Raw genomic sequence first — 57671 nt, forward strand, 5'->3', positions numbered from 1 at the left:
TCCAAGTTTCTAAAAAACTCGGAGTTCTGAAGAATTTAGCTATTTACTGGGTCCATCCATTCCAGCCAACAACTGCGGCATATACCAAATTTGTTGTTCTGTTGCAGTCTCTCCGGCTTTGACAAAGTCTGTTCCGTCTTGGAACTTGATCGGTCCTTTGTAGAGATTAATGCTGCCACTGCTCATTCCTTTGACAAACTCATCCAGGAATTTTTGATTCTCACCTAACGCCTGACCTGGATTAAACCCGATCATTCCAGCAGTGGGATTGGTGAGGTTTTGCCAGTCAGGACCAGACCAGACAAATTCGCTCGTGTACTTGCCATCTTTTGCTTTCTGCAAAGCATCTGCATAAGGAATTGACCAATTGTAAAACGGCACACCCAAACAAATGCTAGGAGCTAGCGAACAGCCCGTTGGTAAGTCATAGTGAACGTATTTTACTTTCTTCCCAGCTTCTGCTGCTTTTTTTCCTTGTACTGCTGCTTCTGGCGTATCAATGCCACTCATCACAACATCAAAGCCCCCATTGTAGTAGTCGTCTGCAACCTTGGTCGGATCAAGCGTTTTACCTGGAATATTGAACCAGAATCCAATCCAAGTCACTTTGAACGTCAACTCTGATGCCGGACGCTTTCGATAGGTCTCCCAGCAGTATTTTGCGCCGAGAAAAGCAGCAGAACTATATCGCCGAGTTTCATCATTGATCAAGGGACCTAAATACCCAATTTTTCCCGTTTCAGTTCCCAAGGCGGCAGTACATCCGGCAATCATCTTCCCGTACTCCATCCGTCCCATGATATTGCCGAGATTGGCTTGGTTTTTGAAATTCTTGCCGTCTTTCCAAGCATAATCCCCAGAGGCATGAATCACAGTCACATTGGTATGTTTCTTGGCAGTCTCCAAGGCATCATCTTTAAAGTCATCCGAGTTAAAGATAATGAATTTTGCGCCTTTGGCAATCAAGTCATCTGCGACTTGAGAACCTTTAACGTTGGGACGATCGCCAGGGTTCACCTTGTCTACGTACTCTAATTTTGTACCCGCGACTTTTTGAATTGCACTTTGAATGCCCTCAAAGTGTACCTGGTTCCAGCCTGCATCGTTTTTTGGACCCACTAAAACCATGCCAACGACGTAATCTCCACTGCCAGCAGCAGGTGAGGAAGCAGAGTTAGGAGTGCTCCCACCTCCGCAGGCTCCCACGATCGAGCCAAGAACAACGGTCAGTCCGATCTGACCGAGAAATTTCGATACCTTCGATATCTTTGTCATATTTTGCAGAACGCCAAGTAGGTGAGGTGTGGGAGCGAATTCAAGATCGAATTATCACGAATCCAGAACGCAGCAAAATGTATTGCAAGCCACATCAAACTATCAAGAATTGTTAGAATTCGTAGAAAATTCTGATTTTTTTAATTCCTCGATTGCGTGCTGACATCTCGAAGGGGAATCAACAGAAAATCTCAGCAGGACTTCTCCGCTCAGAAATCTTCTAATAGCCATTCTGAAGCGCGATCGCCCAAATCGATCGGAATACTGACTGCCTTGCCCTGCCTTGGACGTTCCCGAGTTTTTGCAATATAAGACTGCACCTGTTCGATCGCGCCCCAGCCTGCCAAATAGGTAGCCACCTGATCCAAATGCTCCAAATATTCCGCCTCAGACAGCGGAAACGATAATTGCTCCAGATATTTCCACATAATCTGAACAAAGAACTTCCCTTGGGTACGGCGCACCTGAATATCGTAGGAACGCCCCCACTTCTGGAGCAGAATTTGTTGAAGATCTCGTCCTGTCATCATGGCGATCGCAAAATTTGTAACATTTCGTAAATCAATTCCACAGTCTCGTATCGATAATCTGAATGTCAAGAAATGTATAATAAATCTTAGAAAAGCTACAGACAGCCGACTCTAAGGGATTTCTGGACATCCGATTGGACAAACTTGAAGTGCCCTAGATCGTCATTCGCTCGTCATTGTGTAGCCCTCTCCATGTAAATTGATTTAAACACAGAGCTTTCAAATCAGTTCTGCGCGAAATCTTTTGTCATCCATCTCATTTCCGCAATCCCTAGAGAAGAAGTCATGGCTCAATTATCCGAATCTTCTGATGTCCCAAGCATGGGTCGTCGCCAATTTATGAACGCCTTGATGTTTGGCTCTGAAGCGTTGGTCGCGCTCGGTGCTTTATATCCAGTCGTGAAATACTTTATTCCGCCGTCGGCTGGTGGCGCTTCGGGAGGTGTCACGGCAAAAGACGCGCTTGGCAACGATATTCTTGTCAGCGAATATACAAAATCCCATCCCGCCGGCGATCGTTCTCTCGCTCAAGGCTTGAAAGGTGATCCGACTTACGTTGTGGTCACAAATGATGGCATTGAGAGCTATGGCATTAACGCGGTGTGTACTCACCTCGGTTGTGTCGTGCCTTGGAACGCAAATGAAAACAAATTTATGTGTCCGTGCCACGGTTCGCAGTATGACAGCACTGGCAAGGTCGTTCGTGGCCCCGCTCCTCTGTCTTTGGCATTGGTTCATGCCAGCGTTGAGAACGACAAGATCTCCTTTACGCCTTGGACTGAAACCGATTTCCGTACAGGCGACGATCCTTGGTGGGCTTAAGCCGCTGACTTTGAACCATTGCACAACATAGTGAACAGAGATGAGAAGTAGTTTTCTAAGAAAAGCGATCGTGACGATCGCGGCGATCGCAACGTTACTCGCAGGCAGCTTTGCTTTGCCTCAAGCAGCTTCTGCATACCCGATTTTTGCTCAAAGCCAATACGAAAATCCCCGTGAGGCTACGGGTCGGATTGTCTGTGCAAACTGCCATTTAGGTGCAAAGCCGACCGAAGTAGAAGTTCCTCAGTCCGTTTTGCCGGATACCGTGTTTGAAGCAGTGGTGAAAATCCCTTACGACACCAGCGTGCAGCAAGTGCAAGGCGATGGCTCGAAAGGTCCGTTGAATGTCGGTGCAGTCTTGATGTTGCCAGACGGATTCAAGCTTGCTCCAGAAGATCGGATGACTGACGAGCAGAAAGAAAAGGCTGCGGAACTCTACATCCAGCCTTACAGTGATGCTCATCCGAACTGGTTAGTCGTTGGTCCTGTTCCGGGTGAGCAGTATCAAGAAATCGAGTTTCCGATTCTTTCACCTGATCCGAAGACTGATAAGTCTTTGCGTTTTGGTAAGTATCCGGTGCATGTCGGCGGAAACCGCGGTCGTGGACAGGTTTATCCGACTGGACAAAAGAGCAATAACGCGGTCTATAACGCTTCTGCGGCAGGTCAGATTTCTGCGATCGCGAAAACCGAAGAGGGCGGCTATACCGTTACCATTACGGGCGAAAATGGCGCAACTGTGACCGATGAGATTCCGGCAGGACCCGAATTGCTTGTGGCTCAAGGTGACACGGTGAAAGCAGGTGATGCGTTGACCAGCAACCCGAACGTGGGTGGATTTGGTCAAGTCGATAAGGAAATCGTGTTACAGAACCCAGACCGGATTAAAGGTCTGTTAGCTTTCTTTGCGATCGTTTCCTTGACTCAAATCATGTTGGTTCTGAAGAAGAAACAGGTCGAGCGCGTTCAAGCCGCTGAAATGAATTTCTAATTCTAGAATTCAACCGAATTGAATGGAGCGAGCGGTTCAGCTTGCTCCATTTTTTTGTGTTAAAACACCCCACTCCCCACTCCCCACTGCTTCCAATATTGATGTCATGATCCGAGCTTTTCAGCGTAGCGCTTCAATTCCCATGCCATCCGCTGAATCCCTTTTCGTTCCTCTTGACGAATAAAAGGCAGCAAAAAACGGGCAAACGTCCCAGAAAAATTTTGCTGATACGAAAATCGTGTTTGATTCATTCCGATGTCTTGTAGCTCAAACACATGCTCATTGTGCAAACCGGGAATCGAAGAAAGCCACTTCAAACAGTAATTAGGTTGAACTAAAGTGACGATCGGGCGAAATTGAATTTCATCTTCTCCGGGCGATCTTAAAACTGACAATGAAACATCCCGTCCTTGAATAAACGGGCGATTTGGGTCGCAGTCAAATAAAAAAGTATTCCAATATTTCCAGCGTTCTTTGGCGATCAGGATTTGCCAGATCTGCGATCGAGCGGCATTAATTTCAACTTCGGTGTACAAACTCGGCATAAATCATGTCCTCAGACGATCGCAATTAACAATTCGTGACCCTTTATTGCGGTAAGATTTGCCGAGTCGCAAATCACGCACACAATCCATGTCAGATCTTCTTACCCCTAATTCCAGTTTTAGCTTGACTATCCGCTTTGAGGTTCCGAATCGTCCGGGAATGCTTGCCAGTGTCACCCAAGCAATCTCTACACTGGGTGGCAGTATGGGACAGATTGATTTGATTGATCAGACTCGCGCCATTTCGATGCGGGATATCACCATCGATGCGGCGAGTGCTGAACATGCAGAAACGATCGTGCAAGCGGTCAAAGATCTCCCTCACATTAAAGTGCTCGATGTGTACGATCGTACGTTCACTCTTCATCGAGGCGGCAAAATTAGTGTTGTCAGTAAGATACCCCTGCGAGGTCAGGCAGATCTCGCGATGGCTTATACTCCTGGGGTCGGACGGATTTGTAATGCGATCGCACAAGAACCGCACCGCGTGTACGAATTAACAGTAAAGGGAAACATGGTGGCGATCGTTACCGATGGCAGCGCAGTGTTGGGATTAGGAAATCTGGGCGCGGAAGCATCAATGCCTGTGATGGAAGGCAAAGCGATGCTATTTAAAGAATTTGGGGGATTGGATGCCTTCCCGATTTGTCTTGCGACTCAAGATACGGATGAAATTGTCGAAACCGTTAAGCGGATTGCGCCTGTATTTGGCGGTGTGAATTTAGAAGATATTGCTGCACCCCGATGTTTTGAGATCGAAGCACGATTGCAGCGAGAGTTGAATATTCCTGTCTTTCATGATGATCAGCATGGAACTGCGATCGTCACGCTTGCTGCACTCACAAATGCTCTAAAACTTGTCAACAAGAACATGTCTGACGTGCGGATCGTGATCAATGGCGCAGGCGCAGCGGGAGTTGCGATCGCAACGTTACTTCAGAAAGACGGAGCGAATGAAATCATCATGTGCGACTCGAAAGGAATTTTGTCGAACGATCGCACGGATTTGAATCCTCAAAAACGCAGCTTTGCAGTTGATCAATCGGGTAACTTAGCCGATGCGATGAAAGGTGCAGATGTCTTTCTGGGCGTGAGTGCGCCTGGAGTCGTGACACCGGAGATGGTGAAATCGATGGCAACTGATCCGATCGTCTTTGCGATGGCAAATCCGATCCCTGAAATTCAGCCGGAACTGGTCAAAAATGATGTTGCAGTCATGGCAACCGGGCGCAGTGATTACCCGAATCAGATCAACAATGTGTTGGCATTTCCGGGGGTGTTTCGTGGGGCATTAGATTGTCGTGCTTCGACCTTTACGACAAATATGTATTTGCAGGCAGCTTTAGCGATCGCGTCTCTCATCAAAACCGATGAACTCGATCGAGAACACATTGTGCCCTCTGTCTTTGATGAGCGGGTGGCGAAGGTGGTTGCTGCGGCAGTTCAGCGGGCTGCGAGAGAAGATGGAGTCGCACAGGGATAAATGATTTCTTAGGACTTTAGGAGTTAAAACTTTCCGAACATTTTCTATCCTTAGTGGAAGAGTCAGTACAATAACAGCGGATTGCGGGGACTGAGCAACAACTGAATTCATTCAGATTGTCAATGTTCTAGAGATTACATGTCCACTATTCGCAATAAGTTATGAAGATTCTCACTCACAAGTCTGAGTTGAAAGTGCTTGGACTGCCTGCTGACCAGGGAAGATGGCTACTTCTTCCATTAGGGATGAGTGTTCTGCTATGTCTGGGCAGTATTTATGCTTGGAGCGTCTTTAGAAAGCCTTTAGAAAGTGAACTGAACATTAGCGCAACAGAAAGCTTATTACCTTTTACTGTGGCGCTTGTTTTTTATGCTGCGCTGATGCCGATCGCAGGGTTCTACATTTCTAAGCTTGGAACTCGCACCATGACGGCAATTGGAGGAATCATTGTCGGCTGCGGCTATCTTCTTTCGAGCTTTGTCCATCAAATTGAAATGATGGTGCTGACCTATGGAGTGATCGCTGGTACGGGAGTTGGGATCGCTTACGGTGTCCCGATGGTTGTCGTTTCTCGGTGGTTCCCAGATCAGAAAGGGTTAGCCGTTGGACTCACGATCGTTGGATTTGGGCTTTCTCCTCTAATTACTGCGCCCCTAGCAAATCAACTCATTGACATTTACACCGTTCGACCGACTTTACGGATACTTGGGATCATTTTTACGATCTTGATTCTAGCAATCGCTTGCACCCTGAAATTACCGCCTAAAGATTGGCACCCTCAGAGAGATTTAGCTGCTTCAACGACGATCTCTGCCCGAACTTATCCAGCGAACTTATTCAAAAGTCGATCGTTCTATGGACTTTGGATTTGCTATGCGATCGCAACGTTGATTGGCCTAAGTGCCATTGGAATTTCTAGCCCAGTCGGTGAAGAGATGATCAACATTGATCCAAAATTCGCAGCGAGTAGCGTTGCGCTATTTGCAGTGTTTAATGGCATGAGTCGTCCTTTGTTTGGATGGTTAAGCGATCGCTTTCAGCCTCATCGTGTCGCGATCGCATCTTATACCCTCATTCTGATTGCCTGTATTCTCATGGCAAATGCTCAGCCAGGGCAAGTTGCACGGTATCTGATTGCTTTTTGTCTCTTTTGGTTTTGTCTAGGCGGATGGTTAGCAATGGCTCCAACGATCACTTTGCGATTTTTCCATCCTGACCAATATGCTCAAAACTATGGGATTGTATTTACTGCCTATGGAGTCGGTGCTTTAGTCGGAACTTTGGCAACTGGAAGAATTCGAGATTGGTTGGGAACCTATACATATGCGTTTTATCCGATGGCGCTGCTTGCGATCGTGGGCATCATTGTTGCTAGCTCAATGCTGAAGTGCGATTCGATTCGCCCAATAGTGCAAGAGAACGTTTAACAGAACTATAGCAATCCGATTTGAGTTGTGAAATCCGGGAACGTCCCCTAAATTCCCCATTCTGGGGGACTTTGAAGCCTCAAAATTTCCCAGTTTCAAAGTCCCCCAAGTTTGGGGGATTTAGGGGGCACAACAGACTGTGCATTTCACGATCAATTTGGGACTGCTATATTTCGCCAATCTTCCTTGAGAATGCAGAACAATTCATAAAAAAATGATGTCGTTTCTTAATCGGTAACGACATCATTTTTTTGCTTTAGAGAGTCTGATAATAGGCGCTATCCAACCTGACGCGGAAGGGTCGCCTCATGTTCCAAGATGCTCGAATTTATCAAATTCTCTTTCTTTCACTGTTTTTACTCGTTGGCATTGTCACGAGAGATTGGTCATTACATCTGAGTATGGTTGGAACTGCGATCGTGACCTGTCTCGGATCACAATGGCTGATGACTCGAATCTCAGAGCAATCCTTTACTCAATCTTTCCCCAGCGCATTGGTTACAGCCTTGGGGATGAGCGTGCTATTGAGAGCAGATCATTACCTAACGATCGTACTTGCTTGTTCTGCTGCAATTGCTAGTAAATTTATCCTGCGGATTGGAGAGAAGCATCTCTTTAATCCGGGAAATTTTGGCATCATTACAGCCTTATTGCTTACTTCGGATGCTTGGGTTTCGCCAGGGCAGTGGGGTGAAGAGGGCTGGTATGCAGCACTGTTTTTGGCAACGGGGGGATTAGTCCTCAAGCGAGTTGGCAGATGGGATACGACGATCGCGTTTCTTGCAATGTATGGCGGATTAGAAGCGATTCGGAATTACTACTTAGCTTGGACTTGGGATGTCTGGGGGCATCGATTGATGAGTGGATCGCTCTTGATGTTTTCCTTATTTATGATTACTGATCCTCGAACCATTCCGAATTCTCAGATTGGGCGAGTCATTTGGGCAAGTGCGATCGCAGTCCTGACGTTCATTTTGCGAAATCAGTTTTTTGTCTCGACAGCAGTGTTTTGGGCATTGTTTGCACTGGCTCCGCTTAGCATTATCATCGATAAAATCTTTCCTGATTCTCGCTTCTCGTGGGAACAGAGTGCAGCTACGACTGAGTCTTTATCAATCTAAGGAATATGCTATGAAATCATTTCGCATTTTATGTGCATTGCTCATTATTGGTCTGAGTTGCTTTTTCTTTGTTCCAAAAGCTTGGGCGTTTTGTGGATTCTATGTTGCGAAAGCAGATGCAAAACTCTATAACCAAGCTTCTCAAGTCGCGATCGCTCGAAGTGGCGATCACACTGTTTTGACGATGGCAAATGACTATCAGGGTGAGGTCAAAGATTTTGCGATCGTGGTTCCCGTACCAGTCGTTTTACAGAAAGAGCAAGTTAAAGTCAGCGACCCTAAAATTATCGAGAGATTAGATGCATTTAGCGCACCTCGATTAGTTGAGTATTTTGATCCAGATCCGTGTGAAACGCTCGACGATCGCGTGTTACGGATGCCCATGCCATCTGCACCAATGAGTGAAGCAAATGAAGCTGTTCGGAGTCGTCAAGGCTCGCTAGGAGTCACTGTAGAAGCAAAATTCACCGTTGGGGAATATGACATTCTGATTTTAAGCGCAAAAGAATCGGGGGGATTAGAAACTTGGTTAGTTGAAAATGGCTATAAGATTCCGCGTGGGGCAAAGCAGCTCTTAAAGCCTTACATTCGCCAAAAGCTCAAATTCTTTGTTGCGAAAGTCAATCTTGATGAGTTTGATAAAGCTGGATTTCAATCTCTTCGTCCCTTACAGATTACTTATGATTCGCCCCGGTTTATGCTCCCGATTCGATTAGGGATGATCAATGCTCAGGCGGCTCAAGACTTGATTGTTTATATCCTGTCTCCCAAAGGTCAGGCTGAGGTAACTAATTACAGAACGGTCAAGGTTCCTTCTGATTCTGAAGTTCCGTTGTTTGTCAAAGATGAGTTTAGTCACTTCTACAAATCAATGTTTGAGAAAAGCTACGATCGCGAAGATCGCAAAGTTGCTTTTCTAGAATATGCCTGGAATATGGGCAATTGTGATCCCTGTTCGGCTGAGCCTCTCAATCCTGAAGAATTGAAGCAAGCCGGGGTGTTCTGGCTAGAAGGTTCTGAACCTGTTGTGATGCCTCGTGGTCGTCGTCGCCCAGTTGTAAGCTCTGATGTGTTTATCACACGACTGCATGTTCGCTACACGCGCGATAAGTTCCCCGAAGATCTAATGTTCCAAGAAACGAATCAGCAAGAAACATTCCAAGGACGCTATGTTTTGCGGCATCCTTTCAACGGTAAAACAGATTGTCCTGCTGGAAGACGCTATCAGCGATCGCTGCGCCAACGGTTTGAAGAACAAGCCCAAACGCTAGCACGTCTCACAGGCTGGAACATTGATGAGATTCGCAAAAAACAACCGCGAGTTCAGAGCCAACTCCCTTGGTGGCAAGATGCATTGATGTCGATCGCGGGTATGTAGGAACGTTATATGGAGAGATAGGGGAGTGGGGGAATAGGAAGATAGGAAGCCGTCTAGGTCTTAGTTCTCCCTATCTCTCCATTCCCCATTCTGCGAGATTAATATGGTCAACTACTAGCCCTCCTGCAATGAATGATTGGAACTACTAAGGAGTTAGCTTCCGGATTGTAGGACAACTAATGAGCGACCCATCACTGGAACATTTTTCGTTCCTGTAAACAGAATCTTCTCAGTGGTAAAGCTTGGCTCTTTTGTATTAATCAGCGCAGACCATTTCCGCTGGCGTAATCGAGTCGGTAGGACAAAATTTAGCATTTCCCAATGCGCATTAAACAGTAATAGGAAACTACTATCTCGAATCCGTCCACCTTTGGGACCGCGATCGGGCAATTCACTTCCATTCAAAAACACAGCGATCGCTTTTGCATATCCATTGCACCATTGTTCCTCGGTCATGTCATGCCCATCGGGATTAAACCAAGCAATATCATTCACACTCGATCCATGAATCGCCTGCCCTTGAAACCACCGCTGCCGCCGGAAAATGGGATGTGCTTGACGGAAATGAATCAACTCTCGCGTGAAATTGAGCAGATCAGACTGAGAAGTGCATAACTCCCAATCCAGCCAAGACAGTTCATTATCTTGACAGTAAGCATTATTATTTCCAGACTGAGATCGACCCATCTCGTCGCCCATCACAATCATCGGAATGCCTTGAGATAACATCAGCGTTGTGAGCATATTGCGCTGTTGTCGCTCTCTTAGACGCATTACTTCCACATCATCTGTCTCACCTTCTACACCACAATTCCAAGAGCGATTGTGGCTTTCACCGTCTCGATTGTCTTCGCCATTGGCTTCATTGTGTTTCTCGTTGTAGCTCACAAGATCGCGGAGCGTGAAACCATCATGAGCCGTCATGAAATTGATGCTGGCATGAGGTCGTCTGCCATTCGATTGATAAAGGTCAGGACTGCCCGTAAATCGATAACCAAACTCACCAAGCTTACCATCCTGCCCCCGCCAGAAATCTCGCATCTCATCTCGATAGCGCCCGTTCCACTCTGACCACAGTACCGGAAAATTGCCAACTTGATATCCGCCATCTCCTAAATCCCAAGGTTCTGCAATCAATTTGACTCCAGCTAGAATCGGATCTTGGTGAATAATGTCAAAGAACGATGCCAAATTATCCACTGCGTAAAGCTCTCGGGCAAGTGCAGATGCCAAATCAAAGCGAAAGCCATCCACATGCATTTCTGTAACCCAGTAGCGCAAGCTATCCATGATCAGCTTCAGCACTTGTGGACTCTGAACATTCAGCGAATTTCCGCATCCTGTAAAATCCATGTAGTACCGCTCGTTGCCTTCAACTAAACGGTAGTAGTTTTTATTATCGATCCCCCGTAGAGATAGCGTTGGACCACAATGATTGCCTTCGCCTGTGTGATTGTAAACAACATCTAGAATGACTTCGATCCCAGCTTGGTGCAGAGCTTGCACCATCTGTTTAAATTCCCGCACTTGTCCACCGAGAGTTTGATCGGCACTATACCCGGAGTAAGGTGCAAAGAAATTAATCGAATCATATCCCCAATAGTTACTTAATCCTGTGCCAGCAAGATGCCCAGGCTGGGATAGAAAATGATGCACAGGCATGAGTTCAACCGCGGTCACACCCAGAGATTTGAGATGTGCGATCGCTGCTGGATGTGCAAGTCCTGCATAAGTTCCTCTTAATGTCTCTGGCACTTCAGGATGCTGCTTTGTAAATCCCTTAACGTGCATTTCGTAGATAACAGTTTGGTTCCAAGGCGTTTGTAATAACTGATCTCCTTGCCAATCAAAAGCTTGATCGACAACAATACACTTCGGAACGAGATGGGCATCATCCAAATCAGAAAAACCTAAATCCGCATCTGGATCGTCCCAACGATAACTAAAAATTGCTTCACCATGTTGAACATCGCCCTCGATCGCTTTTGCATAAGGGTCGATGAGCAGTTTATTGGGGTTAAATCGATGCCCAGCTTGAGGATTCCAAGCCCCATAAACGCGAAAGCCGTATCGCTGCCCAGGCGCAACTCCAGGGACATATCCATGCCAAATAAAATTTTCACCCGCATAGAGAGGTAAACGCTGTTCTAAACCCTGTTGATCAAATAAACAAAGATCCACAGATGTCGCATGTTCAGAAAATAGTGAAAAGTTAGTTCCTTTACCATCCCAGGTCGCGCCAAGCGGATAGACTTTTCCTGTCCAAATGGGTGCATTCATAGTCGTTCAACTATCATGATTAAAAGCAGTTTAGGATATTCACACAATGATGTAGTCATCCAAGAATTGATATCTAATATCTTGCAAGCGTCCTTAACACTCGCTTCAGTGTAAGAGGTAGACTGCTGACTTCTCATCTACCAGGAGGACAAGCTAATTTCTATCTCAAGGAGTGGCTCATTTTATAGCATTCAAAAATATTTGATTTTTTCTTACATGTAAGATTTTGCCTCGTAGAGCGCGTCTGAGTAGGACATCTAAAATAGTGCCCAAATTGTGAACAGCACCCAAACAAGTCACGTTACATTGGTGAAGTCAGGTCAAGCTTTGCTCAGTCGAGAAGCACTTCACACACTTGAGACAATGCATGTTCAATTTTGATGTCAAGCAATTGCTCCAAGCTTTTCTAGAATTTCTCAAGCACTTGCTAGCTGCTCGCCGAGGCGCGTTACTCATGCTACTCATTGGCGTGTTACTGCCCCTATTGATTTTTGGAGAGCTAGCAGAGGATGTGTGGGAAAATCAGGGTGGCTTTCCGTGGGACGTGCCGATTCTGCTGGCAGTCCATTCAGTAAACAATCCCTGGCTTGATGCGATCGCAACTTTTCTGACAAAGCTAGGAGTCTTTTGGGGAGTGTTTCCGGTTGCGATCGGAGTCGGGGTGTTTTTGCTGTTTCGACGATGGTGGTATGCACTTGCATATCTGATCACAACTTTAACAGGCAGTATTGTGATCAACCGAACTGCAAAATTGCTTTTACATCGTGTCCGTCCACATTTGTGGCAGTCGCCTGCACCAGAATTTGACTACGGATTTCCCAGTGGACACGCTATGTCAAGTATGACGTTTGTGACAGTACTGATCATTCTAACTTGGCAAACAAAATGGCGCTGGTGGGTATTGCTGCTAGGAGGCTTATTTGTCCTGATGATCGCGTGGACTCGTCTCTATCTTGGTGTTCATTATCCGAGCGATATCCTAGCAGGTTGGCTTATCTCGATCGCTTGGGCAATCGGCGTGAGCTTACTGATTAATCCACAATGGCGGAATGTTCCTCTACATTCTCGCTGAACCACCCTTCCTTAAAATTCGCCTTTTAAGAATGCGTTCCCTTGAAAGCTGATATCAATGCTGGGGTAATCACTGCTGAACCGATACGATCAAGCTACAAATCCAAGGTGCGGTGCTGAATGAAAGTAGGAACTAGCTTGGTATGCGAACCTACAGTACAACAACAGAAAGCCGATGATGGGATTTGAACCCATGACCTTTCGATTACGAATCGAATCCGATTGATTTCCAAAACTAACGATGGAAAGAACTGTAGCTTATCTCAATCGACATTGCACGCAGTTTTATCTCAATCACTGTAAGGCAGTAAGAGTAAGGATTTAAGCCACAATTTACGGCTTGGTTTATTCGTCCCCATTGAACCCTAAAGTAAGGATATTTGAGGTTTATTCGGTTGAGGCACTTAATTTCCAATTCCGAATTTCGTTGATCGCGACTTCTGCCTGTTCTAAAGTGACTTGAGGCAGACGATTCGTGAAATAGTTATCTAGTCCAAGTGGTTTGCTCAACTCTTCTTCTATGCCATCCAGCACCTCTGGATGATTTGAGGTTAATGCCCAGTCGCGATCCCAGAAGATGCGATCGACCAATTCATCTACAAGCGTATGCCAAAGACTCAAATTATCTGAGTGTGAATGGAAGGTATCTAATTCTTCATCAAACCCAAATTCTTCTTGCCCGCTTGCCAATTGCTCAAAAGATATTTTTCAAATCCTCGCCAGACTAAATTCCGATAAAAATATTTCAGGCTTTCCTCTTCGTTGAGTCCCTCCTTCTCCAAGTAAATCTCATCTCCGAGCCGCATCTGGAGAAACGCGAAAGGAAAATAAGCAGCAGCTTCAATGACATTTGTCAGCGTCGGCGGCTCGATCGTTGGATCAAGAAATGCGGAGAGACATCGGTAGAGCAGGACAACTTTTTGCTCAAAAGTGGCGATATCAAATATGCGGTCGCCTGTTAGTACTTCTGATTCTTCTAGATCACGGGTGTCTTCAAGGTTCTCGATCGCGTCCTGCATGGCAGTGAGATATACTTCTGCTTCAACGCCTTACTTGGCAGATTGCACAGGGCGGCATCCGACAAGTTTTAATCGGTGCGACCCGCGCCGAATTCGACTTTGCCAATCACATCGCACATACGATTGAGACTGACCCAGAAGCGAGTTGGATCTTTGTGCTGGATCAACTCAACACTCATCAATCTGCTTCCTTAGTTCGACTCGTGGCAACCTGTTGTCAGTTAGACCTGGATTTGGGTATCAAGGGTAAGTCGGGCATCCTACACTCGATGGCTTCACGTTCTGCTTTCCTGAGTGATCCAACCCATCGCATTCGCTTCGTCTACGTGCCCAAACATACCTCTTGGCTCAATCAAATTGAATGTTGGTTTAGTATTCTGACCAGACGACTGATTCGGCGCGGCAACTTCACTTCCACTGAGGATCTCAAGCAGCAGATTCGAGCCTTCATCCGGTACTTCAATTGCACGATGGCAAAGCCGTTCAACTGGAAGTTTCAGGGCTTTGAGCCGAAGCCCCACTAAGCTGCTGCTTTATTTTCGCCCAGATGCACTAGTCAACAACCCGTAATTCAAATCACGATTTAGCCCATAATTTAAATCACAACTGCATCGTATTTCTCAAACATTGCAGATTTCTTTCAAGCTGAAGATTCGATCGGCGATCGAGTATCCTAACAGTAGACGAATCAAGGTTTTCAATCATGCAAGCACTTGAAAAACCGATTAGCTTTGATGAGTTCATCGCTTGGTATCCAGAGAATACCGGAATTCGCTACGAACTACACAATGGAGTGATTGTCGAGATGCCAAAGCCAAGAGGAAGGCATTCACGAGTCTCTGGTGATTTGGCGTTTGACTTGGGATCTGCAATTCGACAAGCAAAACTCCCCTACTTCATTCCCAAAGAGTGCATCGTCAAAGTGCTAGATCAATCCGGATATGAGCCAGACATCATCGTACTAGACGAAATCGCGATCGCAGATGAACCCCGATGGGAACGAGAATCCGTCATCGAAAGAGCCGCCTCAATTCGTTTAATCGTCGAAGTAGTCAGCACCAATTGGCGAGATGATTATTTAACCAAACTTGCAGGGTATGAAGCGTTCGGAATTCCTGAGTATTGGATTGTAGACTATGCTGCACTCGGCGGAAAACGGTTCATTGGCAATCCGAAAACTCCAACACTTAGCATTTATACCTTGGATGAAAGCGGAGAATATCAATTCAAGCAATTTCGCGGCAATGATTTGATCGAATCTCCAACGTTTCCAAATTTGCGATTAACGGCTGGCGAAGTTCTCGATCGCTAAAACTCCACCTTCTTATAGATTGCCGATAGCGACATCTGAAACGGAATCGAAGTAAATGCTAACGTATCATTTTCATCTTCGTATTCTTCCAAACTCCATTTTCGCGTTCCGGTTTTTGAGAATTGCTCAACATGGATTTTGTACTGATCGATCAGAATGTACTCCTGAAAACTTTCTACCGTTCTGTAAAACTCAAACTTCTCACCTCGATCGTAGTTTTTTGTCGAGTCTGACAGCACTTCCACAATCACCAAAGGATTTGTAATCGTATCCTTACGTTTTTCCAAATACTCTAACGATCCTTTCACAACCATCACATCTGGATACGTAAAAATCTTCCTCTGCGGCAACCATAATCTAATATCCGTGAAAAAAGCTTCGTAGGGTTGCTCAAGCCCAAAATTTAGGGCTGCATAGACATTCCCTGCAATTCGATTATGATTTGGGGTTCCGCCTGTCATCGGGATAATCTTACCGTCTAGATATTCACTTCTCGCCTCAGCTTCGGTTTCTAGCTCTAAATACTCTTCCGGCGAGTATCGTCTCTCTTGTGCTTGCACCATAAAACCTCCGGATTCTGACTTTAGTTTAATCAAACGCGAAAAAAATTCTGCGGAACGAGGCGATTTTCTCCTGAAGTTTTTAGACTAGAAGAGGCTGTGTAATTTGCATACTCGGCAGGTTTCGATCCTACAAGAAATTAAGTTGGGTCACTCCGCAGTGCAAACCATACGGAAGTGCTGCAAAATCAATGGTGTGGGCTACCGTATAAATAACGGCAATTGAACTCTAAGAAACGCCAGAAGGAAAGAACTATGGGATTATTTGACCGCATTAGCCGAGTTGTCCGCTCCAATGTCAACGACATGGTGAGCAAGGCAGAAGATCCAGAAAAAATTCTGGAGCAAGCCGTCATCGACATGCAGGAAGATTTGATTCAGCTTCGTCAAGCCGTGGCGCAAGCGATCGCTTCTCAAAAACGGACACAACAGCAATACAACCAAGCCCAAACTGAATCCAATAATTGGCAACAGCGGGCACAATTAGCGCTACAAAAAGGGGATGAAGGCTTAGCCCGTGAAGCCTTGACCCGCAAGAAAACCCACACCGAAACCGCAACCGCGCTCAAAACCCAACTCGATACCCAGTCGAGTCAAGTCGATACGCTTAAGCGGAGTCTGATCGCACTCGAAGGCAAAATTTCCGAGGCGAAGACGAAAAAAGACATGCTCAAAGCTCGTGCGAGTGCTGCCAAAGCGCAAGAGCAACTGCAAGGCATGGTCAACAACATGGGCACCAACACAGCGATGGCTGCGTTCGAGCGCATGGAAGACAAAGTATTACAGCTAGAAGCGCGATCACAAGCCGCCGCAGAATTGGCTGGAGCCGACTTAGAATCGCAATTCCGAGCACTCGAATCCGGCGATGTCGATCTCGAACTCGAAGCAATGAAACAACAAATGCTCGCAGGTTCAGCCCAACCCCAGCAATCGCTTCCCGGAACCGCTGCGCCTCAGTCTCAGACAACTCAAGCACCCAATGATGCAGCCGTTGATGCAGAATTGGAAGACTTGAAGAAACAGTTAGATAACCTTTAGTCGAAGCGTAAGGCGGTGGGGAGTGGGGAGTAGGGAGTAGACTCCTCACTCCCTACTTTTTAGCCTTCATCATTCGTTACAATTAGAAAGGCAAACGGATGTAACGAAAAGGATTTTCATGGCTGACCAGTTAATACGGGCAACTGCCGCAGATGGTGGAATTCGAGCAGTCGGAGTCATTTCAAACCGTCTCTGTGAAGAAGCGAGGCAGCGTCACAAATTATCTTATGTTGCAACCGCAGCACTAGGTCGAACCATGTCAGCAGGGCTATTGCTGGCATCGAGTATGAAACGAGCAGAATCGCGCGTCAACATTCGCATTCGAGGCAATGGCCCGATGGGTGGGCTGATGGTCGATGCGGGATTAGATGGAACCGTGCGCGGTTATGTCGATAATCCAGAGGTCGAACTGCCAACCAATGCTCAAGGCAAATTAGATGTCGGGGGCGCGATCGGGAAAGATGGCTACGTCTATGTCATTCGAGATGTAGGCTATGGATATCCCTACTCGAGTACGGTTGAACTCGTTTCCGGTGAAATTGGAGATGATCTCACTCACTATCTCGCAACGTCTGAACAAACGCCTTCCGCTCTCTTCTTAGGAGTATTTGTAGACGGAAATGGCGTGCAAGCTGCTGGCGGATTATTGATTCAGATCTTGCCCAAAGCAGCAAGCGATCCCGAATTAGTTGCCCTGCTCGAATCTCGACTGTCTTCCCTGCAAGGATTTACACCACTCCTACAAGCGGGTAAAACCCTACCCATGATCTTTGAAGAACTGCTTGGAGATATGGGCTTAGAAATTTTTCCAGAAACGCAGCTTGTAAGATTTCACTGTGGATGCTCTTTCGATCGCGTTTTAGGCGCACTCAAACTGTTAGGAGAAGCCGAACTTCGCGACATGATCGAAAAAGACAACGGTGCAGAAGCCACCTGTCATTTCTGTGGCGAAGTCTACAAAGCAAACATCGACCAACTAGAACAGTTGATCGATGAACTGAAAACAGCAAATTAATTTTGTAGAGGGTGCGAGCGATCTCAATCTAAACGCAATTAACCTCTGCCTTGCTCGGCATACATAGCTCGCAGCACCAGTGCTGGATCAACCCATTGGCTTGAGTATTTCAACCCCCAGTGTAAATGGGGTCCTGTTGTGCGTCCGGTCATACCGACCCGACCAATTCGTTCACCTGCTGGCAACATCTGACCTTCATAGATACGGACATCACCGGACTGAATATACTTGCCTTGCCCGTCCCGACCGGCTGAGCCTTGCATATGACAGTAAATATGCTCCCAGGAACCCGATTCAATGACTACTGAAGTTCCACAGGCGCTATTGTCTGAAACTTCAACAACCTTGCCCGTCCACCAACTGCGAATATAGCTGCCTTCTGGTGCTGCCATATCTAAACCCCGATGGAATTCACGGCTGTAAGAACCATCGGGAGACATTCGATAGCCAAATGGAGAAGTATACCCTTGAAAATTTTCAAGTGGGAATGACGCGCCTTGCCAGCTATTGCCAGTCGCTTGTAAATTCGCCTCGATCGCGAGTAAGCCATGTTGACCCCAGGACAATGCGATCGCACCTAAAAATCCCAAGACCAGAACGACCCAGAATCGTTTCAATGCGAACCGTGATTGAACAAGTAAAGACCTCCATCCTTGCGCCATTCTTTTCTCCTTGTGTGTGAAGAGTTATCGGCAGATGCGAACTGCACTGATTTTGTTGCGCAGCGAAACATAGCGTTAGACAAAAATCAGTCAAGGTCATTTAATCACAAAAAATCTTCACAGCCTTCGTATTTTCCTGCAAAATTGCGCGAATTTTTTCCGTTATATTGCGGTTGCCTCATCAATTCTTTATATTTCTCCAAAAATAATGAGTAGTTAGTCAATGCTGTATGAATTCAGTCGTACCCTCATCATTCGTTAAAGTCACCAAGTGATTTTTGAATCGATAAAGTAGATGGCTGAAGATTTGATCAATTTATCAATCTACGGCGAATTGCAAGACAAGCGAATCTTTACGGGGGCTAGGAAGAGTCAGCGTAAAAAAACCGTGATTTCACTACTGCTTAATGTGATTTCATATACACTTCACACCCGAACTATTAGGTTCAACCCTATGATCAGCCTAGAACTATCGCTAGTTCTGTTCTAATTACGGTAGAAACAATTGCTATGACAACATCTCTTGAAGTGAAGTCTCCACTCAGCGAGGCAGTATCTTTAAGTACGAGTCAATACGGATGTGGGCACAGTGCACCTGATTTTGAAGATCCAGTTGCATCAGGTTCTAAATCTTCATTACTTCAAAGTCGAGCTACCGCTTTCATCTGGCGGAATGATGCACTTGATGAGACTGGGGCGTGGGGCATTCAAGGCACAACCTTTCAAATTGGTGCAGCATTTAGAAACATGCCGCCGCTCGGCAGTAACTCTGACTGGAAACTGGTTGATGCAGGTGGGTTTACAGGCGGTGAGAACACGTTACTGTGGCGCAATGCTGTTACCGATCAAACCGCCATCTGGACGGTAGATGGAATAGACTTTGAAGACGGATTTTTGCTCACAGGTGCCCCATCTTTGGGCAGCAATTCTCCTTGGAGACTCGTAGGCGGTGTAACGATCTCCGATAGCCCAACTCTCGTTTGGCGTAACCAGGTTACGGATCAAACGGCTATCTGGAAGTTCAATGAAACAGGCGTATTTCAGTCTGGAGCTTTCTTGGAAAATGCTTCTGGACTTGGCGCAAATTCTGCTTGGCAGCTCATTGATGCACTCGGGAATGGCAATCAATTAGAATTGCTCTGGCGCAACCAGACGACCGATGAAACTGCGATTTGGAAGTTTGATGGCTCAAACTTTAGTAGTAGTGCTTTTGTGGCAAATCTTCCCAAACTGGGCAGTAATTCGCCCTGGGAACTCGCAAAATTTGTCGATGTAGATGGCAACAAGAGCGCGGACTTGATCTGGCAAAATCGCACGAGCGGCGAGCAAGCTGTTTGGTTTTTGAATGGGTCAGACTTCACGTCGAGTGAATTCATCAAAAATGCACCTCGTCCAGATGCAAATTGGCAAATTGTAGGGGTTGTTTCGATCGATTTAGAAGAACTTCCAACGGTCATCCCGCAGTCTGCTGCAAGCACTCAAGCGCCCTCGACCAATACTCTAGTTTGGGCAAATGACAGTGATGATACTAGTGGCACTTGGGACATTGAGAGCAATCCGCTCGGTGCAACCTTTATTAATGGTCGTGGCATCGAGGGCGCACCCGCAATTCCGCCGAATTCTCCTTGGACGCTGATTGATGCGATCGCCAAACCGGGTGGTGGTATTCAATATCTCTGGCGCAATCAAGTGACTGACGAAACTGGAGTCTGGACGATACAAAACAATCAGTTTGTGTCCAGTGCGTTCTTAGGAGGCGCACCGAAACTGGGCAGTAATTCTAGCTGGGAGCTAATCTCGCACGTTTTCTTAGGGGATTGTGATCAAACAACTTTAGTTTGGCGAAATCAAGCAACGGATGAAACTGCTCTTTGGACATTCGACGCGAACTATCAGTTTGTTGGGAGTGAATTTGTGTCAGGTGCACCTGTGTTAGGCAGCAATTCACAATGGAAGCTGATTGATGCGGTGGATAGCTATGGCTATTTGGATTTGCTATGGCGGAACGAGGTGATAGATGAAACCGGATTCTGGATTCTAGATGGCAAGGATTTTAGCTATAGTGGCATGGTTGAGAATGCGCCAAAGCTCGGCAGTAATTCACCTTGGAAGCTCGTCAAGACTGAGAATCTCAATGATGATGGTCATGCTGATTTGATTTGGCAAAACTTTGAGACGGGTGAGCAAGGGATTTGGTATCTCGATGATCTAGATTTTGCATCGGGAGTCGTCGTGAACAATGCTCCTCGCCCCGCTCAAAATTGGCGAGTAGTCGGGGCAGCGTAAGCACGATCGTTTCAGGGTGCTTGTGTGCAGAAGATCTGATTTCTATCAATTGTGAATTCATAAAGAGTGCCTGCAAAGGGTCTAGGTCGATCGCAGTCACTCTTTTTACAACCAAGCGATTGTTTGCATTAAAACTATTCCTATGTTATCTTGGACTAACAAAGTACGAATTCAAACAGTTTTGACTTAGACATTAGGAGGGTTTATGCTGACACTTCGTAAAGCCAACGATCGCGGACATGCAAATCACGGTTGGTTAGATTCGTATCACACTTTTTCGTTTGCGAGCTATTACGATCCGGCTCATATGGGGTTCCGAAATCTGCGCGTCATTAATGAAGATCGAGTCGCGGGTGGGGGTGGATTTGCACCGCATTCTCACCGGGATATGGAGATCATTACTTATGTGTTGGAGGGCGCATTAGAGCACAAAGACAGCATGGGGAATCAGTCTGTGATTCGTCCCGGCGAAGTGCAGCGGATGAGCGCTGGAACAGGTGTGACGCATAGTGAGTACAACGCCTCGAAGACTGAGACGGTTCATCTTTTGCAAATTTGGGTACTGCCAGAGCGAGCAGGTTTAGAGCCGGGATACGAGCAAAAGTTTTTCCCGTTGGAAGAGAGACGAGGACAATTGCGGTTAATTGCGTCTCAAGATGGGCGAGATGGTTCTGTGACCGCTCATCAAGATCTCAATCTCTATGCCACGATTTTAGGTGCAGGTGAAGCGGTGAAGCATGAGGTCGATCGCGATCGTCATCTGTGGGTACAAGTCGCACGGGGTTCTGCGATCGTCAATGGTGTTTCTCTAACAGCGGGGGATGCGGTTGCGATCGAGGACGTATCGCACGTGGAATTTGTTGGGCAAGATCTCGCTGAAATTTTAGTGTTTGATTTGGCTTAATCGCTTGGAGAGTAAAGATCTTGTGCGCTCTCCCAAAGATCTAAATCTGAGCATCAAGACGGTGCGTTTATTGATCCCATCCTGGGGTTCAATAAAGCGCACCGTTTTGAATTTGTATTGGCAGAACTGTGATCGCGCATCAATCCATGTTGTTTTCGATAATCCATCGCGACAGTTCTGTGCGATTGCTCAAGAGCGTTTTCTTCAACATATGGCTAATATGACTCTCGATCGTCCGCTTACTTGCACTCAATCGCTGAGCAATCTCTAGATTCGACATGCCTTGCGCTACCAATCGCGCCACCGTTAACTCTGTATTCGTCAACTTCACTCCAGGCGGGACAGAAATTTTCGCTTCTGTCCGCTTCGCGCGATTTTCCCGCATCAACTGCGACGATCGTAAAGCCGACTCAATCTGAGCAATCAACTCCTCCAACTCAAACGGCTTCACCATATAAACCGTCGCTCCTGCACTCAATCCTCGTACCCGATCCTGGCTCTGATCACGTGCCGACAAAAAAATAATCGGAATCCAATTGATCTCCGGCGATTGCCGCACCGCCTCTGCAAAGACATAGCCATTCATTTCAGGCATCACAATATCCGAGATAATCAAATCCGGTTTGACATCGCCCAAAAGCGCGATCGCTTCCGTTCCTGTCTCGGCAGTGGTTACCTGATATCCCTGGAACGCCAGATATCCAGTCATCAGCGTTACAAAATTTACATCATCATCAACGAGCAGGATCGAACCTTTTGTCTCTATCTCCAAAGCCATATTCGTCGGTTCTTCTTAGAAGTGAATCAGATTTCAAGCCAGTATTTCTACTTAAATTTATAGTCAGAGAAATGCGCTGTGTTGTCATCAGCACAAACGTCTTTCCTCGCTTTCTCCGTATTCCACAATTATACGGAGGCTCTCTTGCGAGAGTTGCGTAATTTTGCTGAAACAAATCAATCTTCGGTTCCTGATTGATCTGCCTGGATTGCTGTCGCTTTTCGGCTAAATTTGCCTTCATCAAGTTTTTACGATCGCAATTTCTCTCCTGATAAATACGGAGACAACAGATTAGCCGATTCTCTAAAGCTCCGTGAAGACCGAAGCAGCACTATCTCCGTGCAGATGAGGGTTACGGCGATCAGTATTTTCTCTCACCAGCATACTTAGGCACGTAGAGGCTGGAATAGCAGTAATTCGATGTTTGTAGCTATCAATGGCAGTATTTTTACATAAAAAAATCAAAGATTAAGTTTATACTCTCTGTTCTAGATTCTTCCTGATTTCCGCATTTTCTCGCGAAATGCTATCTAGCTTGGATAAAAAACTTAACTATTGCTTCATGGAGTGGGCTTCGATGGTCAGTTGATCTCAGTCTCTCCAACCGTAACCTTCACCAGTCTTGTCTATGACAGAGGAGGTCGAATTGCAGAGAAGGTGTGCTCGAAATCGGAAACGTTCTAAACGGCGAAGTATCTATTGCCCTAAACACGACTGCTATTTGCACAGTGTTAGTCAAAAACACCCAATTTACGCCGATCGAGCAGAACAATTACAAGAGCGGGGGCTATCTCGTCGATATGCACTACTTGCCGTTTCCACCCGAACGACGGTAATGCTCAGTGGTGAATGGTTAGAAGCCTTTTGGTGCGATGAATGTCAAAGTCGCGAGTGGTATCATGTCCGCCGATTCGAGAACAATCAGTATGAAGTCTCGATCGCGCCGACTGAACTCTGGCAGCAAGCAACGGGTGTGATTCATCCTCATGGCAATCCTTCCGTTGGGGAATTCACGCGGAAGTTTGCTCAGAAAACCACCTATCCGGCTATTCGAGAGTTTCACTTTATGAGGTAGTCATGGGAATCGATATCAATACTGCCAAGTTTCTGATTTCAGCGTATGAAGATGGAGTGCGGTTCGATCGCACGATTACGCTAGGTCGGCTCACGTTGTTTGTTGATGAGCAAAACTGTGAAGTGTTGCAAAAGCAACTTGATCGTACTGTTGCTCAATCGAAAAAACTCACAGCGAAAGGACTTGCAGAGCCATTATTTGAAGCATTAGGCGCAACTCAGTTAGACTCGATGGATCGGTCTGACTTTGAAGGCGCAACCGTCTTACATGACTTGAATTTTCCGATCAACGCCCAGCAGCATCAGCAATTCGATGTTGTCTGTGATGGTGGTACGTTAGAGCATATTTTTAACTTTCCAACCGCGATTCAAAATGCGATGGAAATGGTCAAGGTTGGTGGACATCTTTTAATTCACACTCCCACAAATAACTGGTCTGGGCATGGCTTTTACCAATTCAGTCCAGAGCTTTACTACCGAGTGCTCTCTGAAGAGAATGGATTTCGGGTCAAGCGGATGGTGGTGTACGAGGTGGGAACGAATCAATGGTACGAAGTTGCTGATCCAGCTAATGTGCGATCGCGGGTTTATGTTGTAAATGGTTGCCGTACCTCTTTGTTAATCTTGGCAGAGCGCATCAAAGCGGTTCCGATTAATCAAACTCCACCCCAGCAAAGCGACTATGCTTTGATCAAGTGGAACTATGCGAACACAGAAGCTGCAAAACCTTCAGCAGCGATCAGCCTGAAACAGCGCATCAAAGCGATTGTTCTCCCGATCCTTCAGCAAGTCAAGGCGATTCGGCAGTCGCTATCGGGTCGAAAGCCGAGCTATTTCAGTCAGAATCAGCAATTTTTTACCCCAGTCGATCGCTAAAGCTACATGAGAAAAATTCCTCGTTCTTCGCGGATTGTTGTGCATCGCCCAGAGAGCCAGATGCGCCGACCGCTTCAACTGTTGCGTGAAATGTGGCACGATTTGCTAGCATCGCGTGAACTCGCTCGACAGCTTATGGTGCGCGATATTCGTGCAAAATATCGTCAGTCTATTTTAGGATTAGGATGGGCAGTGATTCCACCAGTCATTACCGCGATCGGGTTTTCGTTTGCTAAAAGTGGTGGGGTGATTAACATAGGCGAGACTCCGTTGCCTTATCCCGCCTATGTCATGTTTAGTATGACGCTTTGGCAAACCTTTATCGAAGCATTAACGGGACCTGTTCAAGCTGTCTCAACTGCTTCTACAATGATGTCGCGAGTGAACTTTCCAAGAGAAGCTCTAATTCTGGCAAAGCTGGGAGAAGTTACTTTTAACTTTGGAATTAAACTGGTGTTGATTATCGGATTGTTTCTTTGGTTTCAAATTCCGGTAGGGTTAAGCGTGCTGATTGCACCCGTCGCCCTGATTCATCTCGTCGTACTAGGAACTTTTCTGGGATTGTTGCTGGCTCCAATGAGTGTCCTGTATCGCGATATCACAATGGCACTGACATTAGTCACGGGATTGTGGTTGTTTATCACGCCTGTGGTGTATCCGGTTCCGACAGGCGGCATCTTCGGGCTGATTGTCAAGCTCAATCCCGTGACCCCTCTCTTGGTCACGACTAGAGAATTAGCCACGACGGGAATCATTTCTGATCCACAAGGGTTTTGGATTGCGAGTGTGATTGGGTTTGTGGGTTTATTCATTGCTTGGATTGTGTATCGCCTAGGAATGCCTTTTGTAGTTGAGCGGATTAGTTCGTAATGGTTAATGTTGTCAGTCCAGAGACGCCGATAGAACCAGCTTTAGATAAAGATGAAGTGGTGCTATCGGTGAATGGAGTTTCTAAACGATTCTGTCGGGACTTGAAGCGATCTCTGCTCTATGGTGTCCAAGACATCGCATTAGAACTCAGCGGATTACGTCAGCAAGCGAGTACACTCCGTCCTAGAGAATTCTGGGCGCTTGATCGCGTGAGCTTTCAAGTTCGACGCGGCGAATCGATTGGACTCATCGGTAAGAATGGGAGCGGCAAATCGACCTTGCTGCGCATCATTGCCGGGTTGATTAAGCCGGATATGGGCGAAGTTGAGGTGCGCGGGCGGGTTGCGCCGCTGATTGCATTAGGAGCCGGCTTTAATCCAGTGCTCACTGGGCGTGAGAATATCTTTGCGAACATGTCGATTTTGGGTCTGACGCGGCGGGAAATTCTCGATCGCTTAGATGAAGTTATCGATTTCGCGGAGATTGGGGATGCGCTCGATTCTCCGGTTCAGACTTATAGTTCTGGGATGGCGGCTCGTTTGGGGTTTGCTTGTGCCATTTATACAAAACCAGACATTTTGCTCATTGATGAAGTATTAGCAGTTGGAGATGTTCGATTTCGCTGTAAGTGCTATCGAATGTTGAATGAACTTCAGCGCCAGGGTACTTCTTTTGTCTTAGTGTCTCACAATGCCAATTCGATTTTGGGCGTTTGTGAGTCTGGTGTGTATATCAATCAAGGCAAGTTAATTGCAACGGGTGCAGTCGAGAGAGTGATCACTCAGTATGAGTCGGATTTGTTTCTGGGTGAAGTTGAGAAAACAGTTGGCGCGATCGCGCTTCCTAAACGGTCTCCGGACGAAAGTTTAGGACTGGATATCACGGCACTCTCGTTTCAAGATGCTGAAGGACATCCGCTTACCGTGGTGCGAACCGGGGAGCTTACACGTTTTTGTATTGACTGTGTAGCGCATGATGCGATCAACGATCTCACAATTGATGTGTTGCTGAAAGAGCAATTCGGTGAGGGGGAATGGGTACAACTCCTGAGTAACTTAAAGACCCAACAAACGATTAATGTTTTGCCAGGTCACAATCAAATTCAGATGGTGCTTCCTTACTGCGGCTTAAAGCCCGGGGTATACATCATGAAGCTGAGTATTCGACGCGATCGGCTATATATGTTGGATGCGGTGGAGTCATTCCGATTCATGGTTGAAACCGAGCAAAACATGAGCAATTGTGCGTTTTATCAGCCTGTGGAATGGAAAGTCAGCCAAGAGGGATAAAAGAGTGATTACTTTCTTAACGTTTCATCTTGATCCCACGAAAGAAGCTTCTGAGCTGATTGCGAATCAGAACATTCTTTTAGATCGCAAGCGCGATTATATGCGAATGATTGAACTGCTTGCACGATCGGCAAAAATCTTTCATCCAAGCTGTGAATTTGTCTTGCTGACCGATCAAAAAACGAACTTACTGGATCTCGATCCGAATATTCGAGTTTGTCGATATGAGCTTGAATCGGATAAGGTCACCCTGAGTAAAGTTCGAGCTTTACGCGAATTCATTGCTCAAGAGAGTGAGCCAAATTCTCATTGTGTTTTGGCAGATTCAGATGTGCTCATTAATGCAAATCTTGATCCGTTATTCGAGCAAGCCTTTGATGTTGGCTTGACCTATCGCGACAATTTAGAGATGCCGTTTAACTCTGGATTGATTTATGTGAAAAATAACGGCGATCGACAAAAGCTAGTTCAATTCTTTGACCAACTGATCGATCTCTATTGCCGCGAGTATTTAAGCGAATTGTGGTACGGGGATCAATATATTCTGATCGATACGGTTGGGCGAGATCGGTTTTGGCAGAGAGCTTCAGATCTGATTTCAGTTGGAGAATATGATTTTTTGATGCTGCCTTGCGAGCGATATAACTTCTCGCCAGAAAACATGTTTAAGTCAATTTTATTGCCGCTTTCACATGTGAAAGCTCTCCACTTTAAAGGCGCGCGTAAACGATTGATCCTACCGTTCTGGACAGCGCATTTAGCATATCGTGAGCAATCAGGATTAACCGCATTTCTCCTCTTGATTCAAGGCAAATTAAAAATTCTGCTGCAATCGCTGAAAGAATTCGTACAAGAGCAACCTGCCTTAAGACAACGATTCAAGCAGAAGTTATTTTCGCAACCTGAGTAATACCGATGAAGACATTATCTCAAACATTCATTGACCGAGCACGACTGGAATCGTTTGATCGACAAGCGTTTCTCGATCGCAAACCTTATCCATGGCAAAATGTTGAGGACCTTCTCACACCCGAAGGATTTGCAGCCCTTGATCGAGATTTTCCATCGCTTGAACTCTTCGAGAAGCATTCGGGTATCGAACGAGCGTATGGGCAACGTCCCCACAATCGCTACTATCTGGCGTATGAAAGCTCAATCTATCACGGCAAATACATTGAAAAGAGTGATAAGGGAATTGTTAGACACAACGAGCTTCCGCTAGTGTGGCAGCAGTTCATTACCGACTTAGAAACGAACGAAGACTATCATACTTTGATCAAATCTTTGTTCGGAGTGTCTCAATACACTGTTCGATATGCGTGGCACGTCGGCTTTAATGGCTGTGAAGTGTCACCTCATATGGACTCTCCCGATAAAATCGGGACACACATTCTCTACTTCAATACGAGCGAAACCTGGAAGCCTGAATGGGGTGGAGCAACGTTAGTGCTCAGCGATAAACGGACAGAGAGCTTGAATCCAGATGTGTCTGATTTTGGCAAAGTAGAAGCATCGAGCATCCTGGATAATCGCAGTTTCTTATTTAAGAATGATCCGAATGGCTGGCATGGAGTTGAGCCTCTGAACTGTCCTGAAGGAGTCTACCGACGATTGTTCAACATTATTTTCGAATTTCCCGAAGTCAAACCCTCCCCGAGTGCAAAACTGCGATCGCTGGTGAAAAAAATTGTTCATCGATAACTAAAGCTATGCAAACGAATTCTGTCGAACCTATTCGGATTTTCATCGGATCTAGCCTGAAAAATTCGGTTGAAGAAGCGGTCATGCGTTATACACTGCAAAAGTACACGCGTGCTCCACTTGATATTCATGTGATCAATGGCATCACAGGCAGCGTGAAGAATCTGAAAACGGGTGAAGTTAGAGCACTTCCTGATGGTCTTGCCGATCGCATTCCAGAAGCGACCGCATTTTCGTATGCCCGCTGGGCGATTCCAGAGTGGTGTGATCACAAAGGGCGTGCTTTGTACTTTGATTCGGATCAGCTTGCTATCTCTGATGTTTCTGAACTATGGAACTATGATTTAGCAGGTAAAGCACTTGCAGCGGTTAAGATTAAAGACGTCAAATGTCATCAGTACTATATTGACTATTTCTTGAAGCCGTTGATCGAGACTCCTGAGATTCTCTATCTATCAAGCGTGATGGTCATCGATTGTGAAAAGACCCCTTGGAAGCTCCATCAACTTGTCGATCTGATGGATCAAAATGCGTTCTCATCCGTCAGCTTAATGAACTTAGGTGAGGATTTTCGACGCTACTTTAACTGTGAAGTTGTTGCTCTTCCCTGCGAATGGAATCATCTCAATCGTATTGATCGAGATTCTAAGCTGGTGCATTTCACTGATTTGACCGACCAGCCTTGGCGCTTTGATCACAATGATATTAGCGATTTGTGGGAGCGATTTTACTTAGAAGCGTTGGATGCGGGATTTGTGCCGAAAGAAACGCTTGAAATTGCCTTGGAGCGCAAAGGAATTTTACCCAGAATCAAAGCGTTAGGAGAAATGCCAAAACTGATTCGCCGTCCGGTTAACTGGGTTTGGCGAACTTGGGATGGCACAAAATTCGATTTCCTGCGGTGGTTAACTCATCAGATCGATCGCGTGAAATTCTATCGTTCTCGGCTTGTTCAGAAAACCAGCATGCATACCTGATGAACTTCTCTCTACTCGATTCAACCGTTGCAGATCGCGATCGCTTTTTCTGGGAGGCAGTCTGCAACTGGTCGAACGATACTTCGGTCAATCCAGTGATCGCTGGCATCGATTACAGTGAATTAACGCGCTGTTTTCTGTGGGATAAAGTAGCTCGATCGATTCGCGCTCAGCATCCCGAACGGTTTGCATTCGAGCAAGTCCGATTAAAACCCGTTGCTGATCCAATCCAGCCCCATCCGAATCGACTCAAGTTTGGTTGCAAACAAGCACTGAGTCGATTTGCAGCGTGGCAAGATATTCGATCGCTGCCGACAAAAAACAGTCTGTATGTACCTTGTTGGCATCCGACCTTACACACAGTTGTGCGATCGCTGGCTGAGTCTTTCACAGTCGTTACGCCTCAAGCGAGTCACTTTAGTCAGCTTCCAACCATTCATCCCATTCGGTTGCCACTCAGTGCAGACTCACCGAATCTGTCGCAAGTGGAATCGCTGCATCACGGCATCATCACCGGATTAAAACAACAAGGCATCGAATTGATCCAGCATGATGTGATCGAACTGCGATCGCAAATTGCTCAACTCTTGCTCCGAACCGAGCAGATTGAAGCTGAACTCTCACTGCTTCGCCCCAAAGCGATTCTCCTGTTTGCCGACAACCATTTTCCAGTCCAGAGCTATGTCCTAGTTGGGCGCAAACTCGGTATTCCCACAATTATGACTCAGCATGGATTGGACTGTGAGCAGTACTGTTTGGAAGAGGCTTACGCGGACTATATCAGCGTTTGGGGAGTATCCCGATTACAACGTTATCAAACGCGATCGTCAGGGCAACCAATTCAACTTCAGGTGAATGGCAATCCAGACTATGATGGGCTGACACCACCCACTCAGATGGATCGCTCTGGCTCCTATTGGCTTTGGGCAACTCGTCCCCATGCGCCCGAAAAATGCTATCTTCCTTCACGCCATCCTCAAGAAGGCATTGAGATTCTCAATGCTTTACTGATGGCGCTCTCACGATTGCCGAATGCACGCTTAGTAATTAAGCCGCATCCCTTGGATGATGTGACACTCTATCAATCTACAATCGACCAACACTCCGCTCGTCATCGAGTTTTGATGTCCAGTGATAGTGTGCGCTCGCTGCTTCCTGAGGCAAGTGTTGTGATTTCAGAAGATTCAACTGTGGGACTAGAAGCAATGTTCTTTGGCAAGATTGTGGTTCACGCCCATTTTGCAGCTTCAGAACCTGTGATGCCCTTTGTGAAATATCAGGCTGCACTACCTGGTTATACCGCTGAAATGCTGCGCACGACTTTGGAAAACCTGGAGCAAGTGACGGAGGCACAAGCAAAACAGCTGTTTGCAGGACAATGCCGATTGATTCAAGATTTTGCGGGTGATTGTGACGGGCAAGCACTGAAACGAGTTACTGCAATGATCCAGAGAATTTTGGAGCAATGACATGGTTCCAAAATATTGTTCAAAATCAGGAACTTATTCAACGGACTTTCTTCAGAGCGAAAAACAGTAGCACACATTAGACGATGAGCCTTCAAGCTGGCTGGGTGCATACAGGCATTGCACAATTCACTGAAGGACAATCATCACATGAAAGGAAATCGTTCAGCCGTTCTAAGCTACATGCCCCAACTCGACAGCTTACGATCGTTTGCAATGTTTGGGGTGATGATCACGCACTTTTTAAGCCCTGAAGATCCGATTCGGTTGCAAATTCCTTGGGGATGGTTAGGCGTTCGACTGTTCTTTGTTCTGAGTGGATTCCTAGTAACAGGTGTCCTGATCGCCTCTCGACAGAAAATCGAACAACAACAGGCTTCTCCCTGGAAGATTCTACAAAACTTCTTTATCCGGCGATGCTTCCGATTGTTCCCGCTCTACTATCTATATCTTGCATTTGCCTTTATCATTCACCCTGACATTCGGGGCAATATTCTCGCTTTTATCCTGTACGCCCAAAACATTCTATTTGCCTTTCAGCCTGAGACGTTTGGGCTACTTTCACATCTTTGGACTTTAGCGATCGAAGCTCAGTTTTATTTGATTTTGCCGTGGCTGGTCATCTGTCTGCCCAAAAAGATGCTCATTCCTCTGTTAGTGGCAATGACTCTGTTTTCTCCGATGTTGCGATTGGTATTACATGTCTACGGTTTGACTCCGCATCAAGCCAATATGATGGTTCCAACGCACTTTGATACGCTCTGCTTAGGGGGCTTGCTCAGTGCGTTGATGGCAGCGGGACAGTCTGGACAAGTGCTAGCAAGAAAGCTCTGTTCGATCGGGCTGTGGCTGGGTGCGCCGATGCTCATGGCATTTATGTTTGGAAGACTCGTTTGGGGAGATGCTGCAATTTTCGTCACCCTCGATGAAACTGGAGCAGGATTGTTTTTTACCTGGCTCATTGGGCGAGCTTCTGTTGGGTTTAACGGATTGGCTGGAGCCATCTTGAACCAAAACTGGCTTGTGTATGGCGGCAAAATTAGCTATGCCGTATATCTATTTCACTTTGAGATTCCGCCGTTCTTTCAAAACCAACTCTTAGGGGGGTTAAATGTGAGGGCGATCGACAATACGCGCATTCTTTTCCCGGTCTATGTTGCAGTCTCGATCGTCATTGCAATCCTGGCTTGGAAATGGATCGAAGAACCGATGAATCAGCAGAAAAAGTACTTTGTCTTAAAATGAGCCTGACCCATGAAGAAAATTGCATTTATTGGCATCAACGATACTGCACCTTGGGGAGGCAGCGAAGCACTTTGGACACAGACAGCGATGCGGCTGGCTCAGTCTGGTTATCAAGTCGGAGTGAATGTGAAAGGATGGGCAACCAAACCCAAGCAGATTCAGGCACTTGAGTCGATGTGTTCGGTTACGTATCGCTATTACGATCGCAATTTGCTCGAAAAGTTGACCTTCATTGCTCAGCGCGGCAAGCAGTTTTATCGCTGGCTCGATCGCTTTCAGCCCGATTTAGCAGTCATCAGTCAAGCCTGTAACAATGATGGACTGTACTGGATGGAAGCTTGTGCTGCTCGAAACATTCCCTATGTCACGATCGCACAATCGGGTTCTGAGCAGTATTGGTATCCCGATGCGCTAAATCAACGACTCGCGATCGCATATCGCCAAACTCAGCGCTGTTATTTCGTCTCGCAGCGGACACTGGATCTGACGGTCAAACAGATTGCGATTGAATTACCGCAAGCGGAAGTGGTGCGAAATCCGTTCAATGTAGCGTACGATGCGGCTCCACCTTGGACTTCGACTGATGCAGGTTTCAAACTTGCCTGTGTGGGGCGAATTAACCCAATTAGCAAAGGACAGGATGTGCTGTTTGAAGTGCTGCGATCGCCAAAATGGAAAAATCGGCCACTCACAGTTACGTTGATCGGAGCAGGCGATCATGTCGAAACGCTGAAGCGCCTGAAAACTCTCTGGGATCTGCCCAATATCGAATTTGGTTCATTCACTCCGAATATCGAAGAGGTCTGGGCAACGCATCATGGCTTGATTTTGCCATCTAGGTACGAAGGATTACCGCTGGTCATTGTTGAAGCGATGTTGTGTGGGCGAACTTGTATCGTGACAGATGTTGCCGGAAATACAGAGTTAGTCGAAGACGAGGTGAATGGATTTGTTGCAAAAGCGCCTACGCCTGAACTATTGGATGAGGCGCTCGAAAGAGCCTGGGACGCGCGTGAATCTTGGTATGAACTGGGCAAAGCCGCCTCTGAAAAGGTGCGTCGCGTCATTCCTCCAGACCCGATCGAAGTATTTGCTCGAACGCTTGAGCAAGTGCTGGCATCGATCTAATCAAATCGCCTTTTTACATCAATTGTGCTCTCTTTTCCGGAAAAGCCTGCGCATAGTCACGGAGTCTTGACGCAGGTAAACAATTGTTAAACCTCTATCATTTCTCCCTGACTGCATGATTGATACCAGAATACGAGGGTAATTACAGATCGTAGAATTGCTGAGAGTTGAGCTTTGAGGGTCGCCTTTGATCTCAGTTCCTCTCCTTCTTCGCCTGCTGCTCATTGTGGCAGAAAAGAAGATTTGATACGAAACTTGTGTCTATTTTCTCCCTGTTGTTTGGAGGCTTTCATTATAATGCCATTGACTCAACCAGAGCTTCACGGGTCACTTTACGGATCGCAAGTCCGATCACTGCTCCAGCTCGAAGCCGACGCGATCGCGAGAACTGCTCAACAGATCGATCCGCATGCGATCGAACAAGCCGTTACACTCTTGCTCAACTGTCGCGGCAAAGTGGTGCTGTCTGGAGTCGGTAAGTCTGGCATTGTTGCTCAGAAAATCGCTGCCACGCTCAACAGTATCGGCGCAATGGCGGTCTATCTCCATCCTTGCGATGCCCTACATGGTGATTTAGGAATTGTCCATGCTGCTGATGTCGGCGTGATTCTCAGCAATAGTGGCGAAACGGATGAACTCTTACAGATGATGCCGCATCTCAAACATCGTCATGTGCCGACAATCGCGATCCTAGGGAATCTCAACTCGTCGCTGGCACAACAAGCGACCGTCACACTCGATGCGTCTGTCGATCGAGAAGCCTGTCCGTTGAATCTCGCACCGACAACTAGCACGACCGTGGCATTAGCAATCGGAGATGCGTTAGCAATGAGCTTGATGCAGATTAAGCAAATTACACCAGAAGAATTTGCCTTCAATCATCCAGCAGGTCGGCTCGGTAAGCGTCTGACTCTGACAGTAAAAGATCTCCTGCATCCAGATAGTCCCAAGCTGGCTCCCGATGCCTCTTGGTTAGAAGTGCTGGCTGCCATCACGCAGGGAGGATTAGGAGCCGTCAGCATTATCAACGATCAAGGACAGTTGCTGGGATTGATTACTGATGGGGACTTGCGGCGCTGGATACAGAAACTAGAGTTTACAGAATTAGCACATACGATCGCTGTACGATTAATGACTCCGAAGCCGATCGTCGTCACTCCAGAAACGCTCGCTTACGATGCCCTGCAATTAATGGAAAATCGCACGTCTCAGATTGCAGTCTTGCCTGTGGTTGATGATGAGCAACGCTGTTTAGGACTGATTCGACTACATGACATTGTACGGAGTGGCTTGTAATGGTAAGGATTTTGGCAGTTATTCCAGCGCGGTATGCGTCAGTGCGATTTCCTGGTAAGCCGTTGGTGCAAATCGACGATCGACCAATGGTGCAATGGGTGTATGAAGCTGCAAAACAGTGTTCTGCATTCTCGCACGTGGTCGTCGCGACGGATAGTGCTGAGATCGCGGATTGTGTTCAAAGCTTTGGGGGAGCAGTGGAGATCACTTCGAGCGATCATGCGACTGGAACGGATCGAGTCGCAGAAGTAGCAGAACGCTATCCAGACATTGAGGTTGTGGTGAACGTTCAAGGAGATCAGCCGTTTGTCACGGCAGCAATGCTGCTGCAACTCATTCAGCCTTATCTGGATGGAGAAAGACCAGAAATGACGACGCTGGCTTGTCCTTTAGATCAAGAGACCGGATATCACGATCCGAATGTGGTGAAAGTGATCTGCGATCAATATCAAAACGCGCTGTATTTCTCGCGATCGTCGATTCCATACTATCGCAATACGACTTCTGCTCCAGTGTTTCATCATTTAGGACTGTATGCGTTTCGACGAGACTTCCTCGCCCAATATGCGACACTCACTCCAACACCGCTCGAATACTGTGAAGCATTAGAGCAACTGCGGGTATTAGAGCATGGATATCGCATTCGGGTCTGTCGCACCGAAGCTGCGGTTCCAGAAATCAATACTCCTGAAGATTTGATCGCAGCACAACACTGGATCGCCTCGTCAGTTGCTTTATAAGTTAGTTTTGCGATCGTCTTGCAAAGTTGTTCCACTCAGATTGTCGTTGTCCTTGATTTCGGTTGCGATCGCGTCTGATTCGCACCGCAAACCTTCTGGTGCATCCCAGTATTTCTATTCACCTGCACCTTTTAAACCGAAATGTACAACGCTTTCTCTGGCGAGAGTAGTACGCGCAACGCTGTCTCTACAGTTGAGTTATCGATCGTCATGCCTTGTTTGAACGAAGCAGAAACCCTTGAAACCTGTATTAAAAAAGCACAATGGTATTTAGAACAGCATCAAGTCTCGGGCGAAGTTATTATTGCGGATAATGGCAGTACTGATGGATCTCAAGAAATAGCTCGTAGTTTGGGTGCGCGAGTGATTGATATTCCACAGCGAGGATATGGAAGTGCACTTCGAGGCGGTATTGAAGCAGCACGTGGCGAATATGTGATTATGGGTGATGCGGATGATAGCTATGATTTCACGCGGCTGACACCGTTTCTCGCAAAGTTGCGAGAAGGGTACGACTTGGTGATGGGAAATCGGTTTCGCGGCGGGATCAAACCGGGCGCGATGCCGCGACTGCATCGATTTCTGGGCAATCCAGTTTTAACTTGGGTCGGACGAGTGTTGTTTGCGAGTCCTTGTGGAGATTTTCACTGTGGATTGCGCGGATTCAGAACTCGGAGCATTCAAGAACTGGCGCTTCAGACTACGGGGATGGAGTTTGCCAGCGAAATGGTGGTGAAAGCGACATTGTATCGGCTCCGCATGACTGAAGTGCCTACAACTTTATCGCCTGATGGTCGAAGTCGTCCCCCGCATCTTAGAAGTTGGCGCGATGGTTGGAGGCATCTCCGATTTCTGTTGCTGTACAGTCCTCGTTGGCTCTTTCTGTATCCTGGAATTTTGCTGATGCTGATGGGTGTGTTGCTGTCTGCATGGCTACTGCCTGAAACGCGCGGCATTTTTGATGTTCATACGCTCTTGTACGCGGCGACTGCTGTGATTGTTGGATTTCAAGTCACTGCCTTCGCGGTCTTTTCCAAGCTGTTTGCAATTCGAGAAGGATTGTTGCCGCCCGATCAACGATTGCTGCGCGTGCTGCGTCACATCTCACTAGAATCTGGGCTGATGCTAGGTAGTGTGCTTTTGACAGTAGGCGTTGGGGGCACGATTTATGCCTTGAATGTCTGGAGCGGAACTTCTTTCGGTGAGCTGAATCCTTCGATCGTGATGCGATTAGTCATTCCATCTGTGACAGCGCTGGCGTTAGGTGTGCAAGTAATTTTTTCTAGCTTCTTTCTGAGCATTCTAGAACTCTAGTGAGATTGAGACTTATGATTTCGACACAGCATGATAGCCCTTATATCGGTCCAAAGCTGGGCGGATTTGCAACTCAGCTTTCCTGGTATGCTCGGCAGCAAATGTTTAAGACGCTGATGCAAGTTGCTCCAATTTCTAGTAAGACGCGGGTGCTTGATGTAGGGGTGACTTCGGATCAGCGGCTTGACTGTAACTTTTTTGAGAAGCTTTATCCCTATCCAGAAAACATCACAGCTGTGGGAACTGAGGATGCGTCTTTTTTAGAGCAAGAACATCCTGGACTAACGTTTGTGCGAACGGATGGATCAGGTTTGCCGTTTCCCGATCGCAGTTTTGATGTGGTCGTCACGTTCGCAGTGATAGAGCATGTCGGCAACGCTCAACAGCAAAAAGCCTTCATTCGAGAACTCTGCCGCGTTGGGAAGACTTGTTTTATTACGACTCCGAATCGCTGGTTTCCGATCGAGTTTCACACGAGCTTACCGCTGCTTCACTGGTTGCCTCCGAGTTGGTTTCGAGCGATTCTCAATCTGATGGGTAAGTCTTTTTGGGCATCAGAAGCCAATCTAAATCTATTAACCGAGCGAGACGTGCTCAAACTATTTCCAGCCGATTCTAAAGTACAGACGAAGCACTTTAAGCTGTGGGGAATGCGATCGAACTTAGTGTTCTATTCAGAGAATTAGCACACCATGAAATCAATTCGAGCGGACAATTGGATTGTAGTTCTGTTTGTCGGAGTGGCTTGTGCGATTGTGGGACTACGATCGCTGAGTCCATTGGTTCTAAACAGTGATGCTTCAGTTCAGATTGGTGCGGCACTTTCACTTTTGGATGGGGATGGATTTGGAACTTATATTCTCAATTCAGATGTGACACAACCACCGAAGGTTAATCCACTCACTTGGTATGCACCTGGCTTTTCGCTAGTTTTGTTTGGATTGTTAAAGCTCGGATTACCGATGCCGACCGCATTGAAAGCGATGTACGCGATCGCGTCAATTGTAGGCTGGTTAGGATGGGGATTGATCTTCCGCGATGTGATGAGATCGCAGCAAAAGGGGGCGCTTTCTCAATGCGTTGCAGGTTTGCTTGCAGTCTTGCTGCCCTTTTATTTCACTTACGATTGGATTGGAACTGATTTATTTTTGTGGGCGGGTATTCCGTTGATCATTCGCTTATTCTATTCGAGCAATGAGCGAAATGATGCATCATTCTGGATTGGTTGCTTAGTCGGCTTGATGTATGCGTTTCGATATGCCGCAATTTTCATCATTGTTGGCTTCTGTTTGTTCTTTTTGATAAAGCGACGAAACTTTCTCAAATTAGGAAAGATTCTTCTAGGATTTGGGCTGTTTTATGGCGCAATCTCAATCTATCGATCGCTGGTCAGTACCCGCGTTCCAAGCCAGCTTACGGTATCTGGGTTATTACAACCCGATGCTTTGTTGAGAAAACTCATACAGATTGCAGACGGGTTGAGACAAGTTCGGTATCTGCTCTTTAGCCATTTGAGCGGAGTGATTCCGAGTGGTCGAATTATCATTGTTCTCGTGTTTGCGTTATTGCTGATTTATGCTTCGATTTTGGTTTGGGGCTACCCTAGCGGTTCAGAGAAAAGAAGCAGCAATTCTCGATTAGAGATCATTCTATGTCTAAACTTTGGACTGATTTCAATGCTCGCAGTGATCAGCTTTTTTTCGTCGATCGACTTCGTTTATCTAGCTGATCAGAGGTACTACTACCCACTTTTTCCATCGCTTGTCCTGGTCGCGTACGAAGTTGGATTTGGGCAGGATCAAACTCGATTTGATTGGAATCAGTTGCTGAAGATCGTTTCGCTCGTTTTCCTAGGAAGCTTAATATTTTTCTCGGTTACTGTTTTTTTGCGTACTCCTGATCGAGTCTTTGGCTTTGATCGATTTGATGCCAAAATGTATCTGACAGAATATCCCAGCAATGACATTCTCAATCGACATCCAGACAGTTATGAAACAGCGATCGAGTTACTCAAAAAGAATCCGCAGGCGAAGATTATCTCCTTTGCTGAAAACTTCGATTTTTATCACACATTAGATCCTGAAATTCGCAGACGGTTTTTACCTGCTTCCTATCTAAAACAAAAGATTTTTTCAACGCATACTTCAAGCCGCGATTTACCCGTTTACTTAATCTTCGGAATGGAAGCAAATTGTAAATCTTACTGCTTTTATGACTCTGGAAAAGAAGTTGAACTTATCGAGCAAATTGCTCCACCAAAAGTGGTTTATGAGAACAATCAGGAAAAGGTCAGAATTCTATCGACTAAGCTACCAAAAGGACTCAAATTCAAGTTTTCTCTATGAAACCAATTCAGACAGAACATTGGATCGTAATTTTGTTTGTTGGAATGGCTTGTGCGATCGTGCTTTTACGATCGCTAGCTCCGCTTTTGATAAATAGTGATGCTTCAGTTCAGATTGGTGCGGCACTTTCGCTGCTTAATGGAGAAGGATTAGGAACATACATTCTGAACGATGATCTTTCGCAGCCTCCGAAAGTGAATCCGCTCACTTGGTTTGCTCCAGGGTTTTCGCTTACTTTGTTTTTATTACTCAAAGTTGGATTTTCGGTTGCGATCGCACTCAAGTTTATGTATGGGATCGCAACGATTCTCGGCTGGTTCGGATGGGCACTCATTTTTCGTGATGTCATTCAATCCCAACAACAAACATTCGTCTCAAACAGCGCTGCCGTTCTGCTAGCGCTCGGACTTCCGCTGTATTTCACTTATGATTGGGTTGGAACTGATTTATTTTTATGGGCGGGCATCCCGTTTATCATCCGCTTATTTTATTTGAGTGAATTGTCCCAAGATGAGAAACTCGATCGATATTTCTGGCTCGGATGCTTAGTTGGCTTAATGTATGTCTTTCGATATGCTTCAGCTTTTATTTTTATTGGTTTTCTTCTACTGTTTCTAATCAGGAGAAAAGGATTCATTAAGCTTAGAAAAATTACTCTAGGGTTTGGAATATTTTTGTGCGCGGTTTCACTGTATCGCATATTTGTTAAGACAACTGTTCCCACTCAGCTTACTTCAGAGAGATTTCTTCAAATCGATATATTACGCAGCAAGCTTTCTGAAATTATTAATAGCATCACGCAATTTAAGTTTCTTTTATTTAGCCATCTTAATCATTACTATATTCCTGGCAGTCGATCTCTAGTGATAGTTATATTGCTAGTTTTATTATTTGTTTTAATCTGGGGCTATCCAAGCTTTAAAGCAAGAAACTTAAGAAATCCTCGAATTGAATTCATTCTCTGTCTTAATTTTGCACTTATTATTTTCCTCGCTTTGATTAGCTTCTTTTCTTCTGTTAACTTTCTATATCTCGGAGATCAACGTTACTATTATCCGCTTTTTCCTTCACTCACATTGCTGATTTATGAAGTTGGGTTTTGCACAATAGAAAATAAGCTCAATCAAGACCGAATTATCAAGACAATCGCTCTACTTTATTTGGGAGTTCTAGCATTTTCTACAACGACTGTATTTTTACGTGCACCTCATCGAGTCTTTGGCTTTTGGGAGATTAACCCTCCGGTTGATATTGCAGCATACCCAAGTAACGAAATTCGGAGTCGATTTCCTGAAAGCGATCGCAAAGTGATTGAACTATTACATCAAAATCCGAAAATGCTCGCGATCTCTTTTGCTCAAAGCTTCATTTTTTCTCACCTTGTAGAAACAGATATACGTAAGCGGATGTTGCCTGTTGCAGCGGTCGCAAATGTGAATTCAAATTTTTTATCTCAACATACTCTTAGCCAGGAGATTGATGCATTTCTCATTTTCGGCATTGATGACAGTTGTAAAACTTACTGCTATCACACAACGAGTAGAGAAGTCGAATTAATGAAACAAATTCCCCCTCCCCAGCTTGTGTACAAAAACGAAATCGAGAAAATTAGAGTCTTCTCGACTAAGCTACCAAAAGGATTAAAGGTTGTGTTTTCTTCGCAAGCGTCTCCGATATGACTCAGCTAACTCCCAGAGCAATTCCGGTTGTGATGATTCATACCGGGTATTCACCTTATTTGCCATACACACTTGCTCAAGCCAAAGCAACGAATCCTCGATCGCAAATTGTTCTATTAGGTGATCGACGAAATGCTTTTCTCAACTTTGTACATCACAAGGATATCTCGAACTATTTTGCGGCAGCAAAAGCGTTTGATCAGGTGTATCGCAATCAGCACCGAAGTCCCAATAGCTATCAGTATGAGTTGCTGTGTTTTCAGCGCTGGTTCATTTTGAAAGAATTTATGGAGGTCAATCATATTCCCGTCTGCCTGCACATTGATTCCGATCTAATGCTTTATGGCAATGCAACTGAAGAGTTCGATCGTATTCAAGCGAAGCATCCGAAGGTTGAATTTACTGTACACAATCGAGGCTGTGGGCATAACTCGTTTATTACGCTGAGCGGCATTCGTAAGTTCTGTAACCTAATTATGGAGACTTACACCAATCCAGACTTGTTTGAGATCATCGAACAACAACAAGCCAAGCGACGTGCAGATCGTCCGCACTTACCGATTGAGGTTTTAGGCGGAATTTCAGATATGAGCTTGCTGCGGCGATTTTGCGAACTGTATCCCGATAAAATTGCTTCAACAGGGGAGATCATCGAATCTGCCACATTCGACTTCAAAATCGACTCAGACAGCGGCGGATACGAGATGGAAAACGGTTTGAAAAAGATTCAATGGAGAAATCGACAGCCGTTTTGCAAACAATTGAACTCGGATCAGTGGGTGCGGTTTAATTCGCTTCACTTTCAAGGCGGAACGAAGAAACATATTGACCAATACTTCAAAGGCAATGTTCTGACGGTGTTCTATTACAAGCTGACTGGTCGCGTACTCTGGAAGCTCCAGCACTCGTAGACTACAAATCTCGCCACTCTATTCGCAGTCAATCCGGTATCATCTGAGATCGTTCAGCAACTGCGCTCAATGCTTTAATCTTTACTTGAAGAAGCCATTCCTATGAATCAAGTCAACATCTCACCTGGGATCACGATTGGAGAGCATCAGCCATTGGCGCTGATTGGCGGTCCTTGTGTGATCGAATCAGAAGACTTTACGCTGAAAATGGCAGACCAGATTAAACAAGTCTGCGATCGCTTATCGATTCCGTTCATCTTCAAATCCTCATTCGACAAAGCAAATCGTACGTCGATCATGTCCTACCGAGGACATGCGATCGACGAGGGCTTGGAAATTTTGCGGAAGGTGAAAGAAAAAATTGGAGTTCCGGTACTGACTGACATTCACGAAAGCAATCAAGCTGCAATCGCGGCTGAAGTCGCCGATGTGCTACAAATTCCTGCTTTCTTGTGTCGCCAAACGGATCTCTTAGTTGCTGCGGCTGAAACAGGACGTACGGTGAATGTGAAAAAAGGGCAGTTCCTCGCACCGTGGGATATGAAGAACGTAGTTCGGAAGCTGGAAACGAGCGGCGCGAAAAACATTTTGCTGACCGAGCGCGGGACAAGCTTTGGCTATAACGCGCTAGTTGTGGATTATCGATCGCTGCCGCAGATGAGAGCACTTGGCTATCCGGTTGTGTTTGATGCAACACATAGCGTTCAGATGCCCGGAGGACAAGGCGATAAGTCTGGTGGTCAGCGTCATTTTGTTCCGACGCTTGCAAGAGCGGCGGCTGCCGTTGGGATTGATGCACTGTTCATGGAAATTCACGAAGATCCTGACAATGCACCCAGCGATGGTCCGAATATGATTCCACTGTCAGAATTAGAAGCGGTTTTGAAGCCGATTTTGCAGATTCGCTCGGTGGTCTCTGAATCATGACTTTGATCCCTCAAGCCGAACTCGAAGCACGATTGGCTCAAGTGCAGTTACTCGCACTTGATGTTGATGGTGTTCTGACGGACGGTGGACTGTATTATACCGAAACGGGCGAAGAACTGAAGAAGTTTAACGTCAAAGATGGGTTAGGGATTCAGCGAGCCATGGGTTGCGGGGTACAAGTTGCAATCTTTTCGGCAGGATCTTCTTCAGCGACCTTGCATCGGGCGAAGCGGTTGGGAATTCAGCATGTGTATCTCAGAGTTCCAGATAAGTTAGCTGCACTGAAACAATTGTGTGAAACCTTGTCGGTTTCGCTCGATCGCGTCGCTTATATCGGTGATGATTTAGTCGATATTCCTGCCATGCGAACGGTTGGTGTGCCGATCACGGTTGCCGATGGAATGCCCGAAACTCAAGCGGTTGCCGTCTATATTACTCAAAAGTCCGGAGGACAGGGAGCAGTACGCGAAATCTGTGATCTGATTGCGAAACTTCACCCAACTGATGCGAGTTCTACATATCAATCAATCTGATACCTATGGCGGAGCCGCGATCGCGGGTTATCGTCTGCATCAAGGCTTACTTAGTCAAGGCGTGGATTCTCGCTTAATGGTCGGGCGGATGGAAACGAATGACGATCGAGTGTCTTTAGTGCCTCATGTGTCACCGTTTGAGCAGCAATTCAAGCGCGTCACCCAAAAGTTCGGTTTCAATCACGTACATTTGTGGTCAACATTCCAGATCGCTCACCATGATTTTTATCAATCGGCTGAGGTTCTGAATTTCCACAACATCCACACTGGATTTTTTAACTATCTCGCTCTGCCAAGACTCGTAAAACGTAAGCCTGCAGTGCTGACTCTGCATGATATGTGGCTGTTTACAGGACACTGTGCCTATAGCTATGGCTGCGATCGCTGGAAAATCGGCTGCGGAGATTGTCCAGATCTTACGATTTATCCTGCAATGCGCCGAGACAGCACTCGATGGGAATGGAAGCTCAAAGACTGGCTTTACAATCAAGCAGCGTTTTCTGTCATTGCGCCAAGTCGATGGCTGGCAGATTTAGCTCACCAGAGTTTGCTGAGCCGATTTCCGATCTATCACATCCCGAATGGTATTGATCTAGAAGTTTATCAACCGCTGAATCGAGCAGATTGTCGGTCGAAGCTTCAAATTCCCCCCGATCGCCAAGTGATTTTGTTTGTCTCACACACGCTGAAAGATGCCCGTAAAGGTGGTGATGTGATGCTGCAAGCGTTAGGGCGACTTCCTAACTCGGCAAAGTCCAACTTAGTTCTACTCGCAATGGGCGAAGAGGGAGAAAACATTGCAGCCCAAGTTGGCATTGATACGATCTCGCTTGGCTATGTGAAAGAAGAACATTTGAAAGCAATCGCTTATTCTGCGGCAGATTTGTTTGTATTTCCGACTCGTGCCGATAACTTACCACTTGTGCTGCAAGAAAGTATGGCTTGCGGAACGCCGATGGTTTCTTGTGACGTGGGAGGAGTTTCAGACTTAGTTCGTCCGGATGTAACTGGATATCTTGCGAAGCCTGAAGATGTCGAAGATCTAAGTCGCGGGATTCAGATGCTCTTGAACTATCCGGAACAGCGTCGAAAGATGGGAGAAGCTTGTCGATCGATTGCGGTTTCAGAATATTCGATCAATTTGCAAGTTCAACGCTATCTCGACGTATACCAGCAGAGTTTATCCCAGTGATCTATGAGTGATAGTCTTCGTGTTCAGTCGTTTCCCATCGTGTCGATGCCTTCAAAACGTTATCTTTTTGATTCGTTTAAATTCAGTTTGTTGCAGTGGATCGGCAAGATTCCCGCGCAAACAATTCGCCATTTTCTCTATCGCAGGCTCTACCATCTGACGATCGGTGAGGGAACTGTGATTTATAACAGTTGCCATTTTCGTTCTCCTGAGAAAACGATTATCGGTAGTCATACAAGTATTGGCGATCAGTGTGTGTTAGATGGGCGGGGCGGACTAACGATTGGGCATTCGGTCAATCTTTCAACTGCGGCTTGGATCTGGACAGCACAGCATGATTTGAACGATCGAGAGTTTGCTGGAACCTCCGCTCCGGTTGTCATTGAAGATTATGCTTGGATTAGTTCAAGAGCGACAATTTTACCCGGAGTGACGATCGGGAAAGGTGCGGTAGTTGCAGCGGGCGCGGTTGTGACGAAATCAGTTGCTCCGTTTGACATTGTAGGTGGTGTACCTGCCAAAAAAATTGGAGAGCGCAATCAGAACCTCGATTACAAACTGACCTCTTGCATCGCTTTTTGGTAGCCCGAATGATTACAGTGATTACTCCTGTTTACAATGGTGAACATTATATTGAAGCTTGCTTGCAATCGGTTATTGCTCAAAACTGTTCAGAGGTCGAGCATTTGATCATGGATGGGGGATCACACGATCGCACCATCGAAATTATCAAATACTATGCAGATCTCCATCCTCATATTCGCTGGATCTCTGAGAAAGATCGGGGACAATCGGATGCGATGAATAAAGGGATTCGACTAGCAAAAGGGGAGATTATCGGCTTTCTGAATGTGGATGATTACTATGAGCCGAATGTGCTCAATCGGGTGCTAGAAGTTTTCTCATCGCTCCCTCAGCCAAGTTTTATTGTTGGCAATTGTAATGTCTGGAACGATGCGGGGGAGTTAAAGAAATTTAACCGTCCGATCAAGCTCAAACTTAAGGATCTATTGCTGGGCGCAGAAATTAATCCCCATCCTATCAATCCATCCGCCTACTTCTATCATCGCTGTTTGCATGATCACGTCGGACTTTACAACGTTGATGAACACTTTACGATGGACGTAGATTTTATCTTTCGAGTCGTTCAAGTTGCGACTGTAAAACACATTGATGAAACCTGGGGTAACTATCGTGAAATCGAAGGTACAAAGACGATTCTTGATTGGCGATCGGGGGAAGGAGAACGACGGGTTGAAGCCTTGCTCAAGTCCTACCGCGATCGCTTACCGCTACGATCCCAACTTCAAGTTGCGACACTCTACTTTCTGCTCAACACTCCCAGAAAAACAATCAAACATATTAAGCGAACCATTGGAAAAACCTTGATGAGGGCTAGAATTTGATGAATATTGGCTATCTTCACATTGGATTACCGCAACATGGGATTCATCGCTATGGACGATTGTTAGCTGCAGAAGCGCGAACTCGATCTCAGATCAACGTGATCGAAGCTGATGTTCAGTTAACCGGAGATCGATCGCGTGATCGTCATGCTCTCATCAATGCGGCACAAACCCTCTCTCAGGCAGATGTGATTCACTTTCAATATAACCGTGTGATTTGGGGAGAAGATTGGCGACAGATTCATCATCTCAATACGTTTCTTGATCGCTGTTCTCGTCCTTTGATTGTGACGCTGCACGATATTTTCTATCCGCCTTCGAGTGCTACTTTGGTACACAAGTATCGATCCCATCCGGGTAGTGTTCGGGTCGCGGAACTGATCAAAGCAATATTGCGCGATCAACTCTCACCGAACATTCTGGCACTGCAAAAAGTGATTTCGCGATCGCAGAGTGCTCTTGTATGTACCCAAGAAGAGGCGCGACGATTAAGCAATCGGATTGTTAGCTCAAAAATTAAGATTATTCCGCACTTTGTAGAATCACGCACGCCTGGAATCAGTCGAATCGAATCGCGAAAAGTTTTGCATCTCCACAACTTTACTGTCATTACACTATTGGGATTTATCTACAGCGGTAAAGGGCATAAATTGCTCATTCAAGCGCTGCCTCATCTCCCCGCCCATGTCAAACTCATTTTCGCAGGCGGGGTGAGTCCAGGACACGAAGCTTATTTTCAGGATTTGATGGCACTGGCGGAGAAAGAAGGAGTCAGAGATCGTATTCACGTGACAGGCTATCTTTCAGAATCAGAACTTGAACGTTATCTTCTCGCTACTGATCTAGCAGTCTGTCCCTTTCGTCAAACTTCTGCATCAGGTTCTCTTTCGACCTGGCTTTCGGTTGCCTGTCCTATTCTCGCCTCTAACATTCCTCAAGTTGCTGAGTATAATACTCTCGCTCCTGGTGCGATCAAAAATTTCGAGGACTATACGCCTAACGGGTTGAAAGCAGCGATTTTAGAATTTCTAGCCACAGGTTGCAAACCTGAAGATCACAAGATTGCGGCTCTGCGTCACCAGCTTTCGATTGCTAATATTTTTGATCAGCATCTTCACTACTACGATCGTTTACTGGAGCTTGACTATGTTGCATAGACGATTAGGGCAATTCTTAAAATCGACTCTGCTCATTTACGAAAGTGTGAAATATTGGGCAAAAGAACAACCTGACTCTAGAGCAAAAGTCTGATTTGAAAATCTCATAGAACCTCAAGTCATTTATCGAACTGCTCCGCTCAAGATCGAGTCTGAATTGTACCCAGAATTTACAGCGCTTGCTTCCAATCGAAAGTTACCTCTGGCACTTGAACAGCTTTTATCCTTAACACGAACGCTTTATCTATGTCACAGCATGTTTTACCATACTTCAAGAAGCTATCGAAAATCCTGGGAGCGACAAACTGCTGAGCGAAATAACATGAGTCTTCTAGTCGATACGTTTTTTACAACAAATGCAAACGGTCATGGGGGCGATCATCGTACCGCACAAATTGCCGAACTGATTGGGAAAGCAAATCTAGAGATAACGCCGTTTTCGCGCACGCTTCTCAAATCGGCTCAAAGCCGATCAATTGCTGCGCTCAAAGCCGTATTAGATCCTGCTACCTGGCAATTTATCGCGAAGCATCACTTGAAGATCAATCCTGCATTTCGCTCGATCGCGTTTTGCGGATTTCAGCGTCAGCTCTATCAGCGAGTTCTGCAACAGCATACAGGCAGCAAAGTCTTGATCTGGGAAGCAACAAAGAACTATATTGCACCGTTTGTCGCAGCAGAACAGCACTTTAAGGTCATTGCATTTCCTCACAATCTAGAAGCATTAGTTCCAGATCAGGGAGCGATTTTTGAGAATTTTGAAACAGAAGTGCAAGCGTTAGTCAAAGCAGACTGGGTGTTTTGTATTTCTCGTGAGGAAGAATGGCTACTTCGCACGAAGGGAGCTAATGCTCATTATCTGCCTTACTATCCTCCTCAACTTGTTTTAGAGCGGTTTCTCAAGGTTCGAGCAGCAAGGCAAAATATGACAAACGATCGCTTTCTAATTCATGGCAATGCGAAAAATCCGCCAACTCGTAACGGTATGATCGAGCAAATTGAATGGCTCAAGAAAGCCAGAGAAACTTTTCCCTTTGAAGTGGATATTGTCGGGTATGGCACAGAGAAGCTCAAAGAACACTGCGAGTCTGCTGATTTTGTTGTACACGGCAGTGTCACTCCTGAACAATTAGAAGCGTTTCTCACGTCTGCCAAAGCGGCACTCATTCATCAAGTTCCCACTTCTGGGGCACTCACTCGAATTCCCGAATTGCTCATTGCTGGCATTCCTGTGATTGCAAATCGGAATGCTTCGAGAAGTACCTCTGATTATGCTGGGGTCTATCAATATGATGATTGGATTGAGTTAACAGAATTGATGAGTCGCTCGCTTAAATGTCCTGAAATGCTTGATCGCCCTGTTGCGCACGAGAAACGGGTGATTGATTGTCTACAAGCATGTACAAGTCCATCTTAATCTAACAACATCATGAAAGTCTTAGTCACGGGTTCCAACGGTTTGATCGGCTCTGAAGCGGTTGAATATTACGATCGTCAAGGGCACGAGGTGATCGGGGTCGATAACAATATGAGGGCTGAATTCTTCGGTGCACAAGGCGATACGACCTGGAATCTTCAGCGTCTGAGTGCAAAAACAAAAAATTTCAAGCCGCATAGCATTGATATTCGCGATCGCGATCGTCTATTTGAGCTATTTCAAATCCATGCTTTTGATCTGATCATTCACTGTGCCGCGCAGCCGTCTCACGATAAAGCTTGTCAGATTCCCATCTTGGACTTTGAGGTGAATGCACTTGGAACAATGAATTTGCTTGAAGCAACTCGGCAATACTGCCCGGAAGCAGTCTTCATTCACATGAGCACGAATAAAGTGTATGGCGATGCTCCGAATGAACTGCCGCGCGTCGAACTCGAAAAGCGCTATGACTATGCCAACGAAGCAGACTATCACGGCATTTCTGAAGACTGTCGCATCGATCGCACTTTACATTCTCTGTTTGGAGCTTCCAAGACCGCAGCTGATATTGTTGCTCAAGAGTACGGACGCTATTTCGGTATGAACGTCGGCATCTTTCGCGGCGGCTGTCTCACAGGTCCCTCTCATTCTGGAGTCGAACTGCATGGTTTTCTTTCTTACCTGATAAAAGTTGCCGTTACAGGCGGAACCTATCGCGTATTTGGCTACAACGGGAAACAAGTCCGCGACAACATCCACAGCTATGATGTGATCCAAGCCTTTGAAGCCTTTCGCCGCAATCCTAGACCCGGAGAGGTTTACAACCTGGGAGGCGGTCGCGAAAACAGTATTTCAATTCTCGAAACTTTTGACTTCGTTGAGCAATTGACCGGACGAAGCGTGAATTGGCTGTATGTAGAACAAAACCGCATTGGAGATCACATTTGCTACATTTCTGATTTACGCAAGCTCAAGAGCCATTTTCCAGAATGGCAAATCACACGCAGTATTACTGACATTTTGCAAGAAATCATTGCCGCTGAGGATTCAAAATATGCGGGTGCCCGCTAAGCTATCTGTTCCATCCATGCGAAGTCTTTTGCTGTTTGATCTCGGTCCTACCGGGCATCATCCCGCTTATCTCAGACATGTCGCGCAGTACTGGCAAGATCATCAGATTCCAGGCTGTTTGCATCTTGTCGTGTCTCCAGAGTTAGCCAGAAGACACCCAGATTTAATCGTATTGGCGACAGAATCCGACCTGAGCAGCGTTCGATTTACGGTAGTCACTGAAGCAGAATACGCCAGCTATCGAACGCCTCGATCGCTGATTGTTCGATCGTTCAACGAATGGCGTATCTTTTGTCGCTATGCTCGATCGCTCAATCCCACGCAAGCTCTCGTAATGTTCCTTGATAGTCTACAGCTACCGATCGCATTTGGAGAACGATCTCCTTGTCCGGTATCCGGGATTTATTTTCGTCCAAGCTTTCACTATCATCGTTTCTCAACGCATCCGGTATCTAAGCCTAATCGCTTCAAGCAATGGGGACAACTCGCGATCGTCGCCCAAATCCTCCGACGCTCGCAGTTCAACACTTTGTTTTGCCTCGATCAATTTGCTGTGTCTGACCTTCAGCGCTTGACTCAAAAACCAATTTTGCCTCTAGCTGATCCGGTCGAAATTCCAGCCTGTGACGCGAATGAAGTGCGAAACTTGCACCAACAGCTTGAAATTTCACGCGATCGTCATGTTCTATTATTGTTTGGAGAATTGAGCGGTCGTAAAGGTATTTATCAAGTGCTAGACGCGCTCAAACTCCTCCCGATCGCAGTTCAATCTCAACTCTGTCTTGTGCTGGCAGGTCCCGTTAATGCGACTGCCGAATCGATTCGAGCCGAAATCGAGCAGATCCGCCAAACCACTCCAGTGCAGATAATTTTGTGCGATCGCTATATCAAAGGAGCCGAAGTACAACAGTTCTTTGAGCTTGCAGACACCGTTCTCGCGCTCTATCAGCGCCATGTAGGAATGAGTTCGATTCTGGTTCATGCTGCTGCTGCTCGAACACCTGTCATCGGCTCAAACTACGGACTAATGGGAAAACTAATCGAACAGTATCAGTTAGGATTAGCAATTCAGGCAGAAGACAAGCGCGAAATCGCTCAGAGCATTGAACAGCGATTCTGTTTACCTGCAGATGGACTCTGCAATGCTGAAAGGATGAATGAATTTGCTCAGCTTAATCTTGCTAAAAAGTTTGCCAAAACGTTGATTAATCAATTCGTCGATCGTTCATTTCATCCTCAAGCTGAGAGTTTTAGCTATGTCGAAAAATGCTAAGATTGCTGCGATCGCGCTTGCCACTTTCGTTCACGGCTTAACGCTGTACTTCGCGATCTCTGGTGCGCTGGGCATACATACGACAGTCCTAACCGCAATTTTCCAGCTTGGAACGATCTTGATTGGGCTGATCTTCACCTTCTACACTCCGGAATCGCGGCGGAAGCTTTTCCGATTTGGCTTCTTTGAGATTTTCTACTGTGCTTTTATTGCTTTAGTGATCTACGATCTGGTCAGGATTCCTGATCCATTAGTGTTACCTAGCAATTTTGCCATCTATACCAGTGTCTATTGGTTCGCTCTAATTTTATTGAGAAGCTTATCTTTTAGTCAGCTTAAAATCTTCTGCTACGTTACAACTTGTCTCGCAGTACTCACCTCCTTAATTCTATTTGTACAGGTTGTGACCGGAACAGCAACTTGGGTCGATAACGGCAACAGATTAGCAGTTGGAACCTCTGGCAATCCCATTATTGCTGGATACACAGGGGCTTATTGTTGTCTAGCAAGCTTAATCTTGTGGATCAAATCGCCATCTTCACAGAAATTGTTTTGGTTAGCTTGTAGTGCTCCTGGGTTCTTTGTTTGTGTTTCTTCAGGAACTCGCAGTGCCACGATATCAATGTTTGTCGCTGCTGCCTTAATTGGACTTTATGTGCTGAACATTCTCATGAAGTCTGGAAAGATGTTCTCGCGGTTTCTATCGACTTCTTTTGCGCTCGCAGGAGTTTTGGGATTGCTTCTTGTGCTTGCACCTGTATCTTCTGAACGGGCAGTAGCAACGAATAAAGCGGATCGGTCTCCGGTCGAAACTGCGGTTGAAAACGGCAATCGTAGAATTCAGGCTCTCGTGCAGATGTTTTCTGGAGGGGCAGGCGATATGTCAATTCAGGGACGAGAAAGTATTTACGCTAATACAATCGAGGTTTTTAATCAAAATCCAGTGTTTGGCAAAGGTCTTTACTCTGCGGGAGGAGCGCACAACGTCTTTCTACAAGTGGCAGCGGAATTTGGAATGATGGGAGTTTTGACATTTATTGTGCCGTTTCTGATGTTGACCTATCAGATGTTCAATATATTGCGAAGCGCGATCGCAAGTACTTCATCTTGGTCATACCAAGCTGCGTCGAAGTTCTTGAGAAGCGATTATTGGATGGTTTCTAGCTTTGCGGTTGTCATGTTGGTTCAAACTATCTCAATGTTCTCATTTCATGGTGATCCGTATCGCAGCCATCTCCCGATCGCTTGTTTAGGCGTTTTGATTGCATTCTTGAGACTCAATCACCGATCTCTTCGTAAGCCACAATGACTAGTGTTGCCTTGATCTTCAATAACTATGGTCCGTATCATTTCGCGCGATCAAATGCGGCACACCACCGATTTGATCAGATTGGATGGCAGCTTCATGCAATTGAACTGTCTCGATCGGATACAGACTACGCTTGGAAGGCTGCAATCGAGCAGTCGGATTGCCCATTCGTAACTGTGATTCAAGATCAATCACTGCAGTCTGTGAAACTAACCCAATTGATCCCTGCAGTTTATGAAACTCTCTCTCGAATTAATCCTGATGTCATCGCGATCGCAGGTTATTTTCAGCCTGGAATGTTAGCTGCACTCAGTTGGAGTCGTTTACATCGTAAGCCTGCAATTCTCTTATCTGCTTCTAAAGAAGATGATGCTCCTCGCACTGGAATTAAAGAGCAATTGAAGCGACGATTAATTCATCAGTATCAGGCAGCATTAGTCGGAGGGCAGCCGCAGAAACGATATCTACTGAAGTTGGGAATACCTGAGAATCGAATTTTTCTAGGCTATAACGTGGTGGGCAATGAAGTATTTCATCCGGATCGATTGCGATCGCTTCCCAATCCAGTAAAAGCCCCCTTCTTCTTGTCGATCAATCGGTTTATCGAGAAAAAAAACATTCCAAATCTCATTACGGCTTACGCTGCGTATGTTAAGAAAACTTCGGAACCGTGGGATTTAGTTTTATGCGGTGACGGAGAACTGAGACCTCAGATTGAAGCACAAATTCAGGCAGAAGGATTAAGCGATCGCGTTCATCTTCCTGGTTTTCTTCAGCAAGCGGAACTCATGCCCTATTTTGCTCATGCCAACTGCTTTATTCATGCCAGCTATCAAGAGCAGTGGGGATTAGTTGTGAACGAAGCTATGGCGGCAGGACTTCCGGTACTGGTGTCCAATCGATGTGGATGTTTTGAAGATTTAGTGATTGAAGGCGTGAATGGTTGGGGCTTTGATCCTAACAGTGTCGAACAGATGCAGCAGTTCATGAGCAAAGTTAGTTCAGATGTAAATTATGCCAAAACAATGGGAGGAGCCGCACTGAGACACATTGAAAAGTTTTCTCCAAACTATTTCGCTCAGGGCTTGCACCAAGCAGTTGAATCCGTATTGAAGTAGAACATGAAAATTTTAATTGTTATTCCTGCGATCGGTCTTGTGTATGGCGGGACATCGAAATTAGTTTTAGAGCTTGCTCAAGCTTTGGGCGATCGAGCACTTCAAATCGATATCGTGACCACAGACGCGAATGGGGCAACTAACTTAGATGTGCCGCTCTGCACTTGGCAGCAAGAGAAATCTTATCGAATCCAATATTTTCCGCGCTGGCGGTTGAGTGAATATAAATTCAGCTACCCGCTCACAGCGTGGTTATTTCAGCATCTTTGCGACTATGATTTAGTTCATACGATTTCGCTATTTACTTATCCAGTTGCGATCGCACATTGGTTATGCCAACTGTATAAGATTCCCTATATTGTCAATCCTCAAGGAATGTTAGACCCGTGGGCATTGAACTACAAAGGCTTCAAGAAAAAAGCATACTATACTTTAATCGAGCGTCCAATCCTGCGAAAAGCGAGTGTGATTCAGATGCTTTCTCAAGCTGAAGCCGATGGGATTCGACCTTTATCTTTGCCCGCTCCATTAAAGATTATTCCAAACGGTGTCCATCGACAGGACTTCGATCCGCTCCCTGACTCTGAACTGTTCTATCAAGCCTTTCCAGAGTTGCGAGGTAAATCATTAATTTTATTTTTAGGACGGATTGATCCGAAAAAAGGATTAGATCTCTTAGCCCCCGCTTTTGCTCGAATTCATGCAGAGTTTCCCAATACTCATTTAGTGGTTGCTGGACCCGACAACACTGGATTTCTACCTACTGCACAATCTTACTTCAAGCAATTTGGAGTCCTTGAAGCTGTCACCTTCGCTGGAATGCTCACTGGAACACTAAAACATGCAGCACTAGCAGCAGTCGATTTGTATGTCGCTCCGTCTTATTCCGAAGGCTTTAGTCTATCGATCCTTGAAGGAATGGCAGCGGGATTGCCTTGTGTGTTTACAACTGGGTGTAATTTTCCAGAAGCTGCGATCGCACAAGCCGCAAAAGTGGTCGAAATCGATGCGGATGAGATCGCACAAGCGATGCGACGACAGTTTGCCTATCCTGAAGCTGCAAAAGCGCTTGGAGAACGTGCCCGTCACTTAATTTTTCAGCACTATACCTGGGATCAAATTGCCGGAACGTTGCACCAAGCTTATCTTGATATTCTTGATCGAAAAAAACATGCCCTTAGCTCACAACCTGTCTCATAAACAGTCTTCAGAGGTTCGTCTCATGGAAGTTACTCCTTTGATCCTGACTTACAACGAAGCTGCTAATATTGGTCGAACACTGGAACAGTTGACTTGGGCGAAGCGAATTGTCGTCATTGATAGTGGGAGTACCGATGAGACATTAGACATTTTGAGGGCTTATCCTCAAGTTGAGATCTTTACCCGACCGTTTGATACGCACGCCAAACAGTGGAACTATGGCTTAGATAAAGTGGAGTCAGAATGGGTGCTTTCTCTAGATGCAGATTATGTGCTGTCCCCTGAACTGATTGAAGAGATTCGATCACTGTCCACCGATATGCCGATCAATGGATTCTTCATTCGATTCAAATATTGTGTCTTCGGTAAACCCTTACGAGGAACGCTTTTACCACCCCGACAAGCGCTATTTCGACGCGAGAAAGCGAACTACTTTGATGACGGTCATACTCAACAGCTTGAAGTGCAAGGCAAATCTGGTTTTTTGAAGGCACCGATTTATCACGACGATCGCAAACCCTTATCGCGCTGGCTCTGGGCACAAGATCGCTATATGGTACTGGAGGTGAAAAAATTACTAGCGACACCGACTCATGAACTGAGTTTGGGCGATCGTATTCGGAAAACCAAAATTCTCGCGCCGTTTGTCATTTTGATTTACTGTCTGATTCTCAAAGGCGGAATTCTTGATGGTTGGGCAGGATGGTATTACACTTTTCAGCGTGTTCTAGCTGAAATTTTGTTATCCATTCATTTGATCCAAGCAGAGAAAGGTTAACAAAATTGCGAAAATCGGTAAACTGAGGTCAAGGGTTCTACCAGTGATCAGGGTCTACCGTGTTAATTCGTTCTCGACTGCTTCGGTGCATTGCCTCCGTTGGCATTCTGCTTGGGTTGGGATATGTCCCGGCTCGACTGGCGATCGCTCGCCAGCAATCCCCCATGCCCGAAATGATTCTTATCTTGGGGGGAAGTTCCGATCGAGAAGAATACACCGTCAACCTCGCCCGACAGTATCCCTCGCTCAAAATCTGGGTATCTAGCGGCTCTCCAGATGCCAAACGCATTTTTCAGCACTCAGGCATTCCGCGATCGCGCTTGTATTTTGACACTCGTGCCACCGATACCGTCACCAACTTTACAACCGTGATCCCCGACTTGAAGAGACGTGGAATTCAGCACGTTTATATTGTGACTTCTGATTATCATATGCCGCGAGCCGAAGCGATCGCGACTATCGTATTTGGCAGTCAGGGCATTACCTTTACGCCTGTAGAAGTGTCTGGAGTGCATCGCCAAGAGTCAAAGCTGCGAGTTTTCCGGGATGTTGGGCGATCGATTGTCTGGTTAATGACGGGACGAACCGGAGCAAGTTTACGCGATCGATTTCGATAAATTAGCGCTCATTTTGTTTTTTCAATGAAACTCAAACCTTTCATGATCGTGCTGCTCGGACTTGGAGTAAGCATTGCGATGCTTGAACTAGGATTACGCCTGATTTTCGGATTTGGAAACCCACCGCTCCTACAAGTCGATCAAAATACAGGCTATCGATTTCAACCAAATCAAAAGCTGTTTCGATTTGGCAAATATATCGAAATTAATCAATATTCTCAACGCAATTCTCCGATTTCAGCAATCAAATCCCCAAATACCCGACGAATTCTGATGATCGGGGATTCGGTACTAAATGGCGGTGTACAGACCGATCAAGCTTACACAATCACCGAGCAATTTCGCGAACTTCTTGGTGGCTCGATCGAAGTTCTGAATGCGTCTACGGGATCGTGGGGCATCGAAAATCGGATCGGATACTTGTTGGAGTTTGGCAGCTTTCAAAGCGATGTCATTATCTTTCAGATTGGCACAAGCGATCTAATTCAGAGAACTGGTACTGGAACAATGATCGGAGTTGATCCGAGTTTTCCAAATCAGCGACCTTGGTCAGCGATCGAAGAAGTTTGGTCGCGCTACCTTCTCCGGCGATTTGTTCGTCAGGCGTTAATCATACCTGCTTATGCTGAAGTGCGATCGCCTCAAGATAAAGCCGCGTGGTTTGCACGCAACAGTCAGAGCTTTAGAGCAGCAGTTCGATCTTTGAGAACCAATCCCGAAACGAAGAGTATTCCAATCCTTGTGCTATATACCCCAAATCGAGATGAAGTAACCCCCACGCCACAGCAACCTTTGTACAAAGCAGAATTTTTTGCCCTGTTGAAACAACTCAAAATTCCAGTTGTTGATGTGCATCAATCTTGGGCATCTCTGCCCGTTGAGCATAAAACGAGCTATTTCATTGATGAGATTCATTTGAGCGAAACAGGAAATCAAGCTGTTTCGGATCTGTTATTTCAACAGCTTTGTGTTCAAGCGAAATCAACTTGGTGCAGACAATAGACTTTTAATGGTGATAGCGATGAAGATGGTACTACGGAAGCTCAGAAGAATTGGTAGAACTTTGCTTGGAAAGGATTTCTTTGCTACTGTTGATCGAGACTATCCGAAAGAGCGAATTGGTTCGGACTACGGCGGATGGGATGTTGTAGTCGATCACATTACACCGGATTCGATCGTTTACTCAGTGGGTGTGGGAGAAGATATCTCATTTGATTTGGGTATGATCGAGCGGTTTGGTGTGACCATTCACGCTTTTGATCCAACTCCAAGATCAATTGACTGGGTAAGGCAACAAAAGCTTACTCAACCCTTGATCATGCACGAATACGGTTTAGCTGATTTTGATGGCATAGTCTCTTTTAATCCACCTGAAAATGCTCAGCATGTTTCTCATACATTACTCGATCGCCCAACCACTCAAACTAGTGCAATCACCGTGTCGGTGAAATGTCTGGAAACTATCATGCGAGAACTGAGACACGATCGTATTGATTTACTCAAGATGGACATCGAAGGCGCAGAGTATCAAGTGATCGAATACCTTGCAAAATCAACGATTCGACCAGAACAAATATTGATTGAATTCCATCACCGGTTTCCGAATGTAGGCTGTCATAAAACCAAAGAATCGATTGAGCTACTACGAAAGCTAGGCTACAAACTATTTTCAGTTTCTGGAACTGGTGAAGAGTTTAGCTTTCTTCTTGATCCGGCAACCCGATAGATGATCACAATTTTTCAAGTTAAGGAGTTGCTCTAAATGCCAAATCTTTTGAATCGCAGACAGTTTCTAACACTCATGGGAGGAACTGCACTGCTACCTGCTGCTTGCCAGAGAGTTGAGTCCCGATCTGTCAGACATGCATCCGAATTCAAAATCTTTGACGCTTTAATCTATGGTGGAAAACCGAATGTTGGCTTGATGCCAATGCGAGTAGACGATCGAGGGTTTTTTGCAACAAAAGAGCGAATCACTCCAGATCGAGCAGCAACCCAAAAAAATGCTCGAACGACAGCTGAAAACTATTCGTACTTCACGATTGATATCGAACATTGGAAAGTCAACATTGGCGCAGATTCTGAAGCTGAAGTTCGAGAGAGTATCGACAAGTTTTTGAGAATTATTGAATGGACGCGAGAAGTGGCTCCTTCATTGAAAATAGGAGTGTACAGTATTCCGCCGATTCGCGACTATTGGACTCCGGTGCGAAATCACCCCGCAGGTCTAAAATCTTGGAGAGCGATCAATCAATTTCTCAAGCC

Annotated in this window: 56 protein-coding genes (1 of these 56 only partly in view); 47 read left to right on the forward strand and 9 right to left on the reverse strand. The window is 46.0% G+C overall.

All coding sequences use genetic code 11. The features are described 5' to 3' along the window. Positions 1-39: 39 nt before the first annotated feature. Together ACMUEV_RS29435 and ACMUEV_RS29440 are read right to left on the reverse strand one after the other, a co-directional pair. Positions 40-1275, reverse strand: a complete 1236-nt coding sequence (locus tag ACMUEV_RS29435; protein WP_017285671.1) for a BMP family lipoprotein — start codon at positions 1273-1275, stop codon at positions 40-42. A gap of 209 nt (positions 1276-1484) precedes the next feature. Next, positions 1485-1874 (reverse strand): DUF3067 family protein, encoded by a 390-nt coding sequence (locus ACMUEV_RS29440; RefSeq protein WP_317135177.1) that lies wholly within the window; start codon positions 1872-1874, stop codon positions 1485-1487. Positions 1875-2090: 216 nt separating this feature from the next. Between ACMUEV_RS29440 and petC the strand changes: the two genes are divergently transcribed. Further along, positions 2091-2627, forward strand: a complete 537-nt coding sequence (petC, locus tag ACMUEV_RS29445; RefSeq protein WP_017285669.1) for a cytochrome b6-f complex iron-sulfur subunit — start codon at positions 2091-2093, stop codon at positions 2625-2627. Between the two features lie 40 nt (positions 2628-2667). Then, a complete protein-coding gene (gene petA / locus ACMUEV_RS29450) occupies positions 2668-3618 on the forward strand; it encodes a cytochrome f (protein WP_190650232.1) in 951 nt (316 codons plus the stop codon). Between the two features lie 104 nt (positions 3619-3722). Here petA and ACMUEV_RS29455 read toward each other — a convergent pair whose 3' ends face one another. After that, positions 3723-4163 carry an SRPBCC domain-containing protein gene (locus ACMUEV_RS29455; RefSeq protein ID WP_190650230.1) on the reverse strand — a complete coding sequence of 147 codons (441 nt, stop codon included), beginning with the start codon at positions 4161-4163 and terminating at the stop codon, positions 3723-3725. Positions 4164-4251: 88 nt separating this feature from the next. On the opposite strand from ACMUEV_RS29455, the gene ACMUEV_RS29460 reads away from it, so the two are divergent. The 4 genes from ACMUEV_RS29460 (at position 4252) to ACMUEV_RS29475 (ending at position 9572) form a co-directional block, all read left to right on the forward strand. Continuing rightward, positions 4252-5646, forward strand: coding sequence for a malic enzyme-like NAD(P)-binding protein (locus ACMUEV_RS29460; RefSeq protein WP_190650228.1), 1395 nt, complete (start codon positions 4252-4254; stop codon positions 5644-5646). A gap of 161 nt (positions 5647-5807) precedes the next feature. After that, positions 5808-7073: an OFA family MFS transporter gene (locus ACMUEV_RS29465; protein WP_190650225.1), complete on the forward strand. Its 1266-nt coding sequence runs from the start codon at positions 5808-5810 to the stop codon at positions 7071-7073. A 308-nt stretch (positions 7074-7381) separates the two neighbouring features. Further along, entirely contained in the window at positions 7382-8194 is an 813-nt protein-coding gene (locus ACMUEV_RS29470) for an RnfABCDGE type electron transport complex subunit D (RefSeq protein ID WP_190650224.1), read from the forward strand. Between the two features lie 10 nt (positions 8195-8204). Beyond that, positions 8205-9572 (forward strand): DUF2330 domain-containing protein, encoded by a 1368-nt coding sequence (locus ACMUEV_RS29475; RefSeq protein ID WP_190650222.1) that lies wholly within the window; start codon positions 8205-8207, stop codon positions 9570-9572. Positions 9573-9725: 153 nt separating this feature from the next. On the opposite strand, the gene glgX is transcribed toward ACMUEV_RS29475, so the two are convergent. Next, positions 9726-11852, reverse strand: a complete 2127-nt coding sequence (gene glgX / locus ACMUEV_RS29480) for a glycogen debranching protein GlgX (RefSeq protein WP_190650220.1) — start codon at positions 11850-11852, stop codon at positions 9726-9728. 367 nt (positions 11853-12219) lie between these two features. Between glgX and ACMUEV_RS29485 the strand changes: the two genes are divergently transcribed. Further along, positions 12220-12924, forward strand: a complete 705-nt coding sequence (locus ACMUEV_RS29485) for a phosphatase PAP2 family protein (protein ID WP_190650218.1) — start codon at positions 12220-12222, stop codon at positions 12922-12924. Positions 12925-13310: 386 nt separating this feature from the next. On the opposite strand, the gene ACMUEV_RS29490 is transcribed toward ACMUEV_RS29485, so the two are convergent. Both ACMUEV_RS29490 and ACMUEV_RS29495 read right to left on the reverse strand, forming a co-directional pair. Continuing rightward, positions 13311-13544, reverse strand: a complete 234-nt coding sequence (locus tag ACMUEV_RS29490) for a hypothetical protein (RefSeq protein ID WP_190650216.1) — start codon at positions 13542-13544, stop codon at positions 13311-13313. A gap of 26 nt (positions 13545-13570) precedes the next feature. Then, on the reverse strand, positions 13571-13942 hold the full coding sequence (locus tag ACMUEV_RS29495) for a hypothetical protein (protein WP_190650214.1): 372 nt from the start codon (positions 13940-13942) through the stop codon (positions 13571-13573). Positions 13943-14064: 122 nt separating this feature from the next. Here ACMUEV_RS29495 and ACMUEV_RS29500 point away from each other — a divergent pair, with 122 nt between their 5' ends. Both ACMUEV_RS29500 and ACMUEV_RS29505 read left to right on the forward strand, forming a co-directional pair. Continuing rightward, positions 14065-14466, forward strand: coding sequence for a transposase (locus tag ACMUEV_RS29500; RefSeq protein ID WP_316429096.1), 402 nt, complete (start codon positions 14065-14067; stop codon positions 14464-14466). A 179-nt stretch (positions 14467-14645) separates the two neighbouring features. Then, entirely contained in the window at positions 14646-15254 is a 609-nt protein-coding gene (locus tag ACMUEV_RS29505) for a Uma2 family endonuclease (RefSeq protein ID WP_190650212.1), read from the forward strand. Here the strand turns inward: ACMUEV_RS29505 and ACMUEV_RS29510 are convergent. Continuing rightward, positions 15251-15817: a Uma2 family endonuclease gene (locus tag ACMUEV_RS29510; RefSeq protein WP_190650210.1), complete on the reverse strand. Its 567-nt coding sequence runs from the start codon at positions 15815-15817 to the stop codon at positions 15251-15253. The two genes, ACMUEV_RS29505 and ACMUEV_RS29510, sit on opposite strands and share 4 nt — an antisense overlap. Before the next feature lie 252 nt (positions 15818-16069). Here ACMUEV_RS29510 and ACMUEV_RS29515 point away from each other — a divergent pair, with 252 nt between their 5' ends. Together ACMUEV_RS29515 and hslO are read left to right on the forward strand one after the other, a co-directional pair. Next, a complete protein-coding gene (locus ACMUEV_RS29515; protein WP_190650208.1) occupies positions 16070-16852 on the forward strand; it encodes a PspA/IM30 family protein in 783 nt (260 codons plus the stop codon). 118 nt (positions 16853-16970) lie between these two features. Beyond that, a complete protein-coding gene (gene hslO / locus ACMUEV_RS29520; protein ID WP_017285650.1) occupies positions 16971-17867 on the forward strand; it encodes an Hsp33 family molecular chaperone HslO in 897 nt (298 codons plus the stop codon). Between the two features lie 38 nt (positions 17868-17905). Here the strand turns inward: hslO and ACMUEV_RS29525 are convergent, their stop codons facing one another. Next, positions 17906-18529: a M23 family metallopeptidase gene (locus ACMUEV_RS29525; RefSeq protein WP_017285649.1), complete on the reverse strand. Its 624-nt coding sequence runs from the start codon at positions 18527-18529 to the stop codon at positions 17906-17908. 510 nt (positions 18530-19039) lie between these two features. Between ACMUEV_RS29525 and ACMUEV_RS29530 the strand changes: the two genes are divergently transcribed. Next, entirely contained in the window at positions 19040-20815 is a 1776-nt protein-coding gene (locus tag ACMUEV_RS29530; protein WP_190650205.1) for a hypothetical protein, read from the forward strand. Positions 20816-21020: 205 nt separating this feature from the next. Continuing rightward, a complete protein-coding gene (locus tag ACMUEV_RS29535) occupies positions 21021-21719 on the forward strand; it encodes a pirin family protein (RefSeq protein WP_190650203.1) in 699 nt (232 codons plus the stop codon). A 139-nt stretch (positions 21720-21858) separates the two neighbouring features. Here ACMUEV_RS29535 and ACMUEV_RS29540 read toward each other — a convergent pair whose 3' ends face one another. After that, complete coding sequence (locus ACMUEV_RS29540; protein WP_017285645.1) at positions 21859-22497, reverse strand: response regulator transcription factor; 639 nt, start codon at positions 22495-22497, stop codon at positions 21859-21861. 628 nt (positions 22498-23125) lie between these two features. On the opposite strand from ACMUEV_RS29540, the gene ACMUEV_RS29545 reads away from it, so the two are divergent. The 34 genes from ACMUEV_RS29545 to ACMUEV_RS29710 form a co-directional block, all read left to right on the forward strand. Beyond that, on the forward strand, positions 23126-23572 hold the full coding sequence (locus tag ACMUEV_RS29545) for a hypothetical protein (RefSeq protein ID WP_190650201.1): 447 nt from the start codon (positions 23126-23128) through the stop codon (positions 23570-23572). 2 nt (positions 23573-23574) lie between these two features. Beyond that, entirely contained in the window at positions 23575-24447 is an 873-nt protein-coding gene (locus ACMUEV_RS29550) for a hypothetical protein (protein WP_190650199.1), read from the forward strand. A gap of 6 nt (positions 24448-24453) precedes the next feature. Next, on the forward strand, positions 24454-25317 hold the full coding sequence (locus ACMUEV_RS29555) for an ABC transporter permease (protein WP_199329417.1): 864 nt from the start codon (positions 24454-24456) through the stop codon (positions 25315-25317). Then, positions 25317-26606, forward strand: coding sequence for a polysaccharide ABC transporter ATP-binding protein (locus ACMUEV_RS29560; RefSeq protein WP_190650197.1), 1290 nt, complete (start codon positions 25317-25319; stop codon positions 26604-26606). Before ACMUEV_RS29555 ends, ACMUEV_RS29560 begins: the two co-directional genes overlap by 1 nt. 4 nt (positions 26607-26610) lie before the next feature. Further along, a complete protein-coding gene (locus ACMUEV_RS29565; RefSeq protein WP_190650194.1) occupies positions 26611-27516 on the forward strand; it encodes a hypothetical protein in 906 nt (301 codons plus the stop codon). A gap of 5 nt (positions 27517-27521) precedes the next feature. After that, positions 27522-28307 (forward strand): 2OG-Fe(II) oxygenase family protein, encoded by a 786-nt coding sequence (locus ACMUEV_RS29570; protein WP_190650192.1) that lies wholly within the window; start codon positions 27522-27524, stop codon positions 28305-28307. An 8-nt stretch (positions 28308-28315) separates the two neighbouring features. Beyond that, on the forward strand, positions 28316-29284 hold the full coding sequence (locus ACMUEV_RS29575) for a glycosyltransferase (protein WP_190650190.1): 969 nt from the start codon (positions 28316-28318) through the stop codon (positions 29282-29284). Further along, positions 29284-30753 carry a hypothetical protein gene (locus ACMUEV_RS29580; RefSeq protein ID WP_190650188.1) on the forward strand — a complete coding sequence of 490 codons (1470 nt, stop codon included), beginning with the start codon at positions 29284-29286 and terminating at the stop codon, positions 30751-30753. The genes ACMUEV_RS29575 and ACMUEV_RS29580 overlap by 1 nt, the downstream gene beginning before the upstream one ends. A gap of 147 nt (positions 30754-30900) precedes the next feature. Further along, a complete protein-coding gene (locus ACMUEV_RS29585; RefSeq protein ID WP_190650187.1) occupies positions 30901-31995 on the forward strand; it encodes an acyltransferase family protein in 1095 nt (364 codons plus the stop codon). Positions 31996-32004: 9 nt separating this feature from the next. After that, positions 32005-33123, forward strand: a complete 1119-nt coding sequence (locus tag ACMUEV_RS29590; RefSeq protein ID WP_190650185.1) for a glycosyltransferase family 4 protein — start codon at positions 32005-32007, stop codon at positions 33121-33123. A 297-nt stretch (positions 33124-33420) separates the two neighbouring features. Further along, on the forward strand, positions 33421-34419 hold the full coding sequence (locus tag ACMUEV_RS29595; protein ID WP_190650183.1) for a KpsF/GutQ family sugar-phosphate isomerase: 999 nt from the start codon (positions 33421-33423) through the stop codon (positions 34417-34419). Then, positions 34419-35159, forward strand: a complete 741-nt coding sequence (gene kdsB, locus ACMUEV_RS29600; protein WP_190650181.1) for a 3-deoxy-manno-octulosonate cytidylyltransferase — start codon at positions 34419-34421, stop codon at positions 35157-35159. Before ACMUEV_RS29595 ends, kdsB begins: the two co-directional genes overlap by 1 nt. 141 nt (positions 35160-35300) lie before the next feature. Next, positions 35301-36473 (forward strand): glycosyltransferase family 2 protein, encoded by a 1173-nt coding sequence (locus tag ACMUEV_RS29605; RefSeq protein ID WP_199329415.1) that lies wholly within the window; start codon positions 35301-35303, stop codon positions 36471-36473. Positions 36474-36487: 14 nt separating this feature from the next. Beyond that, positions 36488-37159 carry a class I SAM-dependent methyltransferase gene (locus ACMUEV_RS29610; RefSeq protein WP_190650179.1) on the forward strand — a complete coding sequence of 224 codons (672 nt, stop codon included), beginning with the start codon at positions 36488-36490 and terminating at the stop codon, positions 37157-37159. 6 nt (positions 37160-37165) lie between these two features. Next, positions 37166-38818, forward strand: a complete 1653-nt coding sequence (locus ACMUEV_RS29615; RefSeq protein WP_190650177.1) for a hypothetical protein — start codon at positions 37166-37168, stop codon at positions 38816-38818. Positions 38819-39105: 287 nt separating this feature from the next. Beyond that, positions 39106-40497 carry a glycosyltransferase family 39 protein gene (locus ACMUEV_RS29620; protein WP_190650174.1) on the forward strand — a complete coding sequence of 464 codons (1392 nt, stop codon included), beginning with the start codon at positions 39106-39108 and terminating at the stop codon, positions 40495-40497. After that, the gene (locus tag ACMUEV_RS29625; protein WP_190650173.1) at positions 40494-41408 is read left to right on the forward strand and encodes a hypothetical protein; all 915 of its coding nucleotides are present in this window, start codon (positions 40494-40496) and stop codon (positions 41406-41408) included. The genes ACMUEV_RS29620 and ACMUEV_RS29625 overlap by 4 nt, the downstream gene beginning before the upstream one ends. A 102-nt stretch (positions 41409-41510) precedes the next feature. Continuing rightward, positions 41511-42335, forward strand: coding sequence for a 3-deoxy-8-phosphooctulonate synthase (gene kdsA, locus ACMUEV_RS29630; RefSeq protein ID WP_190650171.1), 825 nt, complete (start codon positions 41511-41513; stop codon positions 42333-42335). Beyond that, positions 42332-42868 (forward strand): KdsC family phosphatase, encoded by a 537-nt coding sequence (locus ACMUEV_RS29635; protein WP_190650169.1) that lies wholly within the window; start codon positions 42332-42334, stop codon positions 42866-42868. The genes kdsA and ACMUEV_RS29635 overlap by 4 nt, the downstream gene beginning before the upstream one ends. After that, positions 42840-44060, forward strand: coding sequence for a glycosyltransferase family 4 protein (locus ACMUEV_RS29640; protein WP_190650167.1), 1221 nt, complete (start codon positions 42840-42842; stop codon positions 44058-44060). Before ACMUEV_RS29635 ends, ACMUEV_RS29640 begins: the two co-directional genes overlap by 29 nt. 45 nt (positions 44061-44105) lie before the next feature. Beyond that, positions 44106-44645, forward strand: a complete 540-nt coding sequence (locus ACMUEV_RS29645) for an acyltransferase (protein ID WP_277880283.1) — start codon at positions 44106-44108, stop codon at positions 44643-44645. 5 nt (positions 44646-44650) lie between these two features. Continuing rightward, positions 44651-45466, forward strand: a complete 816-nt coding sequence (locus tag ACMUEV_RS29650) for a glycosyltransferase family 2 protein (RefSeq protein WP_190650163.1) — start codon at positions 44651-44653, stop codon at positions 45464-45466. Then, positions 45466-46623: a glycosyltransferase gene (locus tag ACMUEV_RS29655; RefSeq protein ID WP_190650160.1), complete on the forward strand. Its 1158-nt coding sequence runs from the start codon at positions 45466-45468 to the stop codon at positions 46621-46623. Before ACMUEV_RS29650 ends, ACMUEV_RS29655 begins: the two co-directional genes overlap by 1 nt. 322 nt (positions 46624-46945) lie before the next feature. Further along, positions 46946-48040 (forward strand): hypothetical protein, encoded by a 1095-nt coding sequence (locus ACMUEV_RS29660; protein ID WP_190650159.1) that lies wholly within the window; start codon positions 46946-46948, stop codon positions 48038-48040. Positions 48041-48052: 12 nt separating this feature from the next. Next, complete coding sequence (locus ACMUEV_RS29665; protein ID WP_190650156.1) at positions 48053-49111, forward strand: NAD-dependent epimerase/dehydratase family protein; 1059 nt, start codon at positions 48053-48055, stop codon at positions 49109-49111. Next, the gene (locus ACMUEV_RS29670) at positions 49095-50384 is read left to right on the forward strand and encodes a glycosyltransferase (RefSeq protein ID WP_190650154.1); all 1290 of its coding nucleotides are present in this window, start codon (positions 49095-49097) and stop codon (positions 50382-50384) included. The genes ACMUEV_RS29665 and ACMUEV_RS29670 overlap by 17 nt, the downstream gene beginning before the upstream one ends. Beyond that, positions 50368-51693: an O-antigen ligase family protein gene (locus ACMUEV_RS29675; RefSeq protein ID WP_190650152.1), complete on the forward strand. Its 1326-nt coding sequence runs from the start codon at positions 50368-50370 to the stop codon at positions 51691-51693. The genes ACMUEV_RS29670 and ACMUEV_RS29675 overlap by 17 nt, the downstream gene beginning before the upstream one ends. After that, a complete protein-coding gene (locus ACMUEV_RS29680; RefSeq protein WP_190650150.1) occupies positions 51690-52811 on the forward strand; it encodes a glycosyltransferase family 4 protein in 1122 nt (373 codons plus the stop codon). The genes ACMUEV_RS29675 and ACMUEV_RS29680 overlap by 4 nt, the downstream gene beginning before the upstream one ends. 3 nt (positions 52812-52814) lie before the next feature. Beyond that, positions 52815-54011 (forward strand): glycosyltransferase, encoded by a 1197-nt coding sequence (locus ACMUEV_RS29685; RefSeq protein WP_190650148.1) that lies wholly within the window; start codon positions 52815-52817, stop codon positions 54009-54011. A 22-nt stretch (positions 54012-54033) separates the two neighbouring features. Continuing rightward, positions 54034-54789 (forward strand): glycosyltransferase family 2 protein, encoded by a 756-nt coding sequence (locus ACMUEV_RS29690; RefSeq protein ID WP_190650146.1) that lies wholly within the window; start codon positions 54034-54036, stop codon positions 54787-54789. Between the two features lie 59 nt (positions 54790-54848). After that, positions 54849-55406, forward strand: a complete 558-nt coding sequence (locus ACMUEV_RS29695; protein WP_190650144.1) for an ElyC/SanA/YdcF family protein — start codon at positions 54849-54851, stop codon at positions 55404-55406. A gap of 24 nt (positions 55407-55430) precedes the next feature. After that, complete coding sequence (locus ACMUEV_RS29700) at positions 55431-56408, forward strand: SGNH/GDSL hydrolase family protein (RefSeq protein WP_190650141.1); 978 nt, start codon at positions 55431-55433, stop codon at positions 56406-56408. A 19-nt stretch (positions 56409-56427) separates the two neighbouring features. Further along, complete coding sequence (locus ACMUEV_RS29705) at positions 56428-57132, forward strand: FkbM family methyltransferase (RefSeq protein ID WP_190650139.1); 705 nt, start codon at positions 56428-56430, stop codon at positions 57130-57132. Between the two features lie 36 nt (positions 57133-57168). Next, positions 57169-57671: the 5' portion of a hypothetical protein gene (locus tag ACMUEV_RS29710; protein WP_190650137.1), read on the forward strand. The gene runs 343 nt beyond the window's last position; the window shows 503 of its 846 coding nt (coding positions 1-503); the start codon lies at positions 57169-57171; its stop codon lies off the right edge, out of view.

The sequence above is a fragment of the Leptolyngbya sp. FACHB-1624 genome (assembly GCF_047649235.1).
Taxonomy (GTDB): domain Bacteria; phylum Cyanobacteriota; class Cyanobacteriia; order Leptolyngbyales; family Leptolyngbyaceae; genus Leptolyngbya; species Leptolyngbya boryana.

Bases quoted from the DNA above. Each gene is read 5' to 3' on its own strand.
- ACMUEV_RS29435 (WP_017285671.1), bottom strand. From the start codon at position 1,275: ATGACAAAGATATCGAAGGTATCGAAATTTCTCGGTCAGATCGGACTG.
- petC (WP_017285669.1), top strand. From the start codon at position 2,091: ATGGCTCAATTATCCGAATCTTCTGATGTCCCAAGCATGGGTCGTCGC.
- petA (WP_190650232.1), top strand. From the start codon at position 2,668: ATGAGAAGTAGTTTTCTAAGAAAAGCGATCGTGACGATCGCGGCGATC.
- ACMUEV_RS29455 (WP_190650230.1), bottom strand. From the start codon at position 4,163: ATGCCGAGTTTGTACACCGAAGTTGAAATTAATGCCGCTCGATCGCAG.
- ACMUEV_RS29460 (WP_190650228.1), top strand. From the start codon at position 4,252: ATGTCAGATCTTCTTACCCCTAATTCCAGTTTTAGCTTGACTATCCGC.
- ACMUEV_RS29465 (WP_190650225.1), top strand. From the start codon at position 5,808: ATGAAGATTCTCACTCACAAGTCTGAGTTGAAAGTGCTTGGACTGCCT.
- ACMUEV_RS29470 (WP_190650224.1), top strand. From the start codon at position 7,382: ATGTTCCAAGATGCTCGAATTTATCAAATTCTCTTTCTTTCACTGTTT.
- ACMUEV_RS29475 (WP_190650222.1), top strand. From the start codon at position 8,205: ATGAAATCATTTCGCATTTTATGTGCATTGCTCATTATTGGTCTGAGT.
- glgX (WP_190650220.1), bottom strand. From the start codon at position 11,852: ATGAATGCACCCATTTGGACAGGAAAAGTCTATCCGCTTGGCGCGACC.
- ACMUEV_RS29485 (WP_190650218.1), top strand. From the start codon at position 12,220: ATGTTCAATTTTGATGTCAAGCAATTGCTCCAAGCTTTTCTAGAATTT.
- ACMUEV_RS29495 (WP_190650214.1), bottom strand. From the start codon at position 13,942: ATGCAGGACGCGATCGAGAACCTTGAAGACACCCGTGATCTAGAAGAA.
- ACMUEV_RS29505 (WP_190650212.1), top strand. From the start codon at position 14,646: ATGCAAGCACTTGAAAAACCGATTAGCTTTGATGAGTTCATCGCTTGG.
- ACMUEV_RS29510 (WP_190650210.1), bottom strand. From the start codon at position 15,817: ATGGTGCAAGCACAAGAGAGACGATACTCGCCGGAAGAGTATTTAGAG.
- ACMUEV_RS29515 (WP_190650208.1), top strand. From the start codon at position 16,070: ATGGGATTATTTGACCGCATTAGCCGAGTTGTCCGCTCCAATGTCAAC.
- hslO (WP_017285650.1), top strand. From the start codon at position 16,971: ATGGCTGACCAGTTAATACGGGCAACTGCCGCAGATGGTGGAATTCGA.
- ACMUEV_RS29525 (WP_017285649.1), bottom strand. From the start codon at position 18,529: ATGGCGCAAGGATGGAGGTCTTTACTTGTTCAATCACGGTTCGCATTG.
- ACMUEV_RS29530 (WP_190650205.1), top strand. From the start codon at position 19,040: ATGACAACATCTCTTGAAGTGAAGTCTCCACTCAGCGAGGCAGTATCT.
- ACMUEV_RS29535 (WP_190650203.1), top strand. From the start codon at position 21,021: ATGCTGACACTTCGTAAAGCCAACGATCGCGGACATGCAAATCACGGT.
- ACMUEV_RS29540 (WP_017285645.1), bottom strand. From the start codon at position 22,497: ATGGCTTTGGAGATAGAGACAAAAGGTTCGATCCTGCTCGTTGATGAT.
- ACMUEV_RS29545 (WP_190650201.1), top strand. From the start codon at position 23,126: ATGACAGAGGAGGTCGAATTGCAGAGAAGGTGTGCTCGAAATCGGAAA.
- ACMUEV_RS29550 (WP_190650199.1), top strand. From the start codon at position 23,575: ATGGGAATCGATATCAATACTGCCAAGTTTCTGATTTCAGCGTATGAA.
- ACMUEV_RS29555 (WP_199329417.1), top strand. From the start codon at position 24,454: ATGAGAAAAATTCCTCGTTCTTCGCGGATTGTTGTGCATCGCCCAGAG.
- ACMUEV_RS29560 (WP_190650197.1), top strand. From the start codon at position 25,317: ATGGTTAATGTTGTCAGTCCAGAGACGCCGATAGAACCAGCTTTAGAT.
- ACMUEV_RS29570 (WP_190650192.1), top strand. From the start codon at position 27,522: ATGAAGACATTATCTCAAACATTCATTGACCGAGCACGACTGGAATCG.
- ACMUEV_RS29575 (WP_190650190.1), top strand. From the start codon at position 28,316: ATGCAAACGAATTCTGTCGAACCTATTCGGATTTTCATCGGATCTAGC.
- ACMUEV_RS29580 (WP_190650188.1), top strand. From the start codon at position 29,284: ATGAACTTCTCTCTACTCGATTCAACCGTTGCAGATCGCGATCGCTTT.
- ACMUEV_RS29585 (WP_190650187.1), top strand. From the start codon at position 30,901: ATGAAAGGAAATCGTTCAGCCGTTCTAAGCTACATGCCCCAACTCGAC.
- ACMUEV_RS29590 (WP_190650185.1), top strand. From the start codon at position 32,005: ATGAAGAAAATTGCATTTATTGGCATCAACGATACTGCACCTTGGGGA.
- ACMUEV_RS29595 (WP_190650183.1), top strand. From the start codon at position 33,421: ATGCCATTGACTCAACCAGAGCTTCACGGGTCACTTTACGGATCGCAA.
- kdsB (WP_190650181.1), top strand. From the start codon at position 34,419: ATGGTAAGGATTTTGGCAGTTATTCCAGCGCGGTATGCGTCAGTGCGA.
- ACMUEV_RS29605 (WP_199329415.1), top strand. From the start codon at position 35,301: ATGTACAACGCTTTCTCTGGCGAGAGTAGTACGCGCAACGCTGTCTCT.
- ACMUEV_RS29610 (WP_190650179.1), top strand. From the start codon at position 36,488: ATGATTTCGACACAGCATGATAGCCCTTATATCGGTCCAAAGCTGGGC.
- ACMUEV_RS29615 (WP_190650177.1), top strand. From the start codon at position 37,166: ATGAAATCAATTCGAGCGGACAATTGGATTGTAGTTCTGTTTGTCGGA.
- ACMUEV_RS29620 (WP_190650174.1), top strand. From the start codon at position 39,106: ATGTATGGGATCGCAACGATTCTCGGCTGGTTCGGATGGGCACTCATT.
- ACMUEV_RS29625 (WP_190650173.1), top strand. From the start codon at position 40,494: ATGACTCAGCTAACTCCCAGAGCAATTCCGGTTGTGATGATTCATACC.
- kdsA (WP_190650171.1), top strand. From the start codon at position 41,511: ATGAATCAAGTCAACATCTCACCTGGGATCACGATTGGAGAGCATCAG.
- ACMUEV_RS29635 (WP_190650169.1), top strand. From the start codon at position 42,332: ATGACTTTGATCCCTCAAGCCGAACTCGAAGCACGATTGGCTCAAGTG.
- ACMUEV_RS29640 (WP_190650167.1), top strand. From the start codon at position 42,840: ATGCGAGTTCTACATATCAATCAATCTGATACCTATGGCGGAGCCGCG.
- ACMUEV_RS29645 (WP_277880283.1), top strand. From the start codon at position 44,106: ATGCCTTCAAAACGTTATCTTTTTGATTCGTTTAAATTCAGTTTGTTG.
- ACMUEV_RS29650 (WP_190650163.1), top strand. From the start codon at position 44,651: ATGATTACAGTGATTACTCCTGTTTACAATGGTGAACATTATATTGAA.
- ACMUEV_RS29655 (WP_190650160.1), top strand. From the start codon at position 45,466: ATGAATATTGGCTATCTTCACATTGGATTACCGCAACATGGGATTCAT.
- ACMUEV_RS29660 (WP_190650159.1), top strand. From the start codon at position 46,946: ATGAGTCTTCTAGTCGATACGTTTTTTACAACAAATGCAAACGGTCAT.
- ACMUEV_RS29665 (WP_190650156.1), top strand. From the start codon at position 48,053: ATGAAAGTCTTAGTCACGGGTTCCAACGGTTTGATCGGCTCTGAAGCG.
- ACMUEV_RS29670 (WP_190650154.1), top strand. From the start codon at position 49,095: ATGCGGGTGCCCGCTAAGCTATCTGTTCCATCCATGCGAAGTCTTTTG.
- ACMUEV_RS29675 (WP_190650152.1), top strand. From the start codon at position 50,368: ATGTCGAAAAATGCTAAGATTGCTGCGATCGCGCTTGCCACTTTCGTT.
- ACMUEV_RS29680 (WP_190650150.1), top strand. From the start codon at position 51,690: ATGACTAGTGTTGCCTTGATCTTCAATAACTATGGTCCGTATCATTTC.
- ACMUEV_RS29685 (WP_190650148.1), top strand. From the start codon at position 52,815: ATGAAAATTTTAATTGTTATTCCTGCGATCGGTCTTGTGTATGGCGGG.
- ACMUEV_RS29690 (WP_190650146.1), top strand. From the start codon at position 54,034: ATGGAAGTTACTCCTTTGATCCTGACTTACAACGAAGCTGCTAATATT.
- ACMUEV_RS29700 (WP_190650141.1), top strand. From the start codon at position 55,431: ATGAAACTCAAACCTTTCATGATCGTGCTGCTCGGACTTGGAGTAAGC.
- ACMUEV_RS29705 (WP_190650139.1), top strand. From the start codon at position 56,428: ATGAAGATGGTACTACGGAAGCTCAGAAGAATTGGTAGAACTTTGCTT.